At 66.9% G+C, this 56528-nt stretch carries 51 protein-coding genes and 1 tRNA gene (1 of these 52 running past the window's edge); 28 read left to right on the top strand and 24 right to left on the bottom strand.

Translation table 11 applies throughout. The features are described 5' to 3' along the window. The 4 genes from ACFSCV_RS07915 to ACFSCV_RS07900 form a co-directional block, all read left to right on the top strand. Positions 1-599: part of an integrase coding region (locus tag ACFSCV_RS07915; protein WP_378798656.1), annotated on the top strand (this coding region is incomplete at its 5' end). The annotated region extends 389 nt beyond the left edge of the window; the window shows 599 of its 988 annotated nt. Positions 600-910: 311 nt separating this feature from the next. After that, positions 911-1609 (top strand): hypothetical protein, encoded by a 699-nt coding sequence (locus ACFSCV_RS07910; RefSeq protein ID WP_378798654.1) that lies wholly within the window; start codon positions 911-913, stop codon positions 1607-1609. A 46-nt stretch (positions 1610-1655) separates the two neighbouring features. Then, entirely contained in the window at positions 1656-1943 is a 288-nt protein-coding gene (locus ACFSCV_RS07905; RefSeq protein WP_378798652.1) for a hypothetical protein, read from the top strand. Further along, a complete protein-coding gene (locus tag ACFSCV_RS07900) occupies positions 1936-2499 on the top strand; it encodes a hypothetical protein (protein WP_378798650.1) in 564 nt (187 codons plus the stop codon). The genes ACFSCV_RS07905 and ACFSCV_RS07900 overlap by 8 nt, the downstream gene beginning before the upstream one ends. A gap of 904 nt (positions 2500-3403) precedes the next feature. On the opposite strand, the gene ACFSCV_RS07895 is transcribed toward ACFSCV_RS07900, so the two are convergent. The 4 genes from ACFSCV_RS07895 to ACFSCV_RS07880 are packed head-to-tail and all read right to left on the bottom strand — an operon-like array spanning position 3404 to position 10413. Further along, positions 3404-6814, bottom strand: coding sequence for a DEAD/DEAH box helicase family protein (locus ACFSCV_RS07895; protein WP_378798649.1), 3411 nt, complete (start codon positions 6812-6814; stop codon positions 3404-3406). A 55-nt stretch (positions 6815-6869) separates the two neighbouring features. Continuing rightward, positions 6870-7703, bottom strand: a complete 834-nt coding sequence (locus ACFSCV_RS07890; protein WP_378798647.1) for a protein NO VEIN domain-containing protein — start codon at positions 7701-7703, stop codon at positions 6870-6872. Positions 7704-7705: 2 nt separating this feature from the next. After that, positions 7706-8833 (bottom strand): restriction endonuclease subunit S, encoded by a 1128-nt coding sequence (locus ACFSCV_RS07885; protein WP_378798836.1) that lies wholly within the window; start codon positions 8831-8833, stop codon positions 7706-7708. 5 nt (positions 8834-8838) lie between these two features. After that, complete coding sequence (locus ACFSCV_RS07880; RefSeq protein WP_378798645.1) at positions 8839-10413, bottom strand: type I restriction-modification system subunit M; 1575 nt, start codon at positions 10411-10413, stop codon at positions 8839-8841. Positions 10414-10497: 84 nt separating this feature from the next. Here ACFSCV_RS07880 and ACFSCV_RS07875 point away from each other — a divergent pair, with 84 nt between their 5' ends. From ACFSCV_RS07875 to ACFSCV_RS07865, 3 genes are all read left to right on the top strand, one after another. Beyond that, complete coding sequence (locus tag ACFSCV_RS07875) at positions 10498-11325, top strand: DUF429 domain-containing protein (protein WP_378798643.1); 828 nt, start codon at positions 10498-10500, stop codon at positions 11323-11325. 201 nt (positions 11326-11526) lie between these two features. After that, positions 11527-12651, top strand: coding sequence for a hypothetical protein (locus tag ACFSCV_RS07870; RefSeq protein WP_378798641.1), 1125 nt, complete (start codon positions 11527-11529; stop codon positions 12649-12651). A gap of 169 nt (positions 12652-12820) precedes the next feature. Further along, positions 12821-12897 (top strand) — tRNA-Arg (locus ACFSCV_RS07865). 302 nt (positions 12898-13199) lie between these two features. On the opposite strand, the gene ACFSCV_RS07860 is transcribed toward ACFSCV_RS07865, so the two are convergent. From ACFSCV_RS07860 to ACFSCV_RS07830, 7 genes are all read right to left on the bottom strand, one after another. After that, positions 13200-13931, bottom strand: a complete 732-nt coding sequence (locus tag ACFSCV_RS07860; protein WP_378798639.1) for an ABC transporter ATP-binding protein — start codon at positions 13929-13931, stop codon at positions 13200-13202. Further along, complete coding sequence (locus ACFSCV_RS07855) at positions 13924-15633, bottom strand: ABC transporter permease subunit (RefSeq protein WP_378798834.1); 1710 nt, start codon at positions 15631-15633, stop codon at positions 13924-13926. The genes ACFSCV_RS07860 and ACFSCV_RS07855 overlap by 8 nt, the downstream gene beginning before the upstream one ends. 82 nt (positions 15634-15715) lie before the next feature. Further along, entirely contained in the window at positions 15716-16549 is an 834-nt protein-coding gene (locus ACFSCV_RS07850) for a branched-chain amino acid ABC transporter permease (RefSeq protein ID WP_378798637.1), read from the bottom strand. A gap of 73 nt (positions 16550-16622) precedes the next feature. Then, positions 16623-17780, bottom strand: a complete 1158-nt coding sequence (locus tag ACFSCV_RS07845) for a substrate-binding protein (RefSeq protein WP_378798635.1) — start codon at positions 17778-17780, stop codon at positions 16623-16625. A 40-nt stretch (positions 17781-17820) separates the two neighbouring features. After that, entirely contained in the window at positions 17821-18666 is an 846-nt protein-coding gene (locus ACFSCV_RS07840) for a nitrilase family protein (RefSeq protein ID WP_378798633.1), read from the bottom strand. Positions 18667-18840: 174 nt separating this feature from the next. Further along, on the bottom strand, positions 18841-19446 hold the full coding sequence (locus ACFSCV_RS07835) for an ANTAR domain-containing response regulator (RefSeq protein WP_378798631.1): 606 nt from the start codon (positions 19444-19446) through the stop codon (positions 18841-18843). Between the two features lie 17 nt (positions 19447-19463). Then, complete coding sequence (locus tag ACFSCV_RS07830; protein WP_378798629.1) at positions 19464-20618, bottom strand: transporter substrate-binding domain-containing protein; 1155 nt, start codon at positions 20616-20618, stop codon at positions 19464-19466. Positions 20619-20756: 138 nt separating this feature from the next. On the opposite strand from ACFSCV_RS07830, the gene ACFSCV_RS07825 reads away from it, so the two are divergent. Further along, positions 20757-20963, top strand: a complete 207-nt coding sequence (locus ACFSCV_RS07825) for a flavin reductase (RefSeq protein WP_378798628.1) — start codon at positions 20757-20759, stop codon at positions 20961-20963. A gap of 5 nt (positions 20964-20968) precedes the next feature. On the opposite strand, the gene ACFSCV_RS07820 is transcribed toward ACFSCV_RS07825, so the two are convergent. The 3 genes from ACFSCV_RS07820 to ACFSCV_RS07810 form a co-directional block, all read right to left on the bottom strand. Beyond that, on the bottom strand, positions 20969-21850 hold the full coding sequence (locus ACFSCV_RS07820) for a LysR substrate-binding domain-containing protein (protein WP_378798627.1): 882 nt from the start codon (positions 21848-21850) through the stop codon (positions 20969-20971). A gap of 10 nt (positions 21851-21860) precedes the next feature. Continuing rightward, positions 21861-22877 (bottom strand): YeiH family protein, encoded by a 1017-nt coding sequence (locus ACFSCV_RS07815; RefSeq protein ID WP_378798832.1) that lies wholly within the window; start codon positions 22875-22877, stop codon positions 21861-21863. Positions 22878-23159: 282 nt separating this feature from the next. Further along, entirely contained in the window at positions 23160-23510 is a 351-nt protein-coding gene (locus ACFSCV_RS07810) for a transposase (RefSeq protein WP_378798625.1), read from the bottom strand. A gap of 351 nt (positions 23511-23861) precedes the next feature. On the opposite strand from ACFSCV_RS07810, the gene ACFSCV_RS07805 reads away from it, so the two are divergent. The 6 genes from ACFSCV_RS07805 to ACFSCV_RS07780 all read left to right on the top strand — a co-directional run bounded on the left by ACFSCV_RS07805 (position 23862) and on the right by ACFSCV_RS07780 (position 30196). After that, positions 23862-25109 (top strand): transporter substrate-binding protein, encoded by a 1248-nt coding sequence (locus tag ACFSCV_RS07805; protein WP_378798623.1) that lies wholly within the window; start codon positions 23862-23864, stop codon positions 25107-25109. A gap of 140 nt (positions 25110-25249) precedes the next feature. Further along, the gene (urtB, locus tag ACFSCV_RS07800) at positions 25250-26737 is read left to right on the top strand and encodes an urea ABC transporter permease subunit UrtB (protein WP_378798621.1); all 1488 of its coding nucleotides are present in this window, start codon (positions 25250-25252) and stop codon (positions 26735-26737) included. Beyond that, on the top strand, positions 26734-27834 hold the full coding sequence (gene urtC / locus ACFSCV_RS07795) for an urea ABC transporter permease subunit UrtC (protein WP_378798619.1): 1101 nt from the start codon (positions 26734-26736) through the stop codon (positions 27832-27834). Before urtB (ACFSCV_RS07800) ends, urtC (ACFSCV_RS07795) begins: the two co-directional genes overlap by 4 nt. Next, the gene (locus tag ACFSCV_RS07790) at positions 27831-28541 is read left to right on the top strand and encodes an ABC transporter ATP-binding protein (protein WP_378798617.1); all 711 of its coding nucleotides are present in this window, start codon (positions 27831-27833) and stop codon (positions 28539-28541) included. Before urtC (ACFSCV_RS07795) ends, ACFSCV_RS07790 begins: the two co-directional genes overlap by 4 nt. Continuing rightward, entirely contained in the window at positions 28459-29238 is a 780-nt protein-coding gene (gene urtE / locus ACFSCV_RS07785) for an urea ABC transporter ATP-binding subunit UrtE (protein ID WP_417568602.1), read from the top strand. The genes ACFSCV_RS07790 and urtE (ACFSCV_RS07785) overlap by 83 nt, the downstream gene beginning before the upstream one ends. Before the next feature lie 19 nt (positions 29239-29257). Continuing rightward, positions 29258-30196 carry an acetamidase/formamidase family protein gene (locus tag ACFSCV_RS07780; RefSeq protein WP_378798613.1) on the top strand — a complete coding sequence of 313 codons (939 nt, stop codon included), beginning with the start codon at positions 29258-29260 and terminating at the stop codon, positions 30194-30196. Positions 30197-30226: 30 nt separating this feature from the next. Here the strand turns inward: ACFSCV_RS07780 and ACFSCV_RS07775 are convergent, their stop codons facing one another. Further along, on the bottom strand, positions 30227-30457 hold the full coding sequence (locus ACFSCV_RS07775; protein WP_378798611.1) for a hypothetical protein: 231 nt from the start codon (positions 30455-30457) through the stop codon (positions 30227-30229). A 77-nt stretch (positions 30458-30534) separates the two neighbouring features. Here ACFSCV_RS07775 and ACFSCV_RS07770 point away from each other — a divergent pair, with 77 nt between their 5' ends. From ACFSCV_RS07770 to ACFSCV_RS07750, 5 genes are all read left to right on the top strand, one after another. Then, positions 30535-31563, top strand: coding sequence for a squalene cyclase (locus tag ACFSCV_RS07770; RefSeq protein WP_378798609.1), 1029 nt, complete (start codon positions 30535-30537; stop codon positions 31561-31563). A gap of 251 nt (positions 31564-31814) precedes the next feature. After that, a complete protein-coding gene (locus ACFSCV_RS07765; protein WP_378798607.1) occupies positions 31815-32729 on the top strand; it encodes a metal ABC transporter substrate-binding protein in 915 nt (304 codons plus the stop codon). Further along, complete coding sequence (locus ACFSCV_RS07760) at positions 32726-33625, top strand: manganese/iron ABC transporter ATP-binding protein (protein WP_378798605.1); 900 nt, start codon at positions 32726-32728, stop codon at positions 33623-33625. The genes ACFSCV_RS07765 and ACFSCV_RS07760 overlap by 4 nt, the downstream gene beginning before the upstream one ends. After that, entirely contained in the window at positions 33622-34482 is an 861-nt protein-coding gene (locus ACFSCV_RS07755) for a metal ABC transporter permease (RefSeq protein ID WP_378798603.1), read from the top strand. The genes ACFSCV_RS07760 and ACFSCV_RS07755 overlap by 4 nt, the downstream gene beginning before the upstream one ends. Then, on the top strand, positions 34479-35345 hold the full coding sequence (locus ACFSCV_RS07750) for a metal ABC transporter permease (RefSeq protein WP_378798601.1): 867 nt from the start codon (positions 34479-34481) through the stop codon (positions 35343-35345). Before ACFSCV_RS07755 ends, ACFSCV_RS07750 begins: the two co-directional genes overlap by 4 nt. Positions 35346-35392: 47 nt before the next feature. Here ACFSCV_RS07750 and ACFSCV_RS07745 read toward each other — a convergent pair whose 3' ends face one another. Further along, complete coding sequence (locus tag ACFSCV_RS07745; protein ID WP_378798599.1) at positions 35393-36307, bottom strand: response regulator; 915 nt, start codon at positions 36305-36307, stop codon at positions 35393-35395. Beyond that, positions 36300-39665: a hybrid sensor histidine kinase/response regulator gene (locus tag ACFSCV_RS07740; RefSeq protein WP_378798597.1), complete on the bottom strand. Its 3366-nt coding sequence runs from the start codon at positions 39663-39665 to the stop codon at positions 36300-36302. The genes ACFSCV_RS07745 and ACFSCV_RS07740 overlap by 8 nt, the downstream gene beginning before the upstream one ends. A gap of 275 nt (positions 39666-39940) precedes the next feature. Here ACFSCV_RS07740 and urtA point away from each other — a divergent pair, with 275 nt between their 5' ends. The 8 genes from urtA to ACFSCV_RS07700 all read left to right on the top strand — a co-directional run bounded on the left by urtA (position 39941) and on the right by ACFSCV_RS07700 (position 47794). After that, on the top strand, positions 39941-41200 hold the full coding sequence (gene urtA / locus ACFSCV_RS07735; RefSeq protein ID WP_378798595.1) for an urea ABC transporter substrate-binding protein: 1260 nt from the start codon (positions 39941-39943) through the stop codon (positions 41198-41200). 251 nt (positions 41201-41451) lie between these two features. Continuing rightward, on the top strand, positions 41452-42378 hold the full coding sequence (urtB, locus tag ACFSCV_RS07730) for an urea ABC transporter permease subunit UrtB (RefSeq protein ID WP_378798593.1): 927 nt from the start codon (positions 41452-41454) through the stop codon (positions 42376-42378). 14 nt (positions 42379-42392) lie between these two features. Beyond that, complete coding sequence (gene urtC / locus ACFSCV_RS07725) at positions 42393-43547, top strand: urea ABC transporter permease subunit UrtC (protein WP_378798591.1); 1155 nt, start codon at positions 42393-42395, stop codon at positions 43545-43547. Positions 43548-43557: 10 nt separating this feature from the next. Further along, positions 43558-44313: an urea ABC transporter ATP-binding protein UrtD gene (gene urtD / locus ACFSCV_RS07720; protein WP_378798589.1), complete on the top strand. Its 756-nt coding sequence runs from the start codon at positions 43558-43560 to the stop codon at positions 44311-44313. Positions 44314-44323: 10 nt separating this feature from the next. After that, positions 44324-45013 (top strand): urea ABC transporter ATP-binding subunit UrtE, encoded by a 690-nt coding sequence (gene urtE, locus ACFSCV_RS07715; RefSeq protein WP_378798588.1) that lies wholly within the window; start codon positions 44324-44326, stop codon positions 45011-45013. 49 nt (positions 45014-45062) lie between these two features. Continuing rightward, positions 45063-46292 carry a formamidase gene (gene fmdA, locus ACFSCV_RS07710; protein ID WP_378798586.1) on the top strand — a complete coding sequence of 410 codons (1230 nt, stop codon included), beginning with the start codon at positions 45063-45065 and terminating at the stop codon, positions 46290-46292. A gap of 163 nt (positions 46293-46455) precedes the next feature. Continuing rightward, a complete protein-coding gene (locus tag ACFSCV_RS07705) occupies positions 46456-46782 on the top strand; it encodes an FmdB family zinc ribbon protein (protein ID WP_378798584.1) in 327 nt (108 codons plus the stop codon). A gap of 208 nt (positions 46783-46990) precedes the next feature. After that, on the top strand, positions 46991-47794 hold the full coding sequence (locus ACFSCV_RS07700) for a TorF family putative porin (RefSeq protein WP_378798582.1): 804 nt from the start codon (positions 46991-46993) through the stop codon (positions 47792-47794). A gap of 155 nt (positions 47795-47949) precedes the next feature. Here ACFSCV_RS07700 and ACFSCV_RS07695 read toward each other — a convergent pair whose 3' ends face one another. The 4 genes from ACFSCV_RS07695 to ACFSCV_RS07680 all read right to left on the bottom strand — a co-directional run bounded on the left by ACFSCV_RS07695 (position 47950) and on the right by ACFSCV_RS07680 (position 52156). Next, positions 47950-48930: a Bug family tripartite tricarboxylate transporter substrate binding protein gene (locus tag ACFSCV_RS07695; protein WP_378798580.1), complete on the bottom strand. Its 981-nt coding sequence runs from the start codon at positions 48928-48930 to the stop codon at positions 47950-47952. Positions 48931-48976: 46 nt separating this feature from the next. Next, entirely contained in the window at positions 48977-50341 is a 1365-nt protein-coding gene (locus ACFSCV_RS07690; protein ID WP_378798579.1) for an FAD-dependent oxidoreductase, read from the bottom strand. 39 nt (positions 50342-50380) lie between these two features. Next, positions 50381-51142 carry a GntR family transcriptional regulator gene (locus ACFSCV_RS07685; protein WP_378798577.1) on the bottom strand — a complete coding sequence of 254 codons (762 nt, stop codon included), beginning with the start codon at positions 51140-51142 and terminating at the stop codon, positions 50381-50383. 135 nt (positions 51143-51277) lie between these two features. After that, positions 51278-52156: a LysR family transcriptional regulator gene (locus ACFSCV_RS07680; protein ID WP_378798575.1), complete on the bottom strand. Its 879-nt coding sequence runs from the start codon at positions 52154-52156 to the stop codon at positions 51278-51280. Positions 52157-52277: 121 nt separating this feature from the next. Here ACFSCV_RS07680 and ACFSCV_RS07675 point away from each other — a divergent pair, with 121 nt between their 5' ends. Next, a complete protein-coding gene (locus tag ACFSCV_RS07675; protein ID WP_378798574.1) occupies positions 52278-53456 on the top strand; it encodes an L-talarate/galactarate dehydratase in 1179 nt (392 codons plus the stop codon). Positions 53457-53574: 118 nt separating this feature from the next. On the opposite strand, the gene ACFSCV_RS07670 is transcribed toward ACFSCV_RS07675, so the two are convergent. Genes ACFSCV_RS07670 through ACFSCV_RS07660 form a run of 3 tightly spaced genes read right to left on the bottom strand, consistent with a single transcriptional unit; the run spans position 53575 to position 56519 of the window. After that, positions 53575-55074 (bottom strand): tripartite tricarboxylate transporter permease, encoded by a 1500-nt coding sequence (locus tag ACFSCV_RS07670; RefSeq protein ID WP_378798572.1) that lies wholly within the window; start codon positions 55072-55074, stop codon positions 53575-53577. A gap of 4 nt (positions 55075-55078) precedes the next feature. Next, a complete protein-coding gene (locus ACFSCV_RS07665; protein WP_378798570.1) occupies positions 55079-55525 on the bottom strand; it encodes a tripartite tricarboxylate transporter TctB family protein in 447 nt (148 codons plus the stop codon). Between the two features lie 4 nt (positions 55526-55529). Then, positions 55530-56519: a Bug family tripartite tricarboxylate transporter substrate binding protein gene (locus ACFSCV_RS07660; RefSeq protein WP_378798568.1), complete on the bottom strand. Its 990-nt coding sequence runs from the start codon at positions 56517-56519 to the stop codon at positions 55530-55532. Positions 56520-56528: the final 9 nt, after the last annotated feature.

Raw genomic sequence — 56528 nt, 5'->3', positions numbered from 1 at the left:
CCCTGAGCCACTGCATCGATATCGCGCGCAAGGAGTGGGGCATCGTCATCTATGACAACCCCTGCAAGCTCGTGAGGCGGCCCGTGGCGCCCAAGGGGCGCAACAGGCGCCTACGGGCCGGCGAGGAGCAGAAGCTGCTGGGCGCGGCCGACAAGGGCCGCAATCCGCACATGCGCGCCATCATCATCTTCGCGATCGAGACCGCCATGCGCCGCGGCGAGATCGTGAATCTTCTATGGGAGCACGTCGACCTCGAGCGCCGGGTCGCGCACCTGCCAATGACCAAGAACGGCGAGCCTCGCGACGTGCCACTGTCGAGCCGCGCGGTGGCGGCGATGACCTCGAGCGATCGATCCCGTGAGGGAAAGGTGTTCCCGGTCTCGGAGACGGCTGTATTTCAGGCGTGGGACCACCTTCGCGGCCGGGCTGGCGTGCCCGACTTGCATTTTCACGATTTGCGCCACGAGGCGGTGTCTCGACTGTTCGAGCGCGGGTTCAATGTGGTCGAGGTCAGCACGATCTCCGGCCACAAGGAACTGCGGATGCTCGCGCGCTACACGCACCTGCGGGCTGACGATCTGGTAGCTCGGCTCGGTTGATAGCAGCAGCCCGGGGCCACAATCCTAGCGGCTAATCCTGAAGGACGGCACACTCCAAGAGTGCCAATGCGGATATAACAGAAAATTCAAGTTATTTATAATGTATTGATTTTATTGAAGAATTCTTTTTTGAAATTTTCTTGAGCTTGTCCGTCTGCTGCTCGCTACATTCATATTCACGTAAGCGCAAGAACAGCGCGCACGTCCGCAATCGGTAACAGCATCGCCGCGCTCGCAAGAGCGCGAACGAGGCCCCTTGTCTTCCGATTTACCAATGCATCCGAGCAATCGCTCCAAATACGGGTATAGAAATGTCCTTTAAGCGCTTAATCGCCCCGCTTCCCTCCGCTTCCTACCTCTCCCGGCTCGACGACGCTTGCAGACGCTCTGCTCTCAATTCACATGCTACTATTCTTTACCGTGAAGCTGCCCATGCCATCGCGCCTCGCGTCAACGAGGGGCTGAACGTCGCTTCCACTCAAACCAAACGCGAACTCACGCGCGCCAGGCGCTCGGCGCGGGACCGCCTCCGCAGACTTTATGACCGCGCTGACCACTTCGGCGTCGACGTTGGACAACCACGCATTCTTTCGAGTAACGCGTCTGTTTCTCTGCGATTTGCTAAGAACGGCCTATCGACCAAAGCGAAGTTCGACTTCGCCGAGGCGTTCCAGACGACGATCGTCGCTTTTATTCTACGCGATAGCGCGTTTGCACAGCGTGTCGGAGGTCTGATCAAGCCCGAGTATTTCGTTAATGAAGCCGACGCGGCGCTGGCTCGCATCGCGATGGACTACTACGCGGTCTACAAAAAGGCGCCGGACAAGAGCGTCGTCGGCCGCCTACTCAAAAAGGCCATCGACGCTGAAAAGCTCCATGCGGATCTGATTGAGGACATCAAGCTCGCGTTCGGCAATGTCCTGCGCGCTGACCTCTCCGACCGCGACTTCGTCATCGACAAAGTCACCGATTTCAACCGTCGCAGCGTCGTGTGGCCCCGCCTGGGCTAATCGGCTCAAAAGTTCGTAAACGAACCCAACCGCTCAAAAGGGCGCAATGAGCATCCCTGCGCCCTCGAACAACGCACGTATAAAGGAACTTATGCCCATGTCTTTCCGGCCAGAAATGAGAAAAATGGTCCACAATTACTTCAACAGCGAAAATGAACGCGCGCGCATAGAAGGCGCGAAGCGTTACAATGCTTTGTTGTCAGCGGAGCACGCTTACCTTTCCGATTCCGAGCGTGTTCAGCGAGATAGGGATCGAAGCGCCGCGGAGGTCGCTGAAATGGTTGCGGAGCTCAAGGCCACCTTTCCGCAGGAGGCTCGATCGACCAATGACTGAAACCGGGGAATTCGAACCGCGACCGCTGTCGCATTTGGAGCGCTTTCAGGCTCGGCAGCGAGCCCAAAAAGATCGCGCTCGGCTGCGGGATGTCGAGCTCAATCGCGCCATCGAAGAGCGGGATCGGCGGATCTATGAGCAGAAGCGAAAAGACGATCAACGCCGCAATTCAGCGAACTACCGCGCGAGGAAACGCGAGCGCGATCGAAGCTCTATGGCGGTATCTACCCTCTTAGACGCCCTTGGCCCCGTGCCCAGGGTGGCGCTTGCCAAAGATATGCTTCTCAACGAGGCGCGCCTATTTTCGGAGTGGCTCGATCTCGGTGGAACGGTGCAACGGCAGCTGGCTGGCCGTCGGCGTGAGTTAATGCGGAGTCGAGTTGCTCTGCTCCAGGCGCGTGGCGAGCTCGGAAGCGACCCGGGCTACGGTCACTTCGCGCACTACCTCAGTCGGATCGTTGGGGGCGAATGGTCTAAGGAGGCCGCGCGGACGCGACTTAATGCTATTCGACGCCTCGAAGGACCCGAAGGCCCTTGGACTGAAACCTATCCTTGACGCCAGGAGCCCGAAATGACGCGCGGTGCGGAACCCTCGCCGCGCGTCATCGGAGATCCAAGAAGGCAAACTGCTGTAAAATCAGACGATTGACACCCCTTCAAGGAGCTATCCAAGCCGGAGGGTTACACCACAAAGCGTCATCAGATCCCCTATATATGAGATATGTAAGTAAGAGTAATAACGTTTAGACGGATAGAACGCGCGCTGATGATGCCGGGCGGTGGAAGCCTCTAACTTCCGAACCAGAGAGATCTGCTCCGGCTTGGTATAGCCTGGGCTATCGAAAGAGCTTTTTGATCCTCGGATCCGCACGTCCAATTCGCCACGAGGCACCCTGCCGCTCGCTTCGGACGTCCTCTGCCCTCGCCCGAGCCACAGCATACTCACTGGCGACGCTCAGGAGCTCACTGACAGCGATTTCAAGTCTTTCAGCGAAAACCCTAGCTCTCGAGCCAGGCGGCCGCCTACGAGTCTCCTAATGGGCTGCCCAGTTAGAGGCGGTCGCTCAACTCCGGCGCACAATCGCTGCCACCTCCCGGACAGTCAGCCGCAATCTGGGCATGGGCAAGCCCGTGGGAAGCGAAGTCCTAGAAGGCGTTCATGGCTACGTAGGGAGTCGATAACGGGCTCGCGACGCGAGGCAATCATCCTTGGGACCGGTGGGCGGTATCAATTGAGGACCAAGCGAGGGCCACTCCAGTATCAACCCAGTCTCATCAAAAACTCGGACCTGGACAACACCGCCGCGGACAATGACCGAGGCTTGGGCGTTCAAATCGTTGGGAAATGAACGTTTGCCCGATAATCACGATAGTTCTGAAAGCCTCTGGATAGCTTGGCAGATTGGCGCGAACCCATTCTTCGCATCGGCTCTGCGCGCCATCCTTGGATCTGACCGATTTCAAGCCACCGCGCTTTGGTTCAGATCCTCGATCACCTTAATTAGCCGGTCGATGCGCGGGCCGTCGAACACCTGATCGGGCCCCTGCGGCGCGACGTCGGTGAACGGGCTCTCGTAGAGCAGGCCCGGCTCCATGGTGCCGCGCTCGGTCAGGTGATCGACCACGAGGCCGATGAACTCGATCTGCTCTTTCGAGGACGAGCCATCCGCGATGAACTCGGCGAACGCCTGCTGAACAATCTGCCGGTCGAGGCCGACCAAGGAGCGCACAAAGCCGCCGAAACCTGAACTCGTCTCGCGCGCTCGCTCGATCGTCTCTGAGCCGCCGATCCCGGCGTCGAGCAGCATGGCCTCGAGCTCGCCCAGATCGATCGCGGTCAGCGGCTTGCCCTGACGCAGCTTGTGCAGGGCGATGTGGTCCTCGTGCTTCTTCAGGAAGGCGCGGGCCTTCGCCTTGAATCGCACGAAGTCGACCTCGCCGACCTGCGGCAGGCCGTGCTCGACGCCCTCGCCGATTTCGTCGGCGAAGTCGGAGTAGACGATCTTCCGCTTCTGCTTTTCCATGTGCTGGATCAGGTCTCGCAGGCGCAGGCGCACCAGCTCGAGCAGCGGGACGGTGACGCCCTCCCACCACGGATCGGTCTGGATCTCCTCGATCAGCGCCGCCTGCGCGGCGATGCCTGGGATCGCGGTCTGCGCTTCGAGCGCGGAGGCGATCTCCAGCAGCTGGGTCTTCAGGGCCGCGAACCGCTTCGAGCCCTTCAGCAGCGCGAGCTCGAGCTGGAACATCAGCAGGTCGAAGCGCTTCGCCTCATCGGTCCCGTGCCGCTTGGCGGTCGGCAGCGGCGCGACCTGATCGACGAGCTCCTCGCGCGCGTCGGCGTCGATCGAGATCCAGGCGTCGAGCTTGAGATACTTCTCGACCGTCCGCCGGCGCTGACGCACGACGAAGTTGTCTAAGTTCATGCCGGCGATGGTCTCGCGCAGCTGTGCGACCGCATCGGCGCGGACTTCGTCCTCGGTCGGCGGCGCGCCGTCGCCAGCGTCATAGGGCGCCGGCTCCTCGGCCATGCCGTCCACCTTCGCGCGCTTCTCGTCGAGCGCGCGCACGAGATCGAGCCGGGCCGCGAACAAGCGCTCCGAGAGCGAGGGCGCGGCGCCGGGATCCTTCATCTCCGGGTCCGCGCCGAAGAATTCGAGGTTCGCGCAGTAGTCGAACACGCGGAAGAATGACTTGTCCTCGCCGGGGCCGAACAGGTCCGGGCAGAGCCGCGTGCCGCGGCCCATCATCTGCCAGAACTTGGTCTTCGAGCGCACCGCCTTGAAGAAGACGAGGTTCACCACCTCCGGCACGTCGATCCCGGTGTCGAGCATATCGACAGAGATCGCGACATGCGGCGCCTTCGACTTTTCGGAGAAATCGTCGATCAGGCTCTGGGCGTAGTCCGTCTTGTAGGTCACGACCCGCACGAAATGGCCGGCATGCTCAGGGTAAGCTGCGTTGAACCGCTCCTCGATGAACTCGGCATGCGCCTGGTTCTTAGCGAACACAATGGTCTTGCCCAGCCGGTCGCCGCCCTCGACCTTCACGCCCTTTTCCATGAAGTGCGCGATGACCTGATCGACCGTGTCCTCGTTGAAGAGCCGCTTGTTGATCTCGGCCGCCTCGACGCTGTCGGGGATCTCGTCCTCGCCCCATTCCAGCATGTCCCACTGATTTTTCTCGTCGTCCGAGAGGTCGTCGTAGCGAAGGCCGGAGCGGATGATTTTCAGCGGCACCGAGATCGCCTCGGGCGGCACGAGATGGCCATCGCGCACCGCCTCGTCGAGCGAATAGGCGTCGGTCGGCACGCCGTCCTCGAGGTCGAACAGCGCGTAGGTGTCGTGATCGACGTCCTCGCGCGGCGTCGCGGTCAGGCCGACGAGGAACGAGTCAAAATACTCGAAGATCGCGCGGTAGCGCTGGTAGACGGAGCGATGCGCCTCGTCGATCACCACGAGGTCGAAGTGGCCCGGCCCGAAGGCTCGCTTCCCGTCGGCCTTGCCGTCGATCAGGTTCATCATCGTCGGATAGGTCGACAGGAACACGCGCCCCTCGACGGTCTTCTCGGTCCCGAGGTTGACGGGCGCCGAGTCCGGCAGATGCGCCTTGAAGGCGTTGACGGCCTGCCGCACCAGGCTGACGCGGTCGGCGAGGAACAGCACCCGCTTCACCCAGCCGGCGCGCATCAGCAGGTCGATGAGCGAGACCACCGTGCGGGTCTTGCCCGAGCCCGTCGCCATGACGAGCAGGCCCTTGCGCTCGGAGTGCTCCTCGAAGCTCTTCGCCATCGCGCGAATGGCGCGCTGCTGGTAGGGGCGGCCCGCGATCTTGAGGTTCAGCTTGGTCTCGGCGAGCGTCTTCCGGCTCGTTCGCCGCTGGATCGCGAGCTCGAGTTCATCGCGCTTGTAGAAGCCCCCAATCTCGCGGGGCGGAGAGCGCGTATCGTCCCAGATCCAGTGCTCGTAGCCGTTGGAGAGGAAGATCACCGGCCGCTGGCCGAACCGGGCCTCGAGCGCATCGGCGTAGAGCTTCGCCTGTTGGCGGCCCTTCTGCGCGCTGTGCTTGGTGGCCTTGGCCTCGACGAGGCCGAGCGGCTTGCCGTCGAGCCCCCACAGCACGTAGTCGACGAAGCCGACGCCGCTCGCGGACGGCATGCCGGAAACCTCAAACTCGACGTCCTCGGGCCTCTCCAGCGTCCAGCCGGCCTCCTTCAGCAGCAGGTCGATGAAGCGGTCGCGGGTCTCGGCTTCCTTGTAGTCGTGCGAGTCCGGAACCGCGGCGTTCGCCTTGCGCGCCGCTTCGACCTCGGCGCGCAGCCGCTTCAGCTCATCGTCGAGTTCCGCCCGGCTCGCGAGCAGCTTCGTGAGCTCGCCGTCCTTGTCCTCGAGCGCCTTCTGCTGCTGCTGGATGTGCGCGAAGGCGCGCTTGACCACGTCGTCCTTGCGGGTCAGCGCCCCGGAGTCGAAGGCGAGCCCGTCGGCGGGGCGCTTACCCCGCGCATAGGTGCGGGCGAGCCAGAAGCAGACGTGGAACAGCTCCTTCACCGCGCCGGCGGCGTCGCCGGGCGAGATCGTCCTCTCCTCGTGCACCGCGCGGTTGCGCAGCGTGTTGATGTATTTCGCCTTGGCGAACACCGCCGGCCCCGAGAGCCGCTTGAAGCTCGGCTCGTGCAGCAGCGCCGAGATGTTGTCCTGGTAGGGCAGCGTCAGGCCGGGGTCGTTGCGAAAGGCCCATTTGACCGCGACCTCGACCGCCTTGCCGGCGAAAAACGCGGCTGCGGTGGGCGAGGCCGCCGCCTGTTTCTCGGCCTCGGCCGCGGCCTCGTGGACGTGGGGAAACTCGGCTGCGAGGAAGGCGAAATTGGACATGGCGTCAGGCTGCCCGGCGGTCGCTGAAATCGCAAGTTGCAAGGTATCTCGTAACTTAAAACTCCGCACGCCACGTCGCGGCGCGCAACATCACGCATGTGTCGAGCGGCGGCGCGAGCTCGAAGGCGCGGGGCTGGCGTGCGAAGTCGTGGAGCCGTGCGATTCGGAAGGCGTCGGGTCGCTCTTCGGCGAAGGCGCGCTCGTTCTCGGAGAGGAAGAACGGCGTCGTGCTCTGCCCCACCGTCGTCTTGACCTCGATCAGCCGCTCGCGCCCGGCGAGGTCGAAGGAGCGGATGTCGAAGCCGGCGCCGTCGCCATCTTCTTGGGAAACCCAGCGCACGGCGCGCGCGAGATCGGTCCGGCCGGCGGCGCGCAAGCTCGCCTGCTCGTGGAAGAAGATGCGCTCCTCGCCCTGCCGGCCAAGCGCGCGGTTGCGCGCGTCCCGCAGCGCCGAATCGAACTTTTTCACGATCCGCTCCAGTGGCGCAGGCGTCGGCTCGAAGCCCGGCGTCGGCGGCGCCTCGAAGAACAGGCTTGTCTGTTCGGCCAGCCCTGTCGGCGCGACGGTCGCGACCGGGTTTTCGAACAGCGCCGGCCTGGCGGCAAGATGGCGCTCGACGCCGTCGACCAGCGCGCGCTGGAAGTTCGCCCTTGGCTTAAAGCCCTGGATCCAGGGGATGCCGAGCCGCAATAGCACGGCGCTGATGTTCTGGTGCTTGAACTCGATCGAGCCGCGGCTGCGCCCGGTGAGCGCCTGCAGCGCGGCGTTGCGCTGCGCTTTGACGAAGGGCTTTCCGCTCAGCTCCAGCCCCAGCATGTCGAAGTAGTCGGCGACGATCAGGTCGACTTGCTCGTTCGTCCAGTCGCTGCCGGCCAGGTCTTCGAGCATGGCTAAAGCTGGCCGGAGAATGCGCGGTGCTGGAGGGAGGCAAAGAGGGCTTCAGAACTGGCCAATTGTGCGGTTGCATTATTTATTCCGAGCCAAACCTTTCGCAGCCGCGATGAAAAACGTTCCTGTAAATTCAATTTCGGCCATAAAGTTTTGACAGGATGAATATTGTTTCGATTTAGACTAGGATTCGCAGCGCTAGCTTCATAATTTTCAATAGGAAAGCGCTTGAAATAACAGTATACGAACTCCGGCAAATTTCCTCTGAATTCCTTAACGTAGAGTGTGGTATCGTGGGGCCAAAAATCGGTGTCTGTAAAATGAACATTTCCCACGGAACCCTTTCTTCCAAGTAAGACGCCTGGGCCGGGAGCAATTTTTTCGTTATGGTAAAACGAGATTCCGCCGGAAGAAATTACTGGAACATCTCCAAAAATTGCCTCCTTTTTAGTTATGTCCTTACCGCGCTGAAGCACAATTTGGTCTCCGATGATACCTTCATGCCAATCATGAGTATTGAACTCCGCTTTCTTTTTGATTGAGTTCCCGCCACAGGCGATGTCACCAAACATCTCCAGAAAGATCGACTGCGTCAGCCCGTCGAGCAACTCCAGCGCGCGCTTACGCTTCCGGCGCAGCGCGTCCGCCTTGTCCAGGATCGCCGCGAGCCGCCGCTGCTCGTCGAGCGGCGGGAGCGGGATGTTGAGCCGTGCGACATCCTTTGGGTAAAGATGGATTCCTTTGACTTGATCGCGGATGGCTGCCTGAGCAGCCGCGCTCGTCAGCCAGTAGTGGGCGAAGCCGGGATCGAGTCGTCGGTGATTGGGGCGAACGAGCAACCATTCGCCCGTTGCCAAAGCGCCCCTGACGTCTTCCGTGGCAAAAAAGCTCTTTGAACCGACGTAATCAGCATTATGAGCCGCATTTAGAATTAGGGTATCGCCAGGCAGAACCTGTTTCTTACTGAATTGAGACGCATAGTCTTGGTCGACGAACGATCCAAATTTTTCTCTAAAGCGGCCGCCATCGTCGACATCCCGTATCTTCAGCACCGGATGCCCCGCTTCGCGTTGTTCTGATTTAGCCGGCGTTTTGCCATTAAAGACGTCGGCGACATCACCAAGCGACACGAAGCTCAAAGCATCGCCTCCAGCTCATCCAGTCCTTCCGAAATCTCCCGCTCCAGCGCGCGCAGCTCCGCGATGATCTCCTTCGGCGCGCGATGCTCGGCGGCCTCGTGCACCACCTCCTTGTAGCGGTTGAGCGAGAGGTCGTAGTCGGCCGCCGCGATCTCGGCCTTGGGCACGCAGAAGCTCTGCTCGGTGCGCGCCCGCTCGCGCTCCGTCCCCGCCCGCTCCGCCCAGCGCCGTGCGGCGTCCGGCAGGTCGTTCTTCGCGGCCTCCGCGTCGTCGAGCGTCAGGCTCACCCAGGTCGAGCCCTCGCGCTTGCCCGGGTTCACGCCCTGCTTCTCTGCCGGCAGCAGCGCCGTGCGCTTGTCGTCCAGCGAGAAGCCATCGGCCTTGAGGTCGTAGAACCACACGAAATCCGTGCCGCCGGAGTTCGTCTTGGTGAACAGCAGGATCGCGGTCGAGACGCCCGCATAGGGCCGGAACACGCCGGACGGCAGCTTCACGATCCCGTCCAGCCGGTGGTCCTCCACCAGCATTTTTCTAATCGCCTTGTGCGCCGTGGAGGAGCCGAACAGCACGCCGTCCGGCACGATGACGGCCGCACGCCCTCCCGGCTTCAGAAGCTTCAGGAACAGCGCGAGGAAGAGCAGCTCGGTCTTCTTGGTCTTGACGATCTTCTGCAGGTCCTTGGCGGTCGTCTCGTAGTCGAGCGAGCCGGCGAAGGGCGGGTTGGCGAGGACGAGCGAGTAGCGGTCGCTGTCGCCGCCGTGTTCTTCGGCCAACGAATCCTTGTAGCGGATGTCCGGCTTCTCGACGCCGTGCAGCAGCATGTTCATCGAGCCGATGCGCAGCATCGTGCCGTCGAAGTCGAAGCCGTGGAACATGCCCTCGTGGAAGTGCCTGCGCAGCGTCTCGTCACGGAAGATCTCTGGGTGGTTCTCGCGCAGATATTCGCCGGCGCCGACGAGGAAGCCGCAGGTGCCCGATGCCGGGTCGCAGATGACGTCCTTCGGACCTGGCGCCGTCATCTCGACCATCAGCTCGATGATGTGTCGCGGCGTGCGGAACTGCCCGTTCTGGCCGGCGCTCGCGATCTTCGAAAGCATGTATTCGTAAAGGTCGCCCTTGGTGTCGCGGTCCTCCATGGGGATGTCGGCGAGGAGGTCGACCACCTTCGCCAAGAGTCCCGGCGTGGGGATGGTGAAGCGCGCGTCCTTCATGTGCGCCGCATGCGAGGTGTCCGCGCCGGCCATTACGCGGATGAAGGGGAAGACGTGGTCGGCGACGATCTCGAACATCTGCGCCGGCGCCTTGTTGCGGAACCGCGACCAGCGCATCTCCTCGTAAGGGAGGCCGCCGTCCTTGCCGATGTCGTCGCGCCCTTCCGGGAACACGCGCCGCTCCATCGGCTTGCCGAGCCGGTTGGCCTTGTTCTCGGCGAGCGTGTGGACGTCGTCGAGACCGCGGATGAACAGCAGGTAGGTGATCTGCTCGATGACCTCGAGCGGATTGGCGATGCCGCCCGACCAGAACGCGTTCCAGACGGCGTCGATCTTGGACCTGAGTTCGCCCGTTAGCATGCCATGTCGCCCGATTCAGTTATGCCATTCGCGCGGGATGCTAGAAGGGACCGGCCAAGGGGGGTAGTGCGGAGAGGCGACACGATGGTTGCAGCGACGACGAGCATCATCGGCTTCGACTCCGCGTGGGTCGACAAACCCACGGCGCCCGGCGCGGTCTGCGCGATCCGGCTGACGGATGGCGGGCGCTTGAAGTTCATCGAGCCGCTACTTGCGTCCTTCGCACAAGCGCTCGAGTTCATCCGCGAGGAGCAGCGCCACAGCGAACGCTGCCTTGTCGCGCTGGACCAACCGACCATCGTGCCCAACGCCTCGAGCTGCAGGCCGGTGGACCGCGTTGCCGGCTCGCTGATCTCATGGCTCGGCGGCGGCGTGCAGCCGGCGAACCGCTCGAAGATCGGCATGTTCGACGACGCCGCGCCGATCTGGCGCTTCAAGGAGGCGCTCGGCGCGATCGAAGATCCCGAAGGCGCCCGGTCGGCGGCCTACGGTTTGTTCCTGATTGAGGCCTTCCCCGCCATGGCGCTGCCGACGCTCGAGGCGGCTTACTTCGGCTACAAGCTTGGGCCGCGCTACAATCCTGACCGGCGCAAGACGTTCAAGCTTGAGCATTGGCGAGGCGTGCTGGCGGCAGTCTCGCGCTTTGCGCTGGTCGAGGGCCTCGCGGGCATAGCGAACTGGGCCGAGAAGGCTACGGCGATTGAGAAGCCGCGGAAGGCCGACCAGGACAAGCTCGACGCGGTCATCTGCGCGCTGGTCGGCTACCAGTGGCTTGTGAAGTCGCGCGCGGGCTCGGTCATGATCGGGGACCTCAAGACTGGCTATATGATCGTCCCGGTTAGCCCTGATGTGAGGACGAGGCTCAGGTTGGCCGCCGTCGTGCGAGGGGTAACGATTGATGGTTTCATCTAATAGACACGACCAACCTCTATGAAAAAAACTCGTGGAGACCTCCCTTGAACGTTAATAAAGAAAATTTTAAAAATGGACGACGGTTAACAATAGCATTTTTTGATGTTTTTAGTTCGTCAGCGGCTGAGACGGCAGAGGACGCGAGGCGCATATTTGATAATGGCGTTTTTGCAATGATAAATTCAACAGTCTATGATTTTAATGATGAATTACAGCGATCGCTCAAAGAGCTTTCGGATTTTCTCCAAGCACCTTGGCCCTAAGCATGGACATGATAAAGCAATCAGAGACCGCGCGCTGTCTATAGCGCAGCAGCATCTAGGAGAAAATCCAGACAAAGTAGCCGATCATCTGGCCAAATCACTTTTCTCGATTGCCGATGAGAATTACGATTATCTTGCTCCAAATAATTTGATTGTGCTTTCAAACGGCGTTAGCGAATTGAAAATTGGATCCGTCAGTATCTATGACTGCGACAAGGTTATTTCGGAACTTTCTGCAAGGCCAATCGATCCGAGGGTAAAACTCGTTTGCGCGACCGGCTTCTCTGTTGAATTTTCTGATCCCTTGATTGTGTCTCTTCATCCAGTTTGCTGGTTAGTGCGCGTCAATGCTTTGAAAGAAAATGTGGATGAGGAGGCAAAATGGCTTATCGACGTTGCTACGAGTGCTATTCGCTTGGCCGTCGAGGATGGTGAACCTTTTTTTCCATCATTCGGAACGCTAGAATGGCACCCAATAAATCCACCTCGGAATATTAAGCCCAGAGTTATATTCCACGAGAAGGGTCTAACGCTTGGAGACCATTACACTAAGGCATTTTATACCATAAACGAAAAGGAAAAGGCTCGAATAGAGAGCGCTGAGCTGGCTCCAAAATTTGGTGCGATTTTGGATCAACAGAGCGGCACAATGGCGGAGCGCCTGGGCCAATGTTTAGGCTGGCTGACGAGAGGCCGGCAGGCCGATGATCGATCAGAGCGTTTAATGTTCTTTTTCACCGCAATTGAAGCACTGGTAACAGGAAACGACTCATCTGCACCGGTCGTTCAGAATATGGCGCGGAACGTAGCCGTTTTGTGGACAAATGATATGGAGATGCGAGCGCAGGTCGCCAAATCAATTAAGCGTCTCTACGGCTTTCGTTCTCAGACTATTCACACTGGAAACCGCTCGTCTAGCTGGGGCAACGTCAACGAGTGCCAAATCATCGCGGAAACGCTTGCCCGCATCGTTTTCGAGTCGGTCGATCTCGCCGATCCCCATGAGAAATTTTTGAGTGAACTGTCGATCGCGAGCTTTGGCCTTGCTTGGCCGTCCACGTAGGTCGATGGCTGATAATGGTGGATACCGCTAGGTCGCGTCCACGCCTCGTCCACATCGCTATTGCGCGGCGCGCCCACGATCGGTCCACGGCGCGCCCGCCTCGTCCCCGTCGGCGCGCTTCCCTGATTGCCCCGCGCGTCGCGATCGGCTAGTTTCCGCGCCGGCTCATGCACCCGTAGCTCAGCTGGATAGAGCGCTGCCCTCCGAAGGCAGAGGTCAGAGGTTCGAATCCTCTCGGGTGCGCCAGCACTTCCCTTATCTGTCAGATCCTTACGAACAATCGCGGGTTGGCCGGCGTCCGCGCCGCGCAGCCGTCCAAGGCTTCCACAACCGCGCGTCGTTCGTAAATCCAAGGTCTTTCGGCGCCTCGCCGGGCGCGGGGGCGGCCAGAACGGCGTCGGACCCTACGAGGCACGGCCATGCTTTCGCGACGCGCGGTCCCTGAGCGGCGTGATCGGCGATGGAGGGGCGCGCCTCCGGCGGTGGCCGCCCTGATCTTCGAAACCGGGCCTGCGAGCGCGGGATCGTCGATCGGGGCCGCGCTCGGGTCACACGCTCAGGTGCCGCAGAACCCGGTCGCGGGCCTGCGGCTCGGCGGGGCCTTCGTCGTCGATCTCGCCGAGCTTCAGCACCGCCCAGCGGTCCGCGACGCGGAGGGCGAAGTCGAGGTTCTGCTCGACGATCAGGATGCTCGCGCCGCCGGCGTCGCGCTCGCTGAGAAGCACGGAGGCGATCCTGTCGATCACCGAAGGCTGCAGCCCTTCCGAGATCTCGTCGATCAGCAGCAGGCGCGGCTTCAGCATCAGCGCGCGGGCGAGGATCAGCATCTTCTGTTCGCCGCCCGACAGGGTCCCGGCGCGCTGCGCCAGCCGGTCCTTCAGGAACGGAAAGTAGCCGAACCCGGCGTCGAGCGCCGCCGGCAGCCGCCTGTCGCTCGCGACCGCGAGACGGAGATTGTCGCGGATCGTCATGTCCTGGAACAGCGGTTGCTCCTGCGGCGCGTAGCCGACGCCGAGCGACGCCAGCTTCGTCGGCGTAAGACCCGCGACCGAAACGCCGTCGACCGCGATCGAGCCGCCGCGCAGCGGGACCATGCCGAGGATCGTCTTCAGCGTGGTGGTCTTGCCCATGCCGTTCTTGCCGAGCAGCGCCACGATCTCTCCCGGGCGCACGCGCAGCGACACGCCCTTCACCACCGTGATCGCGCCATAGCCGCTCGCGACGTCCCGAAGTTCGAGTTCGCCGCCTTGCGGCGCGAGCTTGCGAGCCGCCTCAGTCATGGCCGCCTCCGGAATAGATGGTTTTCACCAGCTCGGAATTGACGACCTCGTCCACCGTGCCGTCGAGCACGAGCCGGCCCTGGTGCAGCACGACGATGCGCGACGAGATCTCGCGCACGAAGTCGAGATCGTGCTCGACCAGCACCGCGGCGACGCCGAAGTCTTTGGTGAGCGACTTCAGCACCGCGCCGATGGTGGTGCGCTCGGCTTTGGTGAGCCCCGCGGTCGGTTCGTCGAGCAGGATGACGCGGGGCTCTAGCGCCACCACCATCGAGAGTTCGAGAGCCTGCTTCTGGCCATGCGAGAGCAGCCGCACGGGGGTCGCCAGCATACGGTCGAGCCCGGTCATGCGCATGACGTCGAGCGCGGCCTGCGGCAGGTTCAGCGTCGCGCGCCGTCCGACGAGGCTGAGGCCGTCCTGCGAGGCGCGGGCGAGCAGCAGGCAGTCCGCGACGGTGAGGCTCTCGAACACGCTCGCGACCTGGAACTTGCGGCCGACGCCGAGCGCGACGATCCGGTTCGGCGAAAGGCCGGAGATCGGGACTTCGCCGATCGCGATCGCGCCGTCGATCGGCTCGGTTCCGTCGCTGAGGCACCGCATCAGGGTCGTCTTGCCGGCGCCGTTGGGGCCGACGAGGCTGACGAGTTCGCCGGCCCGGACCTCCAGGTCGATGTTCTCGAGCACCTTGAGGCTGCCATAGGATTTCGCGAGGCCTGAAACCTTCAGCAGCGGGCGATCGGAGGCCGTTTCGGCGGGTCTCAGCGCGCGGGCGGCGAGCTTCGGGGCGAAGCCTTCCGCGCGCCCGGACGGCAGCAGAGCGAGGCCGCGTCTGGCGATCTCCGCAAGGCCGCCGGGCAGCAGGATGATCACGGCGACGAAGGTCGCGCCGAGCAACAGCTGCCACAGGAACGGCAGGTCGCCGGAGAGGTTGGCGCCGAGATAGTCGATCGCGATCGTGCCGAGCACCGGACCGAGCAGCGTGCCGCGGCCGCCGAGCGCGACCCAGATCACGAGCTCGGTGCCGAACAGAAAACCCGCGTTCTCGGGCGCGACGACGGCGCTCGCATTGGCGAACACGAAGCCCGCCAGCCCCGCGACGCCCGCGAGCGCGGTCGTCATCACGATCTGGATGCGCCGCGGGTTGAGGCCGAGATAGGCGCAGCGCGCGTCGTTGTCGCGGACCGCGACCAGCGCGCGACCGGCGTCGGAGCGGACGAAGATCCAGGCGGCCAGCGTCGCGGCGACCAGCACGGCCGCGGCGAGCCGGAAGAAGCCCTCGATCTCGAACGGCAGCACGTCGAAGCCGACGAGGCCGCTGCTCGATCCGGTCGCTTCGCCGCCGGAATAGATCAGCTGGACGACGACGATCGGGACCACCAGCGAAACGACCGAGGCGTAGAGCGCCGTCGAGCGGCGGTAGAAGGAGAGCCAGCCGACCGCGAGGCCGAGCGCCGCCGGCGCCGCGACCGCGATGGCGAGCGCCGCGGCCATCCATTGCGGCGTTCCGCCGAACTGGCCGAGCGTCATCGCGGTCGCATAGGCGCCGACGCCGAAGAAGGCGGCCTGCCCGAACGTGAGCGCCCCCATGTAGCCCCACAGCAGGTCGACCGTGATGGCGAGGACCGCGTAGATCATCGAGCGGGTGAGCACGTTGACGGCGAACGGGTCGAGGTAGAGCGGCGCGATCCAGAGCGCCGCCATGGCGAGGACCGCGGCGACGACAGGCGCCGCGATGGAGAGGCGACGGACGCCGGGCGCGGCCAGACCGATGACGTGAGCGTCGTTACGCACGGGCGAATCCCTTCGGGCTGACGCGCAGCACGAGCGCGGCGAGAATCGCGATGGCGATGTTTCCGAGGATCGGGCTGACAAAGGTGCTGATCAGGACCTGCGCCGCGCCGAAGACCAGGCACGCGATCGCGAGCGCGAGCAGCGAGCCGTTCGCCACCATCACCAGCATGAAGGCCCCGATCAGCCAGGCGACGCCCATGTTCGGGTCGACGCTGGTGAGCGGCGTCAGCAGCACGCCGGCGAGCGCCGCGAGCCCCGCGCCGATCATGAAGGTGATCAGCCGCACCCTGGCGGTGTCGATGCCGAGCCCGCGCGCCAGCGTCTCGTTCATGATGACGGCGCGCGCGGACAGGCCGAGCCGCGTGCCCTCGATCGTCGCGGCGAAGGCCCCGCCGATCGCGACCGCCGCGGCCAGCGCCGCAAGGCGATAGGCCGAGTAATCGGCGCCCAGGAGGTTCACGGTCCCGGACAGGAGGTTCGGCGTCATCTGAACGTCGCGGCCGAAACCGAGCGTGATCAGCTGCCCGATGACGATGCCGAGACCCCAGGTCGCAAGAATCGCGTCGAGCGGCCGCCGGTAGAGCGGGCGGATGATGACGAGCTCCGCGAGCCCGCCGAGCGCGCCGCCGACCAGAAGGGCGAGCGGCAGCGCCAGCCAGGGGTTGAGCCCGAGCTGGGCCGTGACGACGGCGCAGTAGGCGCCGATGGTGAGCCACGCCCCGTGGGCGAAATTGATGATCTTAAGCACGCCGAAGATGGCGAGCAGGCCGACCGAGACCACGAACAGGATCGCGGCGGTGGTCGCGACGTCAAGGATCAGCAGCATCGCGCTCTCCCGATGTCCAAGAGGAAGGCCGGCCCGCTGTGGATCGCGGGCCGGCCGAGGCTCAAGCCCGGGCTCAGTTCAGCTTCGGGCACTGCTCGCCGGGATCGACGTCCTTGAACGTGCCGACGACCTTCACCGTGCCGTCGCCCTGCACCTGGCCGAGATACATGGTCAGCGGCGCGTGGTGCTGCTTGCTCATGCCGATCGCGCCGCGCGGGCCGGTGAAGGTGACGGTCGGAAGCGCCTCGAGCACCTTGGCGGTCTCGGTTCCGCCAGCCTTCTCGACGGCTGCCTTGTAGAGGTAGATCGCCTCGTACTGCGGGACCGAGAGATCGTTCGGGGTCCGCAGGGCGTCGCCGAACTTCGCCTTCATGGCGGCCAGGAAGGCCTTGTTCTCGGCGCTGTCGATGCCGGTGACGTAGGAGGCCGACAGGTAGACCCCTTCGGCGTCCTTCCCCATGCTCTTCGCCGTTCCCTCATCGACCGCGAGATTGGCGAAGGGCAGCGAGACGCCGGCGCCGCGCAGCTGCTTGGTGAGGGTCACGTTGGGCGCGCCGCCCGCCGTCGAGGTGATCAGCGCGTCCGGCTTGGCGTCCTTGAGCTTGGAGATGATCGAGGTCCAGTCGCTGCCGTCCATCGGCAGGTACTCTTCGCCGACGACCTTGCCGCCGGTCTTCTCGATATAGGCCTTCGCGAAGGCCAGCATGCCGCGCCCGAAGGCGTAGTCGCTGCCGATCAGGAAGTAGCTCTTGGCGCCCTTGTCCTTGACGAAGGCGTCGACCACCGGCGGCACCTGCTGCTCCGGCACCCAGGCGTTGACGAACATGTTCTTGTTGCAGGATTTGCCCTCGTAGAACGAGGTGTAGATGTACGGCTTGCGGCCCTTGGTGACGGCCGGCAGACCGGCGTTGCGCGCGGCGCTCGTCTCCATCGAGATCAGCACGTCGACCTTCTTCGAGTAGATCAGCGAGTCGAACGCCTTCTGCGCGCCGGCGGCCCCCGAGCCGTCGTCGGCGATCTCGAGCGCGAGCTTGCGGCCGAGCACGCCGCCCGCCTTGTTGATCTCCTCGACCGCGAGCTCCGACGACTGAACGACCGACGGCGCCACGACGCTGTTGGCGCCGGACAGACCGACCGGAACGCCGATCACGATCGGCTTCTCCTCCGCCGACGCGGCGGCGACGCTCGCGGCGAGCGCTGCGGCGAGAACGAGGATACGGCTCTTGGACATGTGGGAACTCCCCGAGGTCGACTGATGGATTGGCGTGGGCTCAGCCGTAGACGTCGGCGCGGCGGTCGCTGAGAACCGAATTGAACGCGCTCAGCTGCTTGGCGGCGGCCTGGTCGAGGTCGATGACGGCGGTGATGGTCTCCGGCCGGTCGCGGCTCGCGGGGCCGGCGATCGTCCAGCCCTTAGGCCCGATGATGAGGCTTTGGCCCTCGAAGGGCTGCCCTCGCTCGACGCCGACCCTGTCGGCGCAGGCGATGAAGACGCCGTTGGAATGCGCCGCCGCCCGATGCAGCGTGTTGGCCATCGCGGCCTCGCCCTCGGGCTGGCCCGGCATCGGCACCCAGTTGGTCGGAACGCACACGATCTCCGCGCCGCCGAGCGCCAGCTGCCGGAAGGTCTCGGGGAACCAGCCGTCGTAGCAGATCGCCACCCCGACCTTGCCGAGCGCGGTGTCGAACACCGGGAAGCCGACGTCGCCCTTCCGGAAGAACAGGTTCTCGCGGTCCCAGAGATGGGCCTTGCGGTAGACGCCGACATAGCCGTCGGGACCGGTGACGAGCGCCGAGTTGTACAGCGCGTCGCCGGCGCGTTCGGCGATCCCGGCCACGATGTGGACGCCCAGCTCCCTCGCGAGCGCGCCCCAGGCCTTCGAGGTCGGCCCGGCGGGGACCTCCTCGGCGAGCGCCGCGACTTCTTCGGCGCTCTCGAACACGTAGCCGGTGTTCGCGAGCTCCGGCAGCACGATGAGCCTGCTGCCGGAGCGGGCGGCGTCCCAGATCAGCTCCGACGACCGCGCGACATTGCCGTCGACATCGCCGAACACCGGTTCGAACTGGATGCAAGAGACCTGTAATCGCGGGCGAGCGGGTCCGTTCGCTTGGATCATGGAAGCTCCAAAACGCAAAAAAGCCCCTGGCCGCGGAGGTTATCCGCAATCCAGAGGCTTCATAGCCGAGATGTAATGCAGCAATACCGCTGCAGGGCAATCTTGCCCTATGGCGTCACGCTACCACTGATTTCATGTGAGGCAAGCATACATTCGCAGCAAAGGCTGCCGTTGTTATGAGCGATCAGCCAAAGAGATGTGCAGACCCAGGCCGCTCATGGCCTCGTGCGCCGAGACGACGCTCTCGGCCACGCTCGTCAGCGTCATGCGCGCGGCGGTCGCCCGGTCGCGCAGCATCCGGTATGCGGCGTCCTCGTCGAGACCGTTGATCTCGGTGATGACGCGCACGGCCTTCTCGACGGTCCGGCGCCCTTTCATCGTCTCCTCGAGCTTCTCGATCTTGTTGGCGAGCCGGGTCTCGTAGCCGCGCCGGTAGCGCGCCAACGCGAACTGGCTGAGCACCCCGCGCGGCCTGATCGGCTTGCTCAACACGCCATGGGCGTCGAAATCGACCAGCGCCTTGAGCGACGTCGGGCTCTCGTAGGTGACGATCGCGATGACCGCCGGACGCATCTCCTCGATCCCGGCCAGCAGATGCGTGACGTCGAGATCGTCGAGCTGGATGAACAGCGTGTCGATGTCGGGCGGCAGCGCCGCCGGCGGCGGCCATGCGATCGAGACTTCGCAGCCGAGCCGGCGGAGCTGGTCGACCAGCGCCGTCCCCTCCTCGTCGCGCGGGTGAACGACGAGCGTGCGCGCCCGGCGGAGATCGTCGAGCATCCTGCGGGCCTGACCGCTCAAGAGCGCGCGCCTTCCTCGAGCCAGTTCGCCTCGAACCGCGAGGCCGCGAGATAGGGGTCGGGCCGCACCGGGCGCGGCGCCCGCCAGACGACGTCGAACTGGCCGTCGGCGCGGGCGACGCCGATGCCCGGCGTCAGCCACGCGTGCCGGTTCTCGACGTCGAAGCTCAGTTCGCCCTCCGGCGCATGGAAGCTCTGCCGCATCGCCGCCTCGCTCAGCTTGTCGGCGTCGAGGGAGCCTGACTTCGCGAGCGCACGGGCGAACAGATGGACCTGGGCGTAGGCGGTCTCCGACCAGATGCTCGTGACCTGCTCCGCGCCGAACCGGGCCCGAAACGCCGCCACGAAGCGGGCGTTGTCGTCGCCGTCAAGCGACTGGAAGTAATGGGCGGCGAGGACATGCCCGGCGCAGGCCTCGGGGCCGATCTTCCAGATCTGGCCCTCCGACATGGTGAGGCTCGCGATCGGGCGGCGGGATCGATCGAAACCGGCCGCGGCGTAGCTTGCGTAAAGCCGCTCCGCCCCGCGGCCGACGACGGTCGAGAACACCGCGTTCGGCGCGGCGCGCTCGATCTCCTCGATCATCCGGTCGTGGGCCGCCTGGTCGGCGTCGAGCGGCGCATAGAGTTCGCCGACCACGACGCCGCCCTTCGTCTCGATCAGATCCCGCATGATCCGGTTGGATTCGCGCGGATAGATGTAATCGGAGCCGACGATGAAGATCCGCGGCCCGTACTCGCCGAGCAGGAAGTCCGCCAGCGCGAAGACGTTCTGGTTGAGCGTCGCCGCGCTGTAGATGACGTTCTCGGAATATTCGAAGCCCTCGTAGATCGAAGGGTACCAGAGCAGCCCGTTGTGCCGCTCCATGGTGGGGAGGACCGCCTTGCGGCTCGCCGACAGCGAGCAGCCGAACACCACCTCGACCCCGTCCTCCACGAGCAGCCGGCGGGCCGCCACCCTGTAGGCGTCGACGTCGCCGGCCGGATCGTAGCAGACCGGCTCGATCTGCCGGCCGAGGACGCCGCCCTCCCGGTTGATCTCCTCGATCGCGAGCGCCGTCCCGAGAAAGTGCTCGGTCTCCGTCACGCCGCTCACGCCGCTTCGCGAGAACAGCACGCCGACGCGCCACGGTTCGTTCGGCGCTCCCGCCACTGAAATGTCCCTCTTCTGCCGCCGCCATATTAGCGAATCCTGCATAGAGGGCGAAAGGCCGCTCGTCGCCCGCGCGCTCTCGGATCGTTCACGAGGCGCTCATCCGATGCGCCGTCCCGCGACGCCAGAGACTGGCGGATGGGCCGAGGCGGACGCCGAGTTGCTCGTCGCCGCCCACGATCGCCGTTTCACCCGTACGCTCGCCGAAGAGCGCCGCACGGCGAAAGCCGTCACGACGAAGGCACCCACACGATCTTCGTCGGCCGGGTGGTGCGCGCCGAGACCGACGAGGGCGCGCCGCTCGTCTATGGCGACGGCGCGTTCCATGGCCTGACGCCGGTCTAAAGGCTTCAGCCCGCCGCGATCGTGTCGAGGAAGGCCGTCGCGGCCTTGGTGGCGTGGCGGCTCTTGCGCCGGAGCGCCGTGAAGCGGCGGCGCGGCAGCTCCATCGCGACTTCGACCAGCGCGCCGGACGACAGCGACGACGACGCCACGAGCCGCGACATGACGGCCGCGCCGGCGCCGGCTTCCACCGCGGTCCGCACCGCCTCGTTCGACGAGAACTCGATCGCGACGTCGAGGTCCGAAAGGCCGCCTCCCACGGCCCTCATGACGGCCTCCAGCACCGACCGCGTGCCGGACCCGAGCTCGCGCAGCACCCAGCGCGTGGAGGTGAGGTCAGCGGCCTGGATCGTCCGCCCGTCCGCCCAGGGGTGGCTCCTGCCGACCACGAGCGTCATCTCGTCTTCGGCCACGGTGAGGGCCGCGAGCGCCGGGTCGTCAACCTCGCCCTCGACGATCCCGATGTCGGCCTCGCCGTCGTGGACCAGCGCCGCCACGCGTTCGGTGTTGGCGATCTCGACCGCGACCGAGACGCCGGGATAGGCGCTCGCGAACCGGTGGATGAGCGGCGGAAGCCAATAGCTCGCGACCGTCTGGCTGCCCGCGAGCGCGAGGCGGCCCTTCTTCAGGCCGGCGATGTCGGCGAGCACCGCTTCAGCCGCCGCGGCCCGCGCCAGCACCGCGCGCGCCTCGCCGAGAAAGGCCGCGCCGGCGTCGCTCAGCACGATGCGGCGACCGACCCGGTCGAACAGTTTCGTGGCGTAGCGCGCCTCGAGCGCCGACACCGCCGCGCTGACCGCCGACTGTGTGAGGCGGAGGTCCGCGGCCGCGTTGGTGACATGCTCGCGCTCGGCGACCGCCACGAAGATGCGGAGCTGCTCCAGCGTCACGGCAGGGGCCTCAGGCCAGGAGCTTGACCAACCCGAGGCTGAAGCAGGCGATGAACAGGAACGAGCAGAGCCCGAGCAGAAGCGGGCGCAGCCCCCGCGCGCGCAGCTCCGCGATGTTCGCGCCGATCCCCATGGCCGCAAGCGCCACGGTCAGCAGGAGGGTCGTGACGGGGGCCGCGAACTCCTTCATCGCGACCGGGATGGCGAAGACGCTGTTGACGACGATCAGCGCCACGAAGCCGAGAGCGAACCACGGCGTCGGCGCGCTCGCGCGGCCGGCCGGGCCCGCCCCCGTCGCGCGGGCCGCGATCAGGCCGAGCGCTATGACGACGGGCGCGAGCATCATGACCCGGGCGAGCTTCGCCACCGTGCCGAACTCGCCCGCGGCCTGCCCCTGCGCGAAGCTTGCGCCGACCACCTGCGCGATCTCGTGGATCGAGGCGCCGGTCCAGAGCCCATAGGCCAGCGGATCGAGGTTCAGCACGCCCGGCAGCAGCGGGTAGGCCAGCATGGCGACCGTGCCGAACAGGGTGACGCAGGCGACCGCGTAGGCGACGTCCTCGTCCGGGGCGCGCGTCACAGTGTTGGCCGCCACGATCGCGGAGGCGCCGCAGATCGACGTGCCGGCCGCGATCAGCTGGGTGAGGCCGCGGTCGACGCCGAGCAGGCGGCCAAGCCAGGTCGTGACCGCGAAGGTCGCGATCAGCGTGACGACGATGGCGATGACGCCGCCGGCCCCGACCGCGATCACCTGAAGGATCGTGAGCTGGAGCCCGAGCAGCACGATCGCGACGCGGAGCAGCCGGCGCATGGCGAACGCCAGCCCCGCCCGCGCGACGTCCGGCACGCCGATCAGATTGCCCATCACGGCGCCGAGCGCGATCGCGAGGATCATCGGGCTGAGCGAGCCCATGCCGGGGGCGAGGCGAACGCCATAGGCCGCCGCCGCGATCAAACCCGCAAGCGCGACGCCCGGCAGAAGCGTCGCGACGGGTCCACGACGCGTCTCCGCGTCGGTTCGGACCACGTTTCCATTCGAATCGGCGACTGCGGCCACGACGATCTCCAATCGTTAGGCGCAGCATCGCGATCCCCTGGTTTTTGATCCAATTCATTATTACGGCCAATATGTTCGCCGCAGACAAACGATCGATCTAGTCGCATTCCCGTCGCGCCATATCCGCGCGCCGACGCCTCCCCGCCGGCCGGCCGCGCGGCGACGCTGCGCGATGATCGGCGTCGACCTTGCGTCCGACCCGGCTGACGCGCTCGCGGCTCAAAAACGGAGACCGACCGACGCTCTCGCCGGCTATCCGCCGTGGACGCGCACGGTCGCGAAGCGGCCGAGATTCACACCGTGCATCTCACGCAGGCGGGCCTCCTGCGCACGGCGTTCGGACGCATCGGCCGCCGGCGACGCGTTCAGCGGCGGACGCGCGCTTCGCTCGGCCAGAAGCCGACGGAGTTCGCTGTTTTCCCGACGCAGCGCCTTGAGCTGACGGACGCCAGACGGCGTCAGCCCGTCGAACTTGCGCTTCCAGCGGTAGAAGGTGCGCACCGAGACGTGGGCGGCCTCGCAGACCGCCTCCATGGACGCGCCGTTCGAGACTTCGCTCAGGAGGACGGCGATCTCTTCGTCGGTCAGGCGCGACGCGGCCATCTCGTGAACCTCGCGGCTCCACGCTCTTCACGCAGCGTCGCGCCGCGTGAACAGGCATGCACAATCTCGGTGCAGGATGGTCCGGAACGGCGGCGCTGGCAACCGCCTTGCGCGCGGACCGGGCCAGGCCGGAACGCAGTCGAGCCCGCTCATATTCAAGGCTTGGCGCGAGGCGGCCGTCACGACCGGGCGCATCGTCGCGGGGGCGCCTTTTGTCAATTTTGACATTGCGACCCGCACGCCCCCGAGGCGCCCAATTCGCACGCGCCACGACCGATTATTTGGCCTTGCCGCTCAAGGAGTCCGGCTCTCAGCTTCAGGCGCCCGAAATTCTCCCGAAGGCGTTTGGCGATGAGCAAGTTCGACCGCAGAAGCTTCCTCATGACCACCGCGGGCCTCGCGGCCGGCGCGGCCCTTCCCCTCGCCGCGCCGCCGTTGATCCGCTCCGCCCGCGCGGCCGGCCCGGTGAAGCTCGGCTGCCTGTTCTCCTCCTCCGGCACGATGGCCAACCTCGAAGGCCGCATGAACTTCGTGGCCAAGATGGCGGCCGACGAGATCAACGCCGCGGGCGGCGTCAACGGCTCGACCATCGAGGTGGTGACGTCCGACCCCGCGTCGGACTGGCCGCTCTACGCCCAGATCGGCCGTCAGATGCTGTCCGAGACCAAGGTGGCGGCGCTGTTCGGCTGCTGGACGTCGGTCTCGCGCAAGTCGGTGCTGCCGGTCGTCGAGCAAAACGACGGGCTGCTGTTCTACCCGCTTCATTTCGAAGGCGACGAGAACTCCAAGAACGTCGTCTACGTGAATTCGCCGCCCGCGAGCTCGGTGCTTCCGGCGGTCGACTACCTCATGAGCCCGGACGGCGTGGAGGCTAAGCGCTTCTTCATGATCGGCTCGGACTACGTCTGGCCGCGCACCATCAACAAGCAGCTCAAGGGCTACTGGAAGTCGAAGGGCATTGAGGAGAGCGCCTGGAAGGAGGAGTACGTGCCGTTCTCCTTCTCGAACTTCCAGACCATCGTGAACCAGATCCGCGCCTTCGCGGACGCCCCCGGCGGCAAGTGCGTGGTGGTGCTGACGGTCGTGGGCTCCTCGATCCCGGACTTCATGCGCGAGTTCGCCAATCAGGGCATCTCGTCGTCCGACGTGCCGGTGCTCGGCCTCGACATGGTGGAGGCCGATCTCGAGGGCCTCGACACGGCGAAGATGGTCGGCCACCTCAACTGCTGGGCCTATCTCCAGCAGGCCAAGGGCGACGCCAACGTCAAGTTCCTTAAAAGCTGGTCGGACTACGTGACCAAGACCGGCGCGCCGTTCAAGAAGGACGTCGCGATCGACCCGATGGTCTCGACCTACGACGCCGTCCATCTCTGGGCGATGGCCGCCAAGAAGGCCGGCTCCTTCGACGTGCCGGAGGTGCGCAAGGCGTTCGACGGCCTGAGCTTCGACTGCCCCTCGGGCTACAAGATCGGCATGACGGCCGAGAACAATTACGTGTCGCGCGGCGTGTTCATCGGTTCTGTCAACGAAACCCAGGGCTTCGACGTGCTGTGGCAGTCGCCGGACACGCCCAAGCCCGTGCCGATGAGCCAGTACTGACAAGGACGGCGAGGCGCGGTCGGCGCGTGCGGTGGCGTGAGGCCATTCTCGGCCTGCTTTTGACGATGCTCGGATGCGGGACCGCCACGGCCCTCGACCGCGCCGCAATCGTCGCGCAGGCGTGCGGCGGCCCCGCGGGCATGACGGACGCCGCGGCCGCGCTGACGGCCGGCGTCGCGACCGCGTCGAAGGACGACGCCGCCTGGGCCGCGACGCTCTCAGGCGCCGCGATCGAGCGGACGCTGAAATGCGGCTCCCCGCCCGTGATCGCCGCGCCCGCGGGCGCGCGCGACGCCGCGACGCTCGCGCCGGCGACGTCCGCCGACGGGACCTCTCCGCTGCTCAGCCTGAAGAACCGGCCGCTGTTCGAGACCGCCCGCGCGGCCGCCACGCTGTTCGCGGGCGTAAGCCAAGGCGAACGCGGCGCGGCGCTGTCGGCGCTGGAACGCCGGGCGGGCTCGCTGCCGCCGGACCTGTTCGAGAAGGCGGCCGAAGCCGAAACCGACGCCGGCCTCAAGGATCGCATCCTCGGCGTCGGCCAGGCCGCGCTGCTCAATTCGCCGGACGTCTCGAAGCGGATTTCCGCGATCGAGCGCATCTCCGCGAACGCGGACCGCCGCTCGCTCACGCAGGTCGCGGGGCTGAAGGCCGATCCGGCCTACGCCACAGATCAAGCCTTCAGGGCGGCGGTCGACGCCGGCGTCGCCTCGATCGAGCGGCGGCTCCAGATCTCGAACGCGCTGAACACGCTCTACAACGGGCTGTCCTTCGCCTCGATCCTGTTCATGGCCTCGGCCGGGCTCGCGATCATCTTCGGGCTCATGGGCGTGATCAACCTCGCCCAGGGCGAGTTCATCATGATCGGAGCCTATGTCACCTACGCGGTGCAGGAGGTTCTTCGCGCCGCGGCCCCCGGCCTGCTCGACTGGTACCTGATCGTCGCGATTCCGATCGTGTTTCTCGCGACCGCGGGCGTCGGCGTGTTCCTGGAGGCGACGCTCGTGAGGCGGCTCTACACGCGGCCGCTGATGACCCTGCTCGCGACCTGGGCGGTGAGCCTCCTCATCGTCAATCTCGTCCGCGTGGGCGTCGGCACGCAGAACCTCCAGTTCGTGACGCCGAGCTGGATGTCCGGCGGCCATCTGCTGATGGGCGACTTCATCGTCACCTGGAACCGGCTGTTCGCGATCGTCTTCGCCGCCGCGACGCTCGTGCTCACATGGGCCGTGCTGAAACGCACGCCGCTCGGATTGGACATCCGCGCCGTCACCCAGAACCGCGCCATGGCGGGCTGCCTCGGCATCGCGACCCGGCGGGTCGACATGATGGCGTTCGGGCTCGGTTCGGGGCTCGCCGGCCTCGCGGGGCTCGCGCTCTGCCCGATCTACAACGTGAACCCGCAGATGGGTTCGAACTTCATCGTGGACAGTTTCATGGTCGTCGTGCTGGGCGGCGTCGGCACGCTCGCCGGCACGGTGATCGCCTCGCTCGGCGTCGGCCAGATCAACGTGCTGATCGAGCCGCTCTACGGCGCGGTCGCCGCCAAGGTCATCGTGCTGCTGATGATCATCGCGTTCCTGCAGTGGCGGCCCGAGGGCCTGTTCGCCGTGAAAGGGCGCCGGAAGTGACCGCCAAGCCGCACATCCTCAGCCGCGCGTTCGAGGATCGCGTCTTCGTCGGCGTCGCGGCCGCGGTCGCGCTCGCGGCGATCGTCGTGGCGCTGGTCCCCGGCCTGTCCGGCTACCGAGTCAACATCGCGGGCCAGCTCGCCTGTTTCGCGCTGCTCGCGCTCTCGCTCGACCTGATCTGGGGCTACGCGGGAATCCTCAGCCTCGGCCACGGCCTGTTCTTCGCCGTCGGCGGCTACGTGATCGGCATGCACCTGCTGGAGCATGCCGTCGCGACCACGGGCGTCACGCCCGACATCGTCCAGTTCATGGGCTGGAAGGCGCTCCCGGACTGGTGGGGACCGCTCGAAAGCTTTCCGGTCGCGCTCGTCGTCGCGCTCGCGGCGTCCTTCGCGGTCGCCTTCGTGTTCGGCTGGGTGTCGTTCCGCTCGCGCGTCGGCGGCGTCTATTTCGCGATCATCACGCAGGCGCTGGTCTACGTCGCCATGCTGCTGATGTTCCGGAACGACACCGGCTTCGGCGGCAACAACGGCATGACCGGCTTCCAGACGATCTTCGGAGCGCCCTTTCAGTCGCCCGGCGTCGCCAAGGGACTGGCGGCGACGTCGCTCGTCGCGCTGTTCGCGGCTCTGATCGCCTGCCGGCTGCTGATGATCGGCCGGTTCGGCCGCCTGCTGGTCGCGACCCGCGACGACGAAACGCGGCTGCGCTCGCTCGGCTACGAGACGCTGCGGCTGAAGCTTTCCGTCTGGTGCCTCTCCGCCGTTCTCGCCGCCATCGCGGGCCTGCTCTACGTGCCGCAGGTCGGCATCATCAATCCGCGGGTGCTGTCGCCCGAGCTCTCGCTCGAGATCGCGGTCTGGTGCGCGATCGGCGGGCGCGGGCGGCTCGCGGGCGCGGTGATCGGCGCCGTGCTAGTCAACGCGATCAAGTTCTCGCTCTCCGCCACCATGCCGGAGCTCTGGCCCTTCGTGCTGGCGGGCCTCGTGATCCTCGTGGCGCTGATCTTCCCCAACGGGCTGCTCGACATCGGCCGCTGGCGGCCGACGTGGATCTCCCGCCCTGACGTCCTTCAGCCCGGGCACGCCGAGCCATGACGGTCGCGGTTCTGGTCGAGGCGCTGACCGTCGAGTTCGGACGCTTCCGGGCGATAGACGACCTGTCGCTCGCGATCGACTACGGCGAGGTCCGCGCGGTGATCGGCCCGAACGGCGCGGGCAAGACCACGCTGCTCGACGTCATCTCGGGCGTGAGCCGCGCCAAGACGGGCCGGATCCTGTTCGACGAGAAGCTCGAGCTGACGCGCGCCTCGGAAGCGCAGATCGCGCGTTCGGGCGTGCGCCGAAAATTCCAGAAGCCGAGCGTGTTCGAGGCGCTCACCGTCCGCGACAATGTCGAGATCGGGCTGGGCGGCGCGATCGACGCCGCCGCCCGCGAGCGCGTCGACCGGACGCTTGAAACCGTGGGCCTCTCCGCCGAGGCCGGCCGTCTCGCGGGCGAGCTTGCGCATGGCCAGAAGCAGTGGCTCGAGATCGCCATGGTGGTGGTGTCCGAGCCGAAGGTGCTGATGCTGGACGAGCCGGTCGCCGGCCTCACCGACGAGGAGACCGAACGCACCTCCGCGCTGATCCGGGCGCTCAAGAGCCCCGAGCGCGCCATCGTCGTGGTCGAGCACGACATGGACTTCGTCGAGACCGTCGCGGATCGGGTCACCGTGCTGCATGAGGGCCGCACGCTGTTCGAGGGCTCGATGGCCCGCGCCCGCGCCGACGCCCGCGTCGTCGACGTCTATCTGGGGCGATGAGGCGATGAAGCTCTCCGTCCGTGACCTCGACCAGCATTACGGATCGGCTCAGGCGCTCAGGCGCGTCAGCTTCGAGATCGCGCCCGGCGAATGCCTCGCGGTGCTCGGCCGCAACGGCGCGGGCAAGTCGACGCTGCTGAAATGCCTCGCGGGCGTGCTGCCGGTCACCGGCGGCGCCGTCGCGTTCGACGGCGTCGACATGACGCGCGCGCCGAGCCATCGCCGGTCCCGCGCCGGCTTCGCCTATGTGCCGCAGGGCCGCGAGATCTTCGCGGAGCTGACCGTGCGCGAAAACCTCGTGGCGGCGGCGCGCCCGCATGGGCCCGCGACCGACGAGGCCTTCGACGAGGTTTTTGGCCTGTTCCCCGTGCTGCGCGAGATGGCCGGGCGGCGCGGCGGCGCGCTGTCGGGAGGCCAGCAGCAGCAGCTCGCTTTGGCGCGCGCGCTCGTGACGAAGCCCAGGGTGCTCGCGCTCGACGAGCCGACCGAAGGCGTCCAGCCCTCGATCGTCCAGCTGATCGAGACCGTGCTGACCGGGCTGAAGGGCCGGCTCTCGATCCTGCTGGTCGAGCAGTATCTCGATTTCGCGACCGCGGTCGCGGACCGTTTCGTCGTGCTTTCGCGCGGCCGGCTCGTCGATCAGGGCGAGCGCGCGGAAATGAGCCGCGAGCGGCTCTCGAAGTTCATGTCCGTCTGAAGAAAAGCGAGGGGAGCCCATGGCCCGCCATCACACGATCTCGTCCGCGCCCGAAAACATGGTCTGGGGCTATCTCGACTCGGCGCTGGAGCCGGTCATCAAAATCGCCTCGGGCGACACCGTCACGCTGACCTCCTTCCCCGCCGGCGGGAAAGAGTGCCTTCCGCCGGACGCGAGCCGCGTGCCGGCCGACTACATGGCGGCGCTCGACACGCTCCGCCAAGGCGGCGGCCCGCACTTCATCACCGGGCCGGTCTATGTCGAGGGCGCCAAGCCCGGCGACACGCTGCAGGTCGACATCCTCGAAGCCAAGCCCACCATGGACTGGGGCTTCGTGGCGATCCTGCCGCTGCTCGGCACGCTGCCCGACGAGTTCACGGACTACGAGACCATCCATCCAAAGATCAGCCCCAAGGGCGACGTCTGCACCATGCCGTGGGGCGTCGACATCCCGCTCGACCCGTTCTTCGGCATCATGGGCGTCGCCCCTCCCCCGGCCTGGGGCCGCGTCGGGTCGCCGGTGCCGCGGGCCTTCGGCGGCAACATGGACAACAAGGAGCTGAAGCCCGGCGTCACGCTCTATCTGCCGGTCTTCAACGAGGGCGCGCTGTTCTTCGCCGGCGACGGCCATGGCGTGCAGGGCGACGGCGAGGTCTGCATCACGGCGCTCGAAATGGGCATCGAGGGCACGTTCCGCCTCACCGTCCGCAAGGACATGGCGGTCGATTTCCCCTTCGCCGAGAGCGAGACGCACCTGATGTCGATCGGCCTCGACGAGGACCTCGACGACGCCGCCAAGCAGGCGGTGCGCGAAATGGTGCGGCATGTCTGCCTGCGCTCGAACCTCACCCGCAACGAGGCCTACATGCTGTGCTCGCTCGCCGGCGACCTGCGGGTGACGCAGCTCGTGGACGGCAACAAGGGCATCCATATGATGCTGCCGAAATCGATGATCTGAAGCGCGAGGGCGGCCGGCGTTGAGCCTCGCTCACCCCGGCCGCCCGGGCTGCCGCCCGCGGCGATAGCCCAGCGACGCGGACGCCTCCGCGAGCGCCCGCGCGTGCTCCGTCTCGCCGAGCTGCGTCAGCAGCGCGCGGACCGCCTGGCGCTCGCCGCCCGCGCGGCGGATGACGTCGTCGACCGCCGCGTCGTCCGCCGCGGCGACCTCGTCCAGAAACAGCTCCGCCAGCGACTCGGGCGGCCCCAAAAGTCGTGTCATCATCCCTGCCCTCGCGTCCGATCGAGGACATGGATTCCATGCGAACAAAGAAAGAACAAGGGCCTTCGCGGACGGCTGTGGACATCACCCGCGAACCCTGGGAGGCCGCCGAGCCGGTGATCGGCTGGCTGCTGGACGCCGACCCCGCCCTTCGCTGGCAGGTCATGCGCGACATCCTCGACGCTCCGGACGCGGAATGGCTAGCCGAGCGCGGCAAGGTCGAGACGGAGGGCTGGGGCGCGCGCCTGTTCGCCCTGCAGGACGCGGACGGGCGATGGGACGGAGGCGCCTTCGCGCCTGCGGGCTTCACCCAGCAGGACTGGCAGGCCGAGGGCCAGCCGTGGACGCCGACCTGCTGGACGCTCGCGCAGCTGCGCGAGTTCGGTCTAGCGCCGACATGCGCCTGCGCGCGCCGCACGGTTCGCCTGATCGGCGAAAACGCGCGCTGGGAGCACGACGGGCAGCCGTACTGGGAGGGCGAGGTCGAGGAATGCATCAACGGCCGCACCGTCGCCGCCGGCGCCTATTTCGGCGTCGATGTGGACCCAATCGTCGAACGGCTGCTCGGCGAGCGGCAGCCGGACGGCGGCTGGAACTGCGAGCGGACCAACGGATCGCGCGTGTCGTCCTTCGACACGACCATCTCCGTGCTGGAAGGTCTGATCGAGCACGAACGCGCGACCGGCGGGTCCGACCGAACCCGCGAAGCGCGAAGGACCGCGGAGGAGTATCTGCTGCGCCGGGACCTCTTCCGCCGCCTGAGCACGGGCGAACCGGCCAATCCGGACTACCTCGCCTCCATCCATCCGGATCGCTGGCGGTACAATGTCCTGAGGGCGCTCGATTATTTCCGGGACGCATCCAATCTCTACGGAACGGCGCCCGATACGCGCCTCGGCCCGGCGATCTCCTACCTGATGTCCCGACGCCTGCCGGACGGCCGTTGGCCCCTCGACAAGATTCTGCGCGGGCGCGTCTGGTTCGCCGTGGACGACGGCGAAGGCGAACCATCGCGCTGGATCACGCTAAGGGCGCTCCGAATTCTCAAGTGGTGGCGGCGCCGGTCGGAAGAATCACAGACCCCTCAGTCCGCCGCGCGGGCCTGAAGAGCGCGAAGGGCTGAACCTCGACGCCCTCAGACAGGCGCGCAGGCTCCGGCCGTCAACCTATGTCGCAGACCGTCGAAACGCGCGCAGCCGTCGGCGACGCCGCGTCCTCGACCGGGGGCGAGAGCCTCGCTCGCCGCCGCCCGTCCCTCATCGCCACCGTGATTGGATTGCAAATCATTTGCACTTGCAGATCTGGCCAGGCGACGCGATAGTCGCACCTGCAAGTCAATCGCAATAAGGGAGCTTTCATGCTGACGGGCTCGAGGCGCTGGGTCGGAGCGGTCATGGCGGGCGCGATCGTGGCGGGGTTCTGGCCCTCCGCGGCCGCCGCCGAGAAGTTCAAGGCCGTGACGACCTTCACGATCATCGCCGACATGGCCCGCAACGTCGCCGGAGACGCGGCCGTCGTCGAATCGATCGCCCGGCCCGGCGCCGAGATCCACAATTACGCGCCGACGCCGGGCGACATCCGCCGGGCGCAGGGCGCGAAGCTGATCCTGTGGAACGGGCTCAATCTCGAGCTCTGGTTCGAAAAGTTCTTCCAGAACCTGAAGGACGTGCCGGAAGCGGTGGTCTCCAACGGCGTCGAGCCGATGAGCATCTCGGACGGACCCTATGCGGGCAAGCCCAACCCCCACGCCTGGATGTCCCCGACGAACGCCCTGATCTACGTCGACAACATCCGCGACGCGTTCGTGGCGCACGACCCCGGCAACGCCACGACCTACAGGGCCAACGCCGAGGCGTACAAGGCGAGGATTCAGGCCGCGATCGGACCGATCCGGGAGAAGCTCGACCGGATCCCGGAGGACAAGCGCTGGCTGGTGTCGAGCGAGGGCGCCTTCTCCTACCTCGCGCGCGATTTCGGCCTGAAGGAGCTCTATCTCTGGCCGATCAACGCCGACGAGCAGGGCGCGCCCCAGCAGGTCCGCAAGGTGATCGACGCCGTCAAAGCCCAGAAGATCGTGGCGGTGTTCAGCGAGAGCACGGTGTCCGACAAGCCGGCGCGCCAGGTCGCCCGCGAGACCGGGGCCGTCTATGGCGGCGCGCTCTATGTCGACTCGCTGAGCGACGCCCGTGGCGAGGTCCCGACCTATGTCGACCTGCTGCGCGTCACGTCGGACACGATCGCGAAGGGCCTCGCGGAGGGCCTCACGCAGTGACGGCCGACGTCGGCGCGCAGGCTCAAAGCCTGGACGCGGGGTCCGGCATCGCGGTGCGCGGCGCGACCGTGACCTATCGCAACGGCGTCACCGCGCTCCGCGACGCGAGCTTCGAGATCCCGACCGGCGCGATCGCGGCGCTGGTCGGCGTCAACGGCTCCGGCAAGTCGACGCTGTTCAAGGCTATCATGGGATTCCTGACGCTCGCTGCAGGCGACATCCGCGTGCTCGGCATGTCGGTGCCCGAGGCGTTGCGGAAGAATCTGGTGGCCTACGTGCCCCAGGCCGAAGAGGTCGACTGGAGCTTCCCGGTCCTGGTCGAGGACGTGGTGATGATGGGCCGCTACGGCGGCATGGGCTTTCTGCGCATCCCGCGCGCCGCGGACCACGCCGCGGTCGAGGCCGCGCTCGCCCGCGTCGACATGAGCGCGTTCCGCAAGCGCCAGATCGGCGAGCTTTCAGGCGGCCAGAGGAAGCGCGTCTTCCTCGCCCGCGCGCTGGCGCAGGAGAGCCGCGTCATCCTGCTCGACGAGCCCTTCACGGGCGTCGACGTCAAGACCGAGGACCAGATCATCGCGCTCCTGCGCGAACTGCGCGACGAGGGCCGGGTAATGCTGGTCTCGACCCACAATCTCGGCTCGGTGCCGGAGTTCTGCGACCGCGTCGTCCTCATCAAGGGCACGGTGCTGGCCCATGGGCCGACCGAAGAGACCTTCACGCAGGCGAACCTCGAACGGGCGTTCGGCGGGGTGCTCAGGCATTTCGTCCTGAACCAGCCGCATGGCGGGGCGTCGGCGCCGTTCGGCGTGTTCACCGACGACGAGCGGCCGCTGATCCTGCGTCAGGGCCGGGCCGCCACGCGCACGCCCGAGACCGCCGCGGCGGACCGGCCGTGACCGCCGGCCTGCTCGAACCGTTCGCCTACGGCTACATGCTGAACGCCATGTGGGTGTCGGCGCTCGTCGGCGGGGTCTGCGCGTTCCTGTCCTGCTACCTGATGCTGAAGGGCTGGTCGCTGATCGGCGACGCGCTGTCCCATTCGATCGTGCCGGGCGTCGCGGGCGCCTACATGCTCGGCCTGCCGTTCGCGATCGGAGCCTTCTTCTCCGGCGGGCTCGCGGCCGCCGCGATGCTGTTCCTGAACCAGCGCACGAAGCTGAAGGAGGACGCGATCATCGGGCTGATCTTCTCCTCCTTTTTCGGGCTCGGCCTGTTCATGGCGTCGCTGTCGCCGATGTCGGTCAACATCCAGACGATCGTGCTCGGCAACGTGCTGGCCATCACCCCCGAAGACACGCTGCAGCTCGCCGTCATCGGCTTCGTGTCGCTCGCGATCCTGCTGGCCAAATGGAAGGACCTGATGGTCGTGTTCTTCGACGAGAGCCACGCGCGAACGATCGGACTGAACCCGACGCGGCTGAAGATCCTGTTCTTCGCGCTGCTGTCGGCCTCGACCGTCGCAGCGCTGCAGACGGTGGGCGCCTTCCTCGTCATCGCCATGGTGGTGACGCCCGGCGCGACCGCCTATCTGCTCACCGACCGCTTCCCGCGCCTGCTCGCGATCGCGGTCGCGATCGGCGCAATCACCAGCTTCGCGGGCGCCTATCTCAGCTACTTCATCGACGGCGCGACCGGCGGCGTCATCGTCACGCTGCAGACCCTGATCTTCCTCGCGGCGTTCCTGCTCGCGCCCAAGCACGGCATGATCGCCGCCCGCCGGCGCGCGGCGCAGGCCGCGGGGGCGGCGCGATGAGCGTCGTCGAACTTCTGGCCGAGCCGTTCCGCTTCGATTTCATGGTGACGGCGCTCGTGATCGCGACGCTGATCGCGATCCCGATGGCGTTGCTGTCCTGCTTCCTCGTCATCAAGGGCTGGTCGCTGATGGGCGACGCGATCAGCCACGCGGTCTTCCCCGGCGTGGTGATCGCCTATGTCGTCGGCCTCCCCTACGCCGTCGGCGCCTTCGCGGCCGGCATGCTCTGCGCGGTCGCGACCGGCTTCCTCAAGGACAACAGCCGCGTCAAGCAGGACACCGTGATGGGCGTCGTGTTCTCCGGCATGTTCGGCTTCGGGCTGGTCCTCTACGTCAAGCTCCGGCCGGACGCGCATCTCGACCTCATCCTGTTCGGCGACATGCTCGGCGTGTCGTGGCGCGACATCGGCGAGGCGGCGCTGGTCTCGGCGATCACGGCCGGGATCATCGGGCTGAAATGGAAGGATTTCCTGCTGCACGCCTTCGACCCGACGCAGGCGAAGGCCGTCGGCCTGCGGGTCGGGCTGCTGCATTACGGCCTGCTCGCGCTGATCTCGCTGACCGTCGTTGGCGCGCTCAAGGCCGTCGGGCTGATCCTCGCCATCGCCATGCTGATCGCGCCGGGGGCGATCGCCTTCCTGGTCACCCGCCGCTTCAGCGCGATGCTGATCGTCGCCGTGGCGGTCGCGACCGTCGGCTCCTTCTCCGGCGTCTACCTCTCGTTCTTCATCGACAGCGCGCCCGCGCCGACCATCGTGCTGACGCTTTCGGCCGCGTTCGTCGCGGCCTTCGTCCACGCCACGCGCAAGGCGGCCCGCCTCGGCCGGACGCAGGCCGCGACGGCCGCCCAGACCGACGCGTAGGGCGCGGCGGCGCGGCTCGCCAATGGAATCGGAAAGGTCGGGTGGCGTCAGGGGATCGCGCGGACCGCGACCGCGGCGGCGGCGGCGCGGTTCTCGACGCCGAGCTTCACGAAGATCTGCTCAAGATGCTTGTTCACCGTGCGCGGGCTCATGCCGAGGATATCGCCGATGTCGCGGTTCGACTTTCCGCGCGCGATCCAGAGCAGCACCTCGGCCTCGCGCGCCGTCACCCCGAGCTTCTCCCGGAAGATCGCCGCCTGGTCCGATCCGCTTTCCTCGGTGATCCTGAGCAGCGTCTCGTCGCGGTCGGCGCGGCCGACGAAGGCGACGGCGAGCGTGCGCCGCCCCTCCTCGATCGTCAGCGTGACGGCGTTCTGGTCGCTGCGGCCTTCCGCGCGGGCGGCGAGCCAGCGCGACACCGCCTTGGGAAGCTCGGCGTCCGTCGCCTCCGCCCCCTTGGCGAGCGCGAGCAGCCGGCTCGCCTGCGGGGTCGACCAGACCAGCAGGCCCGCGGAGTTCGCCGCGAACAGGAAGCGGCCGGTCGTGTCGAGCGCGGCGCGGGCGCTGCGGGACTTGCGGGCGTTGCCGATGTGGACGCGGATGCGCGCGACGAGTTCGTCGACCACGATCGGCTTCGTCACGTAGTCGACGCCGCCGGCCTCGAGCCCCTCTACGATGTGGTCGGTCTCCTTCAGCCCGGTCATGAAGACGATCGGCACGTCGGCGAGCGCGGGCAGCCGCTTCAGGCGGCGGCAGGCCTCGAAGCCGTCCATGCCGGGCATCACCGCGTCGAGCAGCACGAGGTCGGGCGCCGCGTGGCCGACCGCCGCGATCGCACCCGCGCCGTCGGTCGCGACAAGCGCGATCATGCCGGCGCCCTCGAGCGCGGCGGTCAGCATGGCGAGGGTCTCGGGGCTGTCGTCGACGACGAGCACGACCGTGCGGCGCGCGGCTTCAGACATCGCGGCGGTCCGGCCCGGCGTCCAGCAGCGCCATGTAGCCGCGGAGGTCGAACACCCTGATCTTCTCGCGCGCCGCCGCCACGAAGGCGCGCGCGTCGGTCTCCATGGTCTCGACTTCGGCGAGCTTCGCCTCGATGCCGCTGACGAAGCCCATCTCGCCGAGCCGCGTCAGCTCCTCGAGGTGCCGGGCCGAGGGGCGGACCGGAGCTCCGGCCGGCGCGGCCGCGGCCTCGCCGGGGTTCTCGGTCACGAAAGTGACGCGCAGCAGCGTCTCGACGCTGCGCAGCAGCGCCTGGAGGTCGACGGGCTTGGCGATCGCGCCGTCGTGGTCCGGCGGGCGGCCGGCGGCGAAGCTGGCGTCGCCGAGATTGGCCGACATCATCACGATCCTGACGCCCGGATCCTCCTCGCGCAGGCGCTTCGCCGCCTCCCAGCCGGACAGGCCCGGCATCGAGACGTCGAGCAGAACGAGGTCGGGCGCCTGTTCGCGGGCGAGCGACAGCGCCGAAGGGCCGTCGGTCGCGACGCGCACCTCGAAGCCGAGCGGCTCCAGCGTCTCGCGCATCAGATTGCGCTGATCGGCGTCGTCGTCGACCACGAGGACGCGGCGGCGGCGGCCGAGATAGCCGACCGTCCGCCGCGCCGGCGCGATGGGCCGCCGCGCGTCGGCGACATGCGGAAGCATCAGCTTCACGCGGAAGGTGCTGCCTTGGCCGGGGGCGCTCTCAAGCGAGATTTCGCCGCCCATGATCTCGACCAGAAGCTTGGTGATGGTGAGGCCGAGCCCCATGCCGGGCTGCAGCGAGGCGAGCGGTCCGGCGCCGCGCTCGAACGGCTCGAACACACGCTGGCGGTCCTCGGGCGGAATGCCGTGGCCGGTGTCCGCGATCTCGAAGCGCGCGACCTGGCTGCGGTAGGAGACCCGGAACGTCACCGTTCCGGCGTCGGTGAACTTCACGGCGTTGGACAGCAGGTTGATCAGCACCTGCCGCAGCCGCTTGCCGTCGCCGCGCACCACCGGCGGCAGCGCGCCCTCGCCCTCGAACACGAAGGCGACGCCCTTCGCGGCGGCCTGCAGGCGGAACATGTCGGCGAGCTGTTCGAGGAAGTCGCGGGTCCAGATCTCGTCCCGCGCGAGCTTCAGCCGGCCGGCCTCGACCTTGGCGATGTCGAGCAGCCCGTCGAGCAGGCCGGCGAGATGCTCGGCGCTCCGGCGGATGACGCGCACGCCCTTGTGGGCGCCGGGCGTGAGCCCGGACTCGGCGTCGAGCAGCTGGGCGTAGCCGAGCACGGCGTTGAGCGGGGTGCGGAGCTCGTGGTTGATGCCGACGACATAGCGGCTCTTCGCGAGATTGGCCGCCTCGGCCACCTCCTTGGCGCGCTGGAGGGCGGCGTCGGTCTTCCGGTGTGCCTCGATCTCCCGCATCAGCGCCGACGTCTGCCTCGCGGTCTCGTCCTGCGCGATCTCGCGGCTCTCATGGGCGAGAACGAACAGCCACGCGGCGACGCCCGCGCAGATGGTGAGGATCAGGAACACCGCCCACAGCGTGCCGGCGATGACGGCCGACTGCTCCGGCGCCGCGCGCGCGGCGAGGAAATGGACCAGCAGCAGCGCGAGGCCGAGGATCCCGGCGAGCGTCGCGAACACGCCGAAGAAATGGCCGTTGCGCGTGGTGAGCCGCGCGATCCACGGCGCCGGGAGGAGAGCGGTCAGGAGGCCCACGACCTGCGCCTGATAGCGCGCGTGCGGCTTGCAGCCGTCGCGGCAGCGCGCGTCGATCGAGCAGCACAGCGAGCAGATCGCGCCGCCATAGACCGGGCAATGGGCCATGTCCTCGGGCTCGAACGCGTTCTCGCAGACCGAGCAGACGAGCGAGGGCTTCAGCCGCCACTGCGCGCGGGGCTTTCGCGCGAGGTAGAACCGGCCCCGGGTCGCGACCGCGATCAGCGGGGCGGCGACGAAGGCGACCGACAGCGCGACGAGCGGGGCGAAGGCCTGGGCGTAGGCGCCGAAGACGCCGAGAAAGGCCGCGACCGCGGCCGCCGTGGCGATCGTCATCGCGCCGACGCCGACCGGATTCACGTCGTAGAGATGGGCGCGCTTGAACTCGATGCGCGGCGGGCTCAGGCCGAGCGGTTTGTTGACCGCGAGGTCGGCCACCAGCGCCCCGACCCAGGCGACCGCGACGACCGAATAGAGCCCGAGCGTCTGCTCGAGCGTCTTGTAAATGCCGGCCTCCATCAGCAGCACGGCGATCGCAACGTTGAAGAACAGCCAGACGATCCGGCCGGGATGGGCGTGGGTGAGGCGCGAGAAGAAGTTCGACCAGGCGATCGAGCCGGCGTAGGCGTTCGTCACGTTGATCTTGAGCTGCGAGACCATGACGAAGGCGCCGGTGAGCGCGAGCGCGACCTCAGGCGACGAGGTCACGTAGCCGAAGGCCACGAGATACATCTGGGTCGGCTCACCGGCGTGTTCGGCCGGCGCGCCCTTCGAGATCGCGAGCGCGGCGAGGAACGAGCCGATCAGCATCTTGACGGCGCCCGGCACGATCCAGCCCGGCCCCGCGGCGATCAGCGCCGCCCACCAGGCGATGCGGCTCGAGGTCCGCCGCTCCGGCATGAAGCGCAGGATGTCGACCTGCTCGCCGATCTGCGCCACGAGCGCGAACACCACGGCGCCCGCCGCCCCTACGCCGAGCAGGTCGAGGCCGCCGCCATGGGCGGTCCACCCCTCGTAGCCGATCCAGGACGCGAAGCTGCCGTCGTCCTGAAACGCGATGGAGATCAGCGGGATGAGATGCAGCGCGATCCACAGCGGCTGGGTCCAGACCTGGAAGCGGCTGATCCAGGCGATGCCGTGGGTCACGATCGGGATCACCACGATCGCGCTCACCACGTAGCCGATCGACAGCGGCAGGCCGAAGCAGAGCTGCAGCGCGAAGGCGAGGATCGCGGCCTCGATCGCGAAGAAGATGAAGGTGAAGGAGGCGTAGATCAGCGAGGTGATGGTCGAGCCGATGTAGCCGAAGCCCGCGCCGCGGGTGAGCAGGTCGATGTCGAGCCCGTCGCGCGCCGCGTAATAGGCGATGGGCAGGCCGGTCAGGAAGATCAGCGCCGAGACGCCGAGGATGGCGACGAGCGCGTTCTCGAAGCCGTAGGCGAGCGTTACCGCGCCGCCGATCGCCTCGAGCGCGAGGAACGACACGGCGCCGAGCGCGGTGTTTCCGACCCGCACCGCGGTCCACTTCCGCGCCTTCTTCGCAGTGAAGCGGAGCGCGTAATCTTCGAGCGTCTCGTCGCCGACCCACTGGTTGTAGCGACGGCGCGTGGGAACGATCCGCAGGCGCTCGGTCATCGCCGGCCTCGCGCCCGTCGTGGCTTCGTCCCCGCGTTGCGTCGCAATACCCGCCCCTGTCCGCTCGGCGTCCCGCATCTCGTCGAGCAAGCCCCGCGCCAGTTTTTTGTCCCTGAACGGATATCCCGAAAAGACGAGCGCCTGCGCGAGCGTAGCGCATGATAGGAGCGCCTCCGAAGGCGCTGGTATACGTCATCCGACGTATATGTTGCGACGCAAAACCCGGTCCAGCCTGCGGTCAGACGCCCATGTCGGGGCGATGTTCGGAGGGGTCGATGTCGGATCGGGACGAGGATCTTCAGTCGCGGCTGCGCCGCCAGCTGCTGATGGGCATGGCGGCCGCGCCGCTCGCGGGCCTCCTGCCGAAGGTCGCGTTCGCGCAGGCGCCGGCCACGTCGGCGGTCAACACCACGGGGCTCGCGGTCACCGACACCGAGGTCACGGTCGGCATCCTGCACTCGGTCACCGGCACGATGGCGATCTCGGAGACCGGCTCCGTGCAGGCCGAGAAGCTCGCGATCGAGCAGATCAACGCGAGCGGAGGCGTGCTCGGCCGCAAGATCAAGTTTATCCAGGAGGACGGCGCCTCCGACTGGCCGACCTTCGCCGAGAAGGCGAAGAAGCTGCTCGTCAACGACAAGTGCGCGGCCGTCATGGGCTGCTGGACCTCGGCGTCGCGCAAGGCGGTGCTGCCGGTGTTCGAGCAGTACAACGGCATGCTGTACTATCCGACCTTCTACGAAGGCCTCGAGCAGTCGAAGAACGTTATCTACACGGGCCAGGAGGCGACGCAGCAGATCATCGCCGGCCTCGACTGGGTGGTGAAGGAGAAGGGCGCCAAGACCTTCTACCTGCTCGGCTCCGACTACATCTGGCCGCGCACCTCGAACAAGATCGCGCGCAAGCACATCGAAAACTTCATGAAGGGCACGAAGGTCGTCGGCGAGGAATACTTCCCGCTCGGCCACACCCAGTTCAACTCGGTCATCAACAAGATCAAGCTGACCAAGCCCGACGTGATCTACGCCATCATCGTCGGCGGCTCGAACGTCGCGTTCTACAAGCAGCTCAAGGCCGCCGGCATCGACATGTCGAAGCAGACGCTGGTGACGATCTCGGTGACCGAGGACGAGATCGACGGCATCGGCGGCGACAACATCGCGGGCGCCTACGCCTGCATGAAGTACTTCCAGTCGCTCGACAATCCGAACAACGCCGAGTTCGTCGCCGCCTTCAAGAAGATGTGGGGCGAGAAGACCGTGATCGGCGACGTGACCCAGGCGGCCTATCTCGGCCCCTGGCTATGGAAACTCACCGTCGAGAAGGCCGGCTCCTTCGACGTCGACAAGGTGGCGGCGGCCTCCGCCGGCATCGAATTCACGAAGGCGCCGGAAGGCTACGTGAAGATCCACGAGAACCACCACCTCTGGTCCAAGACCCGCGTCGGCCTCGCCCAGAAGGACGGTCAGTTCAAGGTGGTCTACGAGAGCCCGGACCTGATCGAGCCGAACCCCTTCCCCAAGGGATACCAGTGATCGGCTAGCGCCGGACGACCCGACGACACGCGTCATCCCGGCCAAGCGGCGCAGCCGCGCCGAGCCGGGATCGTCTCAGGACAAGGCTCGTCATGGTCCGGCTTGACCGGACCATCCATGCCGACCGGAGGCTCGACGCCCGAGACGGATCCTCCGGTCAAGCCGGAGGATGACGAGGTTCCTTCTCATCACGATCCCGGATCGGCCTTCGGCCGTCCGGGATGACGGCCTGACCCTCCGCGGAGAGCCACATGTTCGGCGAATACTCCCTCGGCGATCTCGGATCGATCTTCGCGATGCAGGGCTTCGCGGGGCTGATCCTGTTTTCGGTCTACCTGCTGATGGCTCTCGGCCTCGCGATCATCTTCGGCCAGATGGGCGTCATCAACATGGCCCATGGCGAGTTCATGATCCTCGGGGCCTATGTCACCTGGCTCACCGCCGAGTTCTTCACGAGCCACCTGCCCTCCCTGTTTCCCATCTACTTCTTCGTCGCGATGGCGCTCGCCTTCTGCGCGTCGGGGGCGCTCGGCATGGCGGTCGAATGGGCGCTGATACGACGGCTCTACAAGCGACCGCTCGACACGCTGCTCGCGACCTGGGGCCTGAGCCTCATCCTGCAGCAGGTCTACCGCTCGGTGTTCGGGCCTCGCGAGGTCGGCGTCACGCTGCCCGACTGGATGATGGGCTCGCTCCCCGTCACCGACGTCGTCGAAGTGCAGATCAACGGCCTGTTCGTGATGACGCTCACGCTGCTGATCACGGTCGCGGTGTTCCTCATGATCTTCCGCTCGCGCTTCGGCCAGCAGGTCCGCGCCGTGGTGCAGAACCGCCAGATGGCGGGCGCGGTCGGCATCGACACCGAAAAGGTCGATCGCCTCACCTTCGGCCTCGGCTGCGGCATCGCGGGCGTCGCGGGCTCGGCCTTCACCATGATCGGCTCGACCGGTCCGACGGCCGGCCAGCTCTACATCGTCGACACCTTCCTGATCGTCGTCTTCGGCGGCGCGGCGAGCCTGTTCGGCACCATCGCCTCGGCCTTCTCGATCTCCCAGACGCAGTCGACGCTCGAATTCTTCCTCTCGGGCTCGATGGCCAAGGTGATCACGCTGCTCACCGTGGTCGGCATCCTGATGCTGCGGCCGCAGGGCCTGTTCACCCTCAAGGTCCGGCGCTGAAGGAGCCCACGACGATGACGCGCGCTCCCTCCTTCATGGACCGAAAGGACCTGCTCGCGCTCGCGGCGGTCGCCTTTCTCCTGCTGGTCGTCTTCCCCGTCGCGCTCGACGGGTTCCGGCTGAACCTGGTGGGCAAGTACCTCACCTACGCCTTCGTGGCGGTCGGGCTGGTGCTGTGCTGGGGCTATGGCGGGATCCTGTCGCTCGGCCAGGGCGTGTTCTTCGCGCTCGGCGGCTACGGCATGGCGATGTACCTCAAGCTCGAGGCGTCGTCGGTCGAGAACACCAAGATCCAGTCGACGCCCGGCATTCCCGACTTCATGGACTGGAACCAGATCACCGAGCTGCCGCTGTTCTGGCAGCCGTTCCATTCGTTCCCGCTCACGATCCTGATGATCCTGATCGTGCCTGCTTTCGTCGCTTTCGTCATTGGCTCGGCGATGTTCAAGCGGCGCGTCTCGGGCGTCTATTTCGCGATCATCACCCAGGCGCTCGCCGCCATCGCCACGATCCTGATCATCGGGCAGCAGGGCTACACCGGCGGCGTCAACGGCATCACCGACCTGCGCACGCTCCACGGCTGGGACATCCGCACCGACCACGCGAAGTTCGTCCTCTACTTCGTCAACGCCGCGCTGCTCATTGGCGTGATCTGCCTCGCGATGTTCGTGCGGGACTCGAAGCTCGGCCGCATCCTGGTCGCGATGCGCGAGCGGGAAGACCGGGTGCGGTTCTCCGGCTACTCGGTCGCGAACTTCCAGATCTTCGTGTTCTGCCTCGCGGGCGTGTTCGCCGCGATCGGCGGCGCGATGTTCACGCTGCAGGTCGGCTTCATGTCGCCCTCGCTCGTCGGCATCGTGCCCTCGATCGAGATGGTGATCTTCACCGCGGTCGGCGGCCGGCTCTCGCTGTTCGGCGCGATCTACGGAACGCTGCTGGTCAACTTCGCGAAGACGAGCCTGTCCGAGAGCTTCCCGGAGCTCTGGCTGCTGGGCCTCGGCGGCCTGTTCATCGCGGTGGTGCTGTTCTTCCCGAACGGCCTCGCGGGCCTCTGGCGCGACTACGTGCAGCCCGGCGTCGACCGCGTCTTCCGACTGCGGTCCAAGGATCCGACCGATCCCGCTCACGACGTCGCCAAGCAGGCGGCCTCGACCGCCCCCGCCGAGTGAGGAGGCCGCCATGGTGATCGGCTCGCAGCCCAAGGACTACCTGCTCTCGGTTGAAGGGCTCACCGTCTCCTTCGACGGATTCAAGGCGGTCAACGACCTCTCCTTCTACGTCGACGAGAACGAGATCCGCGTCATCATCGGCCCGAACGGCGCCGGCAAGACCACGGTTCTCGACCTGATCTGCGGAAAGACCAGGGCCACCGGCGGCTCGATCCGCTTCCGCGGCTCGGAACTGACCCGGATGAGCGAGAGCCAGATCGTGCTCGCCGGCGTCGGCCGCAAGTTCCAGACGCCGTCGATCTACGACGACCTGACGATCTTCGAGAACCTGGAGATCTCGTACCCGAAGGGTCGTTCGGTCTGGGGCGCGCTGACCTTCAAGCGCGACCAGGCGGTGCGGGACCGCGTCGACGAGGTCGCGGAGATCATCTTCCTCAAGGACAAGCTGCACGAGCGCGCAGCCTTCCTCAGCCACGGCCAGAAGCAGTGGCTCGAGATCGGCATGCTGCTGATCCAGGACCCCGAGCTTCTGATGCTCGACGAGCCGGTCGCCGGCATGAGCGTGAGCGAGCGGATCAAGACCGCCGAGCTGCTCAACACCATCATCAAGAACCGCTCGGTGCTCGTGATCGAGCACGACATGAAGTTCGTCGAGGACATCGCCCACAAGGTCACCGTGCTCCACCAGGGCAGGATCCTGTCGGAGGGCTCGATGGAGAAGGTGAAGTCCGACCCCAAGGTCGTCGAAGTCTATCTCGGGCATTGAGGAGCGGACGATGCTGGACGTCGAGAACCTGCACGTCGCCTACGGCCAATCGGAAGTCCTGCACGGGATGAACTTCAAGGTCGCGGCCAACGAGATCGTCGCGATCATGGGCCGGAACGGCATGGGCAAGACCACGCTGATGAAGGCGATGATGGGCATCCTGCCCTCGACCGCCGGCGCGATCCGGCTCGGCGGCGAGGACATCGGCGCGCTCAAGAGCCACCAGCGCGTGCGCAAGGGCGTCGCCTACGTGCCGCAGGGGCGAATGGTGTTCTCCACCATGACGGTGAGGGAGAACATCGAGACTGGGCTTACCGCCTCCGGCGACCGCAGCGTGCCGGGCGACATCTACGAGCTCTTTCCCGTTCTGCTTGAGATGAAAGGGCGGCGCGCCGGCAACCTCTCCGGCGGCCAACAGCAGCAGCTCGCCATCGCCCGCGCGCTCGCCACCAAGCCCAAGGTGCTGCTGCTGGACGAGCCGACCGAAGGCATCCAGCCGTCCATCATCCGGGAGATGGCGCGCACGCTTCGCCGCATCCGCGACGAGCGCGGCCTGTCGATCGTCGTCTCCGAGCAGGTGCTGAGCTTCGCGCTCGACGTCGCCGACCGGGTCCTGGTCGTCGAGAACGGCGAGATCGTCCACGACGAGCCGAGAGCCGCGGTCGATGAGGCCAAGGTCTCCAAGTACCTGTCCGTTTGACGGACGGGCTCTGCTTTCACGCCGCGACAAACTCGAAGGGAGCCGTCAGATGACCGAAACGCTGATCAAGGTCGACCTCACCCAGTCGGCCTACGACAACGACATGGTGCACAACCGCTGGCACCCCGACATCCCGATCGTGGCCTGGACCAAACCCGGCGACGACTTCATCATCGAGACCTACGACTGGACCGGCGGCTTCATCAAGAACAACGACGACGCCTCCGACGTCCGCGACATCGACCTCACCATCGTGCACTTCCTGTCGGGGCCGATCGGCGTCGAGGGCGCCGAGCCCGGCGACCTGCTGGTGGTCGAGATTCTCGACATCGGCGCCAAGCCGGACAGCAACTGGGGCTTCAACGGCTTTTTCTCGAAGAACAACGGCGGCGGCTTCCTGACCGAGCACTTCCCCTCGGCCCAGAAATCGATCTGGGACTTCGAGGGCATGTTCACCAAGTCCCGCCACATTCCCGGCGTGCGTTTTCCCGGCCTGATCCATCCGGGCCTGATCGGCTGCCTGCCGGACCCGAAGCTGTTGAAGACCTGGAACGACCGCGAGATCCCCTTCGTCGAGGCCCACAAGGACCGCGTGCCGCCGGTCGGCACCGTGCCGTTCGCGCCGACCGCGCATATGGGCCGGCTCTCGGGCGAGGGCCGCGACAAGGCCGCCGCCGAGGCCGCCCGCACGGTCCCGCCGCGCGAGCACGGCGGCAATTGCGACATCAAGGACCTGTCGCGCGGCTCGAAGGTCTATTTCCCGGTCTACGTGCCGGGCGGCGGCCTCTCCATGGGCGACCTGCACTTCAGCCAGGGCGACGGTGAGATCACCTTCTGCGGCGCGATCGAGATGGCCGGCTGGCTGCATCTCAAGGTCGACGTGATCAAGGACGGCATGTCGAAATACGGGATCAAGAACCCGATCTTCAAGCCGTCGGTGATCACGCCGAAGTATGACGACTACCTGATCTTCGAGGGCATCTCGGTCGACGAGGCCGGCCAGCAGCATTACCTCGACGTCCATGTCGCCTACCGGCAGGCCTGCCTGAACGCGATCGAGTATCTCAAGAAGTTCGGCTACTCGGGCGCCCAGGCCTATTCGATCCTCGGCACGGCGCCTGTGCAGGGCCACATCTCGGGCGTCGTCGACATCCCGAACGCCTGCGCGACGCTGTGGCTGCCGACCAAGATCTTCGAGTTCGACATCAATCCGAGCGCGGCGGGGCCGACCAAGTTCCTGGACGGCTCGATCGACATGCCGCTCGCGCCGGACCTCTGAGAGACCGCGAAACCACGCGTCATCCCGGACGGCGGCGAAGCCGCCGAGCCGGGATCGTCATCCGGAAAGAACGCCTCTTTCCGACGACGGTCCCGGCTCTCGCTCCGCTCGGCCGGGATGACGGCGGACCTATCGGCGCTTGTTCCGCCATGGAGTTCAGAACATGCCCGTCTACGACTACGCCTGCGACGACTGCGGACCCTTCACGGCGCTGCGCCCGATGGCGGCCTTCCAGGACCCGCACGCCTGTCCGCTCTGCGGCGGCGACGCGCCGCGGGCGCTGCTCACCGCGCCGGCCCTCGCCGGCATGGACCCGGCGCGCCGGATCGCCGCCGCCACCAACGAGCGCTCCGCAAACGCGCCGAAGAGCTCGAAACAGCACGGACCCGGCTGCGGCTGCTGCTCCGGTCGTAAGCTCAAGGCGCCCGCCGAAAAGGCGGCCGCGATGAAGAGTTTTCCGTCGGCGCGGCCATGGATGATCTCCCACTAAGAGAAAGAGGCGCTATGCGCAGCGTTTCATCAGGTATCGAGGCCTGAATTTAAAATTCACGCGCCAATATAGTTTAGATGATCAATACGACATCACTGTTGCAATTCTGCAATAAGCTGATATTTTTCTAAACAGATTTCCTCTTTATATTTATGAATCAGCAGAAATCATGTCTAATAAGACATCTGATTCACCGGGGAAAACTGCAATGTCCGCTCTCAGAACACTGGCCGTCGCGGCCGGAACCTTCGCGGCCGCCTCATTCGGACCTGTGGCGGCGAACGCCGCCGACATGCCGGAGGTGATCGACGCAACCACCGCCTCGTTCGACGTCGCCTTCGGCGTCAAGGGCGCGTCCGAATGGGTGCTGCGCGGCATCACGCAGACGTCCGGCGATCCCGCCATCCAGGGCTACGTCGAACTCCAGGCGTTCGACTGGGTCTATGCCGGCGTGTGGGCCTCGAACGTCAATTTCGGCGGCACCGATCCGGCGGCCGAGATCGACTATTACGGCGGCGTCCGCCACAGCTTCGGCCCGGTCACCCTCGACGTCGGTTATGTCTGGGTGAACTTCTCGAGCGAGAACAACACGGCGCCCGGGCTCGACTACGGCAAGGTCTACGGCATCGTGAAATACGCCGTGACCGAGGCCTTCACGGTCGGCGCGAACGTCTATTACGGCGACGACTTCATCAACCGCGGCGTCGAGATCGTCCACTCGACCGGCTTCGCCAAATACGCCTTCGCGCCGCTCGCCACCATGCCGGAGGTGGGCGCCTACGTCTCGGGCTCGTTCTCCAAACAGTGGACGACCAAGAACTTCGTGAAGGACTATCTCTACTGGGACGCGGGCGTCGGCCTCACCTACAAGGCCATGACGCTCGACTTCCGCTACTCCGACACCAACCTGAAGAAGAGCCAGTGCTTCGGCTACATGGGCGACCGCAACTGGTGCGGCGACCGCTATGTCGTGAGCCTGTCGTTCGACACCTCGCTCAACAAGCTGAAGTGACGTCGTTTCCGCCGCGCCGCGTCGACGCGGCGCGGCGGAAACCTGCCCGAAAACCTAAGCGGGCGGCCGGACCTCACGAGGCTGGCGCGGACGCCGAGACCTTTATCGGGCGCGACCATCCTCGCCACGAACGGCGGTCGCGTCAGGGCGTGCGGTCACTCGATCTGGATTCGGCTTTCCCGGGCGACCGTCTCCCACCGGCTGTAGTCCGCCTCGAGCAGCTTCTCGAACGCGGCCCCGGTCTTCGCGGTCACCACCGCGCCGTCCTTGGTGAAGAGGTCGGAGACCTTGGGCATGCGCATGGCGTCGCCGGAGACTTTCGCGATCCGATCGACGATCGGCTGCGGCGTGCCGGCCCGCACCATGATCCCGAACCAGGCGCCGACCTCGAAATCCGGATAGCCGGATTCCGCCATGGTCGGCACGTTCGGCAGGATCGACGAGCGCTGCTTCGAGCTGACGGCGAGCGGCCGCAGCTTGCCGGCGCGGATGTTCGCGATGCAGGCCACGATGTTGTCGAACATCATGTCGACCCGGCCGGTCGTGAGGTCGAGCTGCGCCGGCGCGCTGCCGCGATAGGGCACGTGGACGATGTCGATCCCGGCGGTGAGCTTCAGCAGCTCGCTCGCCATCTGGTGCGTCGTGCCCGGCCCGGAGGAGGCGAAGCTGACGCCGCCGGGCTTTTGCTTCGCGAGCGCGACCAGCTCCTGCACGGAGTTCGCCTTGACGTCCGGATGGACCACCAGCACCAGCGGCATCGTGGTGAGCTCGATCACGGGGATGAAGTCCTTCCGCGGATCGAAGGCCAGCTTCTTCATCGTGACGGCGGTGATGGTGTGCGCGGCGGTCGCCATCAGCAGCGTGTAGCCGTCGGCCTGAGCCGCGGCGACCGCCCCGGTGCCGATGGCGCCGCCGGCGCCCGGCTTGTTCTCGACCACGATCGGCTGACCGAGCATGTCGCCCATCGGCGCGCCGAGGGCGCGCGACAGGATGTCGGAGGCGCTCCCCGGAGGGAACGGAACGGTGATCTGGATCGGTTTGGTCGGCCAGTCCGGCTGGACGGCCTGCGCCTTGGTCAGAAGGGCCGGCGCCGCAAGCGCGCCGACCCCAAGCGCGAGAAACTCTCTACGCCTCATGTCAGTCCTCCCCATGTTCGGCTTCTTGTTTTTTTGAGCTCGCGGATCAGGCGGTTCGGCGCTGTCGCGGCTCCTCGGTTTCGCCGAGGAACGCGCCGTCCGCGACAAGCCGCTTCTGGAGGTCCGCGACGTCGAGATGGGCGACCGGCGCGTTGCCGCGCGCGGCGAGCGCCGCCGCGGTCCCGGCCGCCTGGCCGGTGACGATGCAGGGCGCCATGTTGCGCGTCGCCCCATGGGCGAAGTGGGTCGCGGAAAGGCAGCGTCCCGCGACGATCAGATTGTCGATCCCCTGCGGCAGCAGCGAGCGATAGGGCACGTCGAACGCGCCGTCGCCGCCGACGTCCACGAAATAGGCCTGGCCGGTGTCGGGGTGGTGGATGTCCACGGGGAAGCAGATTTGGCCGACCGTATCGTCGAACTTGGCTCCCTCGAGCACGTCTTCCTTGGTGATCTCGTAACGCCCGAGGATGTTGCGGCTCTCACGGACGCCGGCGACGACCTGCGGCGCGAAGTAGCCGCGCTCGAAGCCGGGAACGTGCTTCACGAGAAACTCGCCGGCCTTCACGCACTGCCGGGTGAGGTCCTGGAAGGCGCGCGACATGGCGAGCGGGTCGGTGCCGTCGACGCCGAACACCGCGGAGGTGTTCACGTTGATGCGGTCCGGCCAGACCGTGTTAAAGAACACCTTGTGGTCGCGGTTCGGGAAGATCTTCTCTTCCGCGATGATGTCGTTCCAGGCGCTGAACGTGCCGTTGAAATAGACCGGTATCGGCTCGCTCTCGCCGGGCTTGTCCGCCATCGCCGGCGCGACCTCGCCGAGAGTCTTCGCGATCAGGCGCGTGTCGACGCGGTGGAAGTGCATCAGCATCGAGACCGGCTGCATCTTGCCGGTGCCCTCCTCGCCCTTCCGGGTCGGGGCGCCTGCGAGGGCCGCGATGTCGGCGTCGCCGCTGGTGTCGATGTAGGAGTTCGCGACCACGCGGCGCAGGCCGCCCTTCATGGCGACGGTCAGCGCGTCGATCGCGTCGCCGTCGCGCTCCACGCCCACGACGCTTGCGCCGTAAATCACCTGACAGCCGGCCTCGGCCAGCATCTCGGCCGCAAGAATGCGGAACCAGTCGCCGTCGACCGGGGTGACCGCGCTGACGAAGCCGTCATAGGGGATGTGGCCGACCGCGGCGCCGACCGTCTTCAGCCGATCGACCATCTCCTGCGCGAGGCCGAACACGGTCTGGCGGCGGTCGCGGGTGAGGAAGCTGTGGAGGCAAAGGCCCGTGGTGGCGTTGCCTCCCACGAAGGGTCTCGGCTCCAGCACCACGGCCTTGGCGCCGGCGCGCGCCGCGGCGACGCCGGCCGCGACGCCGGTCACGCCGCCGCCCACCACCACCACGTCGAAAGTCATCTTGTCCATGTCACGCGTCTCCCTGCGCAGCTTTTCTGGGCCGCGCGCTCAGCGCGCGTCCTCGTCGAGGCTTTCGAGATTGGCGAGCTGACGCGCGGCTTCGCCGTCGTCGCCCGCCGGGTCGATCTGAAGCACCGCGTCGGTGATGCGGCGGCCGGCGCGCGCGATGTGGGCGCGCATCAGCGCCTCGGCGCGGTCGCCGTCGCGCGCGTCTAGCAGGTCGATCAGGCGTCCGTGCTCGCCGATCGACGCGGCGCGATGACCGGGCGCGAGCAGCGACAGCCGGCGATAGGTCGCGACCAGAGGGTCCAGCGCCATCAGGCTGTTCTCGGCCCTGACGCTCCCCGCGACCGCCGCGATCGCCGAATGGAACTCGCCGTTCAGCGCGACCAGCGAGGCGATGTCGTCGCGCCCGTTGGCCTCGAGCGTCCTCGTGTGGATCTTCCGCAGCGCGGCGATCTCGTCCGGGGCGACGCGCGAGCACGCGGCGCGGATCATCGCGCCCTCGATGGCGGCGCGTAGGAAATAGACCTCCGCCACGTCCTGGGGTTTCGGCCGGAACACCCTGAGGCCGCGCGGCGTGCTCTCGACCAGCCCGTTCGCCACCAGCCGCTTCACCGCCTCGCGCACCGGCGTGCGGCTGATCGCGAGCTCTTCGGCCAGCTTGACCTCGGAGATGACGTCGCCGCCGCGCAGGCGCCCCGAGATGATCATCTCGCGCAGCGTCTCGTAGGCCTGCTCGTAGCGGGTCGGGGCGGGGCCGGGGCGGCTCGAAACATCCTGCATGGCGACCTGCATACAGGTCTGCATGCGAGTCTTCAAGCCATCCGCCGGCCCGCTGGCCGAAGGTAGAACGAGCGACTCGGGCGGACTGCGAAAACGGCCCGCGGTGGGTCCGTCACCGGTGACGCGCGGACGCGCCGCGCTGGCGCGGGCTCGGGCGGTTCAGACGCCGTCGTCGAGCAGCGCGGCGAAGGGGCCGAGCGCCGGATTGCGGTTGTCGTCGCTCCAGACCGCATGCAGCTCGGCGCGCGCGGCGCCGAGCTCGAGCGGGCGGAAGACCACATTGTCGAAACAGGCGTTGCGCGCCTCGCTCGGCACGATCGCGAGGCCGAGCCCGGCGCTCACCAGCGCGAGGATCGCCTGGGCGTGCTTCATCTGCTGGATGCGAAGCGGCTCGACGCCCGCCTCCGACAGCGCTCCCTCGACGATGTCGTGGAGGTGCCGGGCCTCCGGCGCATAGGCGATGAAGGGCGCGCCCGCGAGCAGGCCGAGCGGCGGGCGCCGGCGCGCGGCGAGCGGATGGTCGGCGGGGATCGCGAGCGCGAGCGTCTCGCGCGTCACGCAGCGCGACCTCACCCGCCGCGTCTCCGGGATCGGCCGGACGAGCCCGAGGTCGATGCGGCCGAATTCGAGCTCCACGACCTGCTCGGCGGAATCGAGCTCCCGCCATGTCAGCGCGACGTCCGGCAGCTCCCGCCGCGCCCGCGCGACCAGCCGCGGCAGGTAACCGTAGCAGGTCGCGCCGATGAACCCGACGGTCAGCGCGCCGGCGCCGCGGCCCGCCGCGCGACGCACGGCCTGGATCGCGTCCTCGGCGCGCCGCAGCAGCGCCTGCGCCTCGGCCATGAAGGCGTGGCCCGCCGGCGTCAGCGTCACGCTGCGGGTGGTGCGCTCGAACAGCCGCGCGTCGAGCGCGCGTTCGAGCGCTTGGACCTGCCGGCTGAGCGCGGACTGGGTGAGATTGAGCCGTCGCGCCGCGCGGCCGAAGTTCAGTTCGCCCGCGACCACCAGAAAGGCGCGAGCCTGGGCGAGCTCCAACATTGATGCGTTTCCCGCATGAAATTCATGAAAACATAGCCTTGGACGCGCACGAAAGACAAAGCGTATCCCTCGCCCCGAGACGCCGGCGCGGAACAGCCGGCCCGCGAGGAGGAGACGCCCGATGACCGCCGTCGATCAGCCCGAAGCCCTGAAGATCGCCGCGACCGCCCCCGGCGGCGACCGCATCGCCTGGGCGAAGCTCTCGCTCTGCTTCCTGCCGCTGAAGACCCCGATCTCGGACGCCAAGGTTCTCACGGGCCGCCAGAATCCGCTCACCGAAGTCGCGATCCTGTTCTGCGAGATCGAGACCCGCGACGGCTTCCGCGGCATGGGCTTTTCCTATTCGAAGCGCGCCGGCGGCCCGGGCATGTTCGCGCACGCCAAGGAGATCGCCGACCGGCTGATCGGCGAGGACCCGAACGACATCGAGAAGATCTGGACCAAGCTCGTCTGGGCGGGGGCCTCGGTCGGCCGTTCGGGCCTCGCGACCCAGGCGATCGCCGCGATCGACATCTGCCTCTGGGACCTCAAGGCCAAGCGCGCGGGCCTGCCGCTCTCGAAGCTCATCGGCTCCCATCGCGACAGCGTGCGCTGCTACAACACCTCAGGCGGCTTCCTGTCGACCCCCCTCCCCGAGGTTCTGGAGAACTGCGCCGCGTCCCGCGAGAAGGGCATCGGCGGCATCAAGATCAAGGTCGGCCAGCCGGACTGGTCCAAGGACTTCGAGCGCGTGAAGGCGGTCCGAAAGCTCCTCGACAACGGCTTCCCGCTCGCCGTAGACGCCAATCAGCAGTGGGACCGTCCGACCGCCATGCGCGTCGGCCGCGCGCTGGAGGACTTCGACCTGTTCTGGATCGAGGAGCCGCTCGACGCCTATGACGCCAAGGGCCACGCCATGCTCGCCGCCGATCTCGCGACCCCGATCGCGACCGGCGAGATGCTGACCTCGGTCGCCGAGCATTACGAGCTGATCCGCAACGACAGCGTGGACTTCATCCAGCCGGACGCCGGCCGCGTCGGCGGGATCACGCAGTTCCTGAAGATTATGAACATGGCCGACCACGCCGGCCTGATGATGGCCCCGCATTTCGCCATGGAGATCCACCTCCACCTCTGCGCCTGCTATCCGCGCGAGCCGTGGGTGGAGCATTTCGACTGGCTGGAGCCGCTGTTCGACGAGAGCCTGGAGATCAGGGACGGCCGCATGGTGGTGCCGGACCGCCTGGGCCTCGGCGCGACCATCAGCGAGCAGGCCCGCGCGTGGGTGGTGGACAGCCACGAGGTCGGCAAGCGGGGGTGATCTCTCCGCGCCGTCATGGTCCGGCTTGACCGGACCATCCATGTCAAACGTCGAGCGCTAAGCCGACCATGGGTCCTCCGGTCAAGCCGGAGGACGACGCCTCATCCTGAGGCGCCCCCTACTCCACTAGCGCCTCTTCGCGCTTTCGGGCGATCTTCGGCGAGAACATCGCGATCAGCAGCAGCGCGACGATGGCGAGGATCGCCGCGCTGATCGGCGACGTCACGAACACGGTCACGTCGCCGTCGGCCAGCAGCATGGCGCGGCGGAAGTTCTCCTCGAGCTGCGGCCCGAGCACGAGGCCGAGCAGCAGCGGCGCGGGCTCCACGCCGACCTTGATGAAGAAGTAGCCGATCGCGGCGCAGCCCAGCATCAGCCAGACGTTGAACATCGAGTTGGAGATGCCGTAGGCGCCGATGCAGCAGAACAGCACGATCGCTGGGAACATCAGCCGGTAGGGGATCTTCAGCATCGCGATCCAGACGCCGATCATCGGCAGGTTGATGACCAGCAGCATCAGGTTGCCGGTCCACATGCTCGCGATCAGGCCCCAGACCAGCGCCGGCTGCTCGGTCATGATCTGCGGGCCGGGCTGGATGCCGTGCATCATCAGCGCGCCGATCATCAGCGCCATCAGCGCGTTCGACGGGATGCCGAGCGTCAGCAGCGGGATGAAGCTGGTCTGCGCGCCGGCGTTGTTGGCGGCCTCCGGCCCCGCGACGCCCTCGATCGCGCCATGGCCGAAGCGCGAGGGATCGCGCGCGGCCTTCTTCTCCAGCGCATAGGCGGTGAAGGGCGGCAGCGCCGCGCCGCCGCCCGGCAGCACGCCGAGGAACGAGCCGATCGCGGTGCCGCGGACCATCGCGGGGAAGGCCTGGCGCAGGTCCGGCCAGCTCGGCATCAGGCTGCCGACCTTCTGCGCCACGACGCGCCGCTCGGCCGGGCGTTCGAGGTTGGCGATGATCTCGCCCAGCCCGAACAGACCCATGGCGACCGGGACGAAGTCGAGCCCGTCCGCGAGGTTCGGGATGCCGAAGGTCATGCGCGAGGCGCCGGAGGAGACGTCGATGCCGACGATCCCGAGGATCAGCCCCAGCACGATCATGGCGAGCGCCTTGGCGACCGAGCCGTGGGCGAGCACAACCGCGGCGATCAGGCCGAGCACCAGCAGGGAGAAATACTCCACCGCCGTGAACTTGAGCGCGAGCGCGGCGAGCGGGATCGCGAGCAGCGCGATGACGATCGTGGCCACGGTGCCGGCGAAGAAGGAGGAGATGGCGGCGATCGCCAGCGCGTGCCCGGCGCGGCCCTTCTTCGCCATCTGGTGGCCGTCGATGCAGGTGACGACCGACGAGGTCTCGCCCGGCACGTTGACCAGGATCGCCGTCGTCGAGCCGCCGTATTGCGCGCCGTAGAAGATGCCGGCGAGCATGATGAAGGCGGTCGCGGGCTCCAGCCCGAAGGTGAAGGGCAGCAGCAGCGCGACGGTCGGGATCGGCCCGATGCCGGGCAGCACGCCGATCGCGGTGCCGATCAGGACGCCGAACAGGCAATAGAGCAGGTTCTGCGGCTCGACCGCGACCTGCAGGCCGAGGAACAGGCTGTCAAAAAGCTCCATGCCGTCACCAGGGCCAGGCGGGAATGGGGAGCGCCAGCGCCTTCACGAACAGCAGCACGGAGGCCGCGGCGAGCGCGAGCGCGAACAGGACGACTTCGACCGGCCGGGTCTCGTCGCTGCCGGCGGCGGCGACCAGCACCGTCGCGACGGCGGCGAGAGCCAAGCCCGCCTTCACGCCGAGCAGGGCGAAGGCCGCGATCGCGCCCAACACCGCCACGAAGGGACGCAGGCGGGGACGCTCGATCGGCTCGCCGCCGCGGCTGAAGCCGCGCGCGGCGAAGAACAGCCCGAAGGCCATCGCGATCCCGGCGAGCACACGCGGCATGAAACCCGGGCCCATGTCCGCCGGCGAACCGAAGCTCAACGTCCGCGTCGCGTAGAACACCAGCGCGGCGACGACGATGAGGAACGCGCCGAACAGCGCGTCCTGCAGGTCGAAGCGGGTGGTCACGGCCTTACTGGCCCTTAATCCCGGCGTCGGCGATGATCTTGCCCCAGCTCTCAGTGTTGGTCGCGAGCCAGCTCTTGAGGTCGTCCGCCGGTCCGCCGACCACGCGGCCGCCCTGCTGCTTGATGCGCTCGATCACCTCGGGGCGCTTCAGCGCCTCGTTCACCGCGGCGTTCACCGCGGCGATCTTCTCAGGCGGCGAGCCGGCGGTGGTCAGCAGGCCCTGCCACGAGCCGACGTCGGGCTGCGGCAGCTTCGCCTCCTTGAAGGTCGGGAGATCGGGCGCGGCGGCGACCCGCTCGTCGCCCGTCACCGCGAGGCCCTTGAGCTGGCCGTTGGTCACGAAAGGCAGCGTCGCGGTGGCGCCGTTGATGATCACCTTGCTCTCGCCGGAGACCACGGCCTGGGTCGCGGCCGCGCCGCCCTTGTAGGGCACGGTTTTCCACTGGACGCCGAGCTCCTTCGCGAGCGCGACGGCGGTGATGTGGTTGACGCCGCCGATGCCGGAGTTCGCGACCGCGAGCTTGCCCGGATTGGCCTTGGCGTAGGCGAGCAGGCTCGCGACGTCGGTCACGCCCTCGAGCTTGGGGTTCACCGCCAGCACATAAGGCGAGAACATCACCATCGTCACCGGCGCGAGGTCTTCGAGCGGCTTGTAGGTGAGGTCGGCGAAGAGGCCGGGAGCCGAGGCCACGGTGCCGACGTCGGTCAGCAGGTAGGTCTGGCCGTCCTTGTCGGCCTTGGCGACGGCGTCCGCGCCGATGTTGCCGGCGGCGCCCGGCTTGTTCTCGACGACGACCGTCTGGCCGATCTTCTCCGAGAGCAGCGGCGCGATGATGCGGGCGAGGGTGTCGGAGGTGCCGCCCGGAGCGTAAGGCACCACGATGCGGACCGGGCGATCGAAGGTCTGCGCCGTGACGGGTGCCGCGCCGAAAGAGGCGCCGGAGAGCGCGATGGCGCAGGCGAGCGCGCAGGCCGCGCGGCGGGTGACGGTCATGGATTCCTC

The organism is Methylopila henanensis, from assembly GCF_042681025.1.
Classification (GTDB): Bacteria; Pseudomonadota; Alphaproteobacteria; order Rhizobiales; family Methylopilaceae; genus Methylopila; species Methylopila henanensis.
This window is presented reverse-complemented; position numbering and strand designations above follow the sequence as displayed.

Coding starts and splice junctions, on each gene's coding strand:
- ACFSCV_RS07910 (WP_378798654.1), top strand. CDS start 911: ATGTCCTTTAAGCGCTTAATCGCCCCGCTTCCCTCCGCTTCCTACCTC.
- ACFSCV_RS07905 (WP_378798652.1), top strand. CDS start 1,656: ATGAGCATCCCTGCGCCCTCGAACAACGCACGTATAAAGGAACTTATG.
- ACFSCV_RS07900 (WP_378798650.1), top strand. CDS start 1,936: ATGACTGAAACCGGGGAATTCGAACCGCGACCGCTGTCGCATTTGGAG.
- ACFSCV_RS07895 (WP_378798649.1), bottom strand. CDS start 6,814: ATGTCCAATTTCGCCTTCCTCGCAGCCGAGTTTCCCCACGTCCACGAG.
- ACFSCV_RS07890 (WP_378798647.1), bottom strand. CDS start 7,703: ATGCTCGAAGACCTGGCCGGCAGCGACTGGACGAACGAGCAAGTCGAC.
- ACFSCV_RS07880 (WP_378798645.1), bottom strand. CDS start 10,413: ATGCTAACGGGCGAACTCAGGTCCAAGATCGACGCCGTCTGGAACGCG.
- ACFSCV_RS07875 (WP_378798643.1), top strand. CDS start 10,498: ATGGTTGCAGCGACGACGAGCATCATCGGCTTCGACTCCGCGTGGGTC.
- ACFSCV_RS07870 (WP_378798641.1), top strand. CDS start 11,527: ATGATGAATTACAGCGATCGCTCAAAGAGCTTTCGGATTTTCTCCAAG.
- ACFSCV_RS07860 (WP_378798639.1), bottom strand. CDS start 13,931: ATGACTGAGGCGGCTCGCAAGCTCGCGCCGCAAGGCGGCGAACTCGAA.
- ACFSCV_RS07855 (WP_378798834.1), bottom strand. CDS start 15,633: ATGGCGGCGCTCTGGATCGCGCCGCTCTACCTCGACCCGTTCGCCGTC.
- ACFSCV_RS07850 (WP_378798637.1), bottom strand. CDS start 16,549: ATGCTGCTGATCCTTGACGTCGCGACCACCGCCGCGATCCTGTTCGTG.
- ACFSCV_RS07845 (WP_378798635.1), bottom strand. CDS start 17,780: ATGTCCAAGAGCCGTATCCTCGTTCTCGCCGCAGCGCTCGCCGCGAGC.
- ACFSCV_RS07840 (WP_378798633.1), bottom strand. CDS start 18,666: ATGATCCAAGCGAACGGACCCGCTCGCCCGCGATTACAGGTCTCTTGC.
- ACFSCV_RS07835 (WP_378798631.1), bottom strand. CDS start 19,446: ATGCTCGACGATCTCCGCCGGGCGCGCACGCTCGTCGTTCACCCGCGC.
- ACFSCV_RS07825 (WP_378798628.1), top strand. CDS start 20,757: ATGGGCCGAGGCGGACGCCGAGTTGCTCGTCGCCGCCCACGATCGCCG.
- ACFSCV_RS07810 (WP_378798625.1), bottom strand. CDS start 23,510: ATGGCCGCGTCGCGCCTGACCGACGAAGAGATCGCCGTCCTCCTGAGC.
- ACFSCV_RS07805 (WP_378798623.1), top strand. CDS start 23,862: ATGAGCAAGTTCGACCGCAGAAGCTTCCTCATGACCACCGCGGGCCTC.
- urtB (WP_378798621.1), top strand. CDS start 25,250: ATGACGGACGCCGCGGCCGCGCTGACGGCCGGCGTCGCGACCGCGTCG.
- ACFSCV_RS07790 (WP_378798617.1), top strand. CDS start 27,831: ATGACGGTCGCGGTTCTGGTCGAGGCGCTGACCGTCGAGTTCGGACGC.
- urtE (WP_417568602.1), top strand. CDS start 28,459: ATGAGGGCCGCACGCTGTTCGAGGGCTCGATGGCCCGCGCCCGCGCCG.
- ACFSCV_RS07780 (WP_378798613.1), top strand. CDS start 29,258: ATGGCCCGCCATCACACGATCTCGTCCGCGCCCGAAAACATGGTCTGG.
- ACFSCV_RS07775 (WP_378798611.1), bottom strand. CDS start 30,457: ATGACACGACTTTTGGGGCCGCCCGAGTCGCTGGCGGAGCTGTTTCTG.
- ACFSCV_RS07765 (WP_378798607.1), top strand. CDS start 31,815: ATGCTGACGGGCTCGAGGCGCTGGGTCGGAGCGGTCATGGCGGGCGCG.
- ACFSCV_RS07750 (WP_378798601.1), top strand. CDS start 34,479: ATGAGCGTCGTCGAACTTCTGGCCGAGCCGTTCCGCTTCGATTTCATG.
- ACFSCV_RS07745 (WP_378798599.1), bottom strand. CDS start 36,307: ATGTCTGAAGCCGCGCGCCGCACGGTCGTGCTCGTCGTCGACGACAGC.
- ACFSCV_RS07740 (WP_378798597.1), bottom strand. CDS start 39,665: ATGACCGAGCGCCTGCGGATCGTTCCCACGCGCCGTCGCTACAACCAG.
- urtA (WP_378798595.1), top strand. CDS start 39,941: ATGTCGGATCGGGACGAGGATCTTCAGTCGCGGCTGCGCCGCCAGCTG.
- urtB (WP_378798593.1), top strand. CDS start 41,452: ATGTTCGGCGAATACTCCCTCGGCGATCTCGGATCGATCTTCGCGATG.
- urtC (WP_378798591.1), top strand. CDS start 42,393: ATGACGCGCGCTCCCTCCTTCATGGACCGAAAGGACCTGCTCGCGCTC.
- urtD (WP_378798589.1), top strand. CDS start 43,558: ATGGTGATCGGCTCGCAGCCCAAGGACTACCTGCTCTCGGTTGAAGGG.
- urtE (WP_378798588.1), top strand. CDS start 44,324: ATGCTGGACGTCGAGAACCTGCACGTCGCCTACGGCCAATCGGAAGTC.
- fmdA (WP_378798586.1), top strand. CDS start 45,063: ATGACCGAAACGCTGATCAAGGTCGACCTCACCCAGTCGGCCTACGAC.
- ACFSCV_RS07705 (WP_378798584.1), top strand. CDS start 46,456: ATGCCCGTCTACGACTACGCCTGCGACGACTGCGGACCCTTCACGGCG.
- ACFSCV_RS07700 (WP_378798582.1), top strand. CDS start 46,991: ATGTCCGCTCTCAGAACACTGGCCGTCGCGGCCGGAACCTTCGCGGCC.
- ACFSCV_RS07695 (WP_378798580.1), bottom strand. CDS start 48,930: ATGAGGCGTAGAGAGTTTCTCGCGCTTGGGGTCGGCGCGCTTGCGGCG.
- ACFSCV_RS07690 (WP_378798579.1), bottom strand. CDS start 50,341: ATGGACAAGATGACTTTCGACGTGGTGGTGGTGGGCGGCGGCGTGACC.
- ACFSCV_RS07685 (WP_378798577.1), bottom strand. CDS start 51,142: ATGCAGACCTGTATGCAGGTCGCCATGCAGGATGTTTCGAGCCGCCCC.
- ACFSCV_RS07680 (WP_378798575.1), bottom strand. CDS start 52,156: ATGTTGGAGCTCGCCCAGGCTCGCGCCTTTCTGGTGGTCGCGGGCGAA.
- ACFSCV_RS07675 (WP_378798574.1), top strand. CDS start 52,278: ATGACCGCCGTCGATCAGCCCGAAGCCCTGAAGATCGCCGCGACCGCC.
- ACFSCV_RS07670 (WP_378798572.1), bottom strand. CDS start 55,074: ATGGAGCTTTTTGACAGCCTGTTCCTCGGCCTGCAGGTCGCGGTCGAG.
- ACFSCV_RS07660 (WP_378798568.1), bottom strand. CDS start 56,519: ATGACCGTCACCCGCCGCGCGGCCTGCGCGCTCGCCTGCGCCATCGCG.